General features: G+C 63.6%; 55 protein-coding genes (2 of these 55 only partly in view). 16 read left to right on the forward strand and 39 right to left on the reverse strand.

Going from position 1 to position 56,231, the window contains the following annotated elements; all coding sequences use genetic code 11:
- From M511_RS02050 to M511_RS02110, 13 genes are all read right to left on the reverse strand, one after another.
- On the reverse strand, positions 1-623 hold the 5' portion of the coding sequence (locus M511_RS02050) for an ABC transporter substrate-binding protein (protein WP_029371376.1). Its footprint begins 460 nt before the window's first position; the window shows 623 of its 1,083 coding nt (coding positions 1-623); its start codon is at positions 621-623; the stop codon falls past the left edge of the window.
- A 107-nt stretch (positions 624-730) separates the two neighbouring features.
- Positions 731-1,813, reverse strand: coding sequence for an ABC transporter substrate-binding protein (locus M511_RS02055; RefSeq protein ID WP_085501295.1), 1,083 nt, complete (start codon positions 1,811-1,813; stop codon positions 731-733).
- A gap of 32 nt (positions 1,814-1,845) precedes the next feature.
- Positions 1,846-2,952 (reverse strand): ABC transporter ATP-binding protein, encoded by a 1,107-nt coding sequence (locus tag M511_RS02060; RefSeq protein ID WP_040601657.1) that lies wholly within the window; start codon positions 2,950-2,952, stop codon positions 1,846-1,848.
- A 403-nt stretch (positions 2,953-3,355) separates the two neighbouring features.
- Complete coding sequence (locus tag M511_RS02065) at positions 3,356-4,081, reverse strand: SDR family oxidoreductase (RefSeq protein ID WP_085501235.1); 726 nt, start codon at positions 4,079-4,081, stop codon at positions 3,356-3,358.
- Between the two features lie 14 nt (positions 4,082-4,095).
- Positions 4,096-5,718 carry an FGGY-family carbohydrate kinase gene (locus tag M511_RS02070; RefSeq protein WP_085501236.1) on the reverse strand — a complete coding sequence of 541 codons (1,623 nt, stop codon included), beginning with the start codon at positions 5,716-5,718 and terminating at the stop codon, positions 4,096-4,098.
- 29 nt (positions 5,719-5,747) lie between these two features.
- A complete protein-coding gene (locus M511_RS02075; protein WP_085501237.1) occupies positions 5,748-6,479 on the reverse strand; it encodes an SDR family oxidoreductase in 732 nt (243 codons plus the stop codon).
- Positions 6,480-6,515: 36 nt separating this feature from the next.
- The gene (locus M511_RS02080) at positions 6,516-7,493 is read right to left on the reverse strand and encodes an ABC transporter permease (RefSeq protein WP_010392743.1); all 978 of its coding nucleotides are present in this window, start codon (positions 7,491-7,493) and stop codon (positions 6,516-6,518) included.
- Complete coding sequence (locus tag M511_RS02085; RefSeq protein ID WP_085501238.1) at positions 7,483-8,985, reverse strand: sugar ABC transporter ATP-binding protein; 1,503 nt, start codon at positions 8,983-8,985, stop codon at positions 7,483-7,485. Before M511_RS02085 ends, M511_RS02080 begins: the two co-directional genes overlap by 11 nt.
- 70 nt (positions 8,986-9,055) lie before the next feature.
- Positions 9,056-9,961 carry an ABC transporter substrate-binding protein gene (locus tag M511_RS02090; protein ID WP_010392747.1) on the reverse strand — a complete coding sequence of 302 codons (906 nt, stop codon included), beginning with the start codon at positions 9,959-9,961 and terminating at the stop codon, positions 9,056-9,058.
- A 99-nt stretch (positions 9,962-10,060) separates the two neighbouring features.
- Positions 10,061-10,945 (reverse strand): AraC family transcriptional regulator, encoded by an 885-nt coding sequence (locus tag M511_RS02095; protein WP_010392749.1) that lies wholly within the window; start codon positions 10,943-10,945, stop codon positions 10,061-10,063.
- Positions 10,946-11,196: 251 nt separating this feature from the next.
- Positions 11,197-12,654, reverse strand: coding sequence for a xylulokinase (xylB, locus tag M511_RS02100; RefSeq protein WP_085501239.1), 1,458 nt, complete (start codon positions 12,652-12,654; stop codon positions 11,197-11,199).
- 4 nt (positions 12,655-12,658) lie between these two features.
- Positions 12,659-13,696: an NAD(P)-dependent alcohol dehydrogenase gene (locus M511_RS02105; protein ID WP_085501240.1), complete on the reverse strand. Its 1,038-nt coding sequence runs from the start codon at positions 13,694-13,696 to the stop codon at positions 12,659-12,661.
- Positions 13,697-13,907: 211 nt separating this feature from the next.
- Entirely contained in the window at positions 13,908-14,372 is a 465-nt protein-coding gene (locus M511_RS02110) for a GatB/YqeY domain-containing protein (RefSeq protein ID WP_010392757.1), read from the reverse strand.
- A gap of 169 nt (positions 14,373-14,541) precedes the next feature.
- Here M511_RS02110 and carA point away from each other — a divergent pair, with 169 nt between their 5' ends.
- Entirely contained in the window at positions 14,542-15,690 is a 1,149-nt protein-coding gene (carA, locus tag M511_RS02115; RefSeq protein WP_085501241.1) for a glutamine-hydrolyzing carbamoyl-phosphate synthase small subunit, read from the forward strand.
- 97 nt (positions 15,691-15,787) lie between these two features.
- Complete coding sequence (locus M511_RS02120; RefSeq protein WP_085501242.1) at positions 15,788-17,854, forward strand: glycosyltransferase; 2,067 nt, start codon at positions 15,788-15,790, stop codon at positions 17,852-17,854.
- A 7-nt stretch (positions 17,855-17,861) separates the two neighbouring features.
- Here the strand turns inward: M511_RS02120 and M511_RS02125 are convergent, their stop codons facing one another.
- Positions 17,862-20,663 (reverse strand): [protein-PII] uridylyltransferase family protein, encoded by a 2,802-nt coding sequence (locus M511_RS02125; RefSeq protein WP_085501243.1) that lies wholly within the window; start codon positions 20,661-20,663, stop codon positions 17,862-17,864.
- Between the two features lie 228 nt (positions 20,664-20,891).
- On the opposite strand from M511_RS02125, the gene M511_RS02130 reads away from it, so the two are divergent.
- From M511_RS02130 to ilvN, 3 genes are all read left to right on the forward strand, one after another.
- Positions 20,892-21,737: an arginyltransferase gene (locus tag M511_RS02130; RefSeq protein ID WP_085501244.1), complete on the forward strand. Its 846-nt coding sequence runs from the start codon at positions 20,892-20,894 to the stop codon at positions 21,735-21,737.
- 164 nt (positions 21,738-21,901) lie between these two features.
- A complete protein-coding gene (locus M511_RS02135) occupies positions 21,902-23,656 on the forward strand; it encodes an acetolactate synthase 3 large subunit (RefSeq protein ID WP_010392765.1) in 1,755 nt (584 codons plus the stop codon).
- A 16-nt stretch (positions 23,657-23,672) separates the two neighbouring features.
- Positions 23,673-24,233, forward strand: a complete 561-nt coding sequence (ilvN, locus tag M511_RS02140; protein ID WP_010392768.1) for an acetolactate synthase small subunit — start codon at positions 23,673-23,675, stop codon at positions 24,231-24,233.
- 12 nt (positions 24,234-24,245) lie between these two features.
- Here ilvN and M511_RS02145 read toward each other — a convergent pair whose 3' ends face one another.
- On the reverse strand, positions 24,246-24,590 hold the full coding sequence (locus tag M511_RS02145) for a hypothetical protein (protein ID WP_010392771.1): 345 nt from the start codon (positions 24,588-24,590) through the stop codon (positions 24,246-24,248).
- A 248-nt stretch (positions 24,591-24,838) separates the two neighbouring features.
- Positions 24,839-25,591 (reverse strand): M48 family metalloprotease, encoded by a 753-nt coding sequence (locus tag M511_RS02150; RefSeq protein WP_010392773.1) that lies wholly within the window; start codon positions 25,589-25,591, stop codon positions 24,839-24,841.
- A gap of 131 nt (positions 25,592-25,722) precedes the next feature.
- On the opposite strand from M511_RS02150, the gene M511_RS02155 reads away from it, so the two are divergent.
- Complete coding sequence (locus M511_RS02155) at positions 25,723-25,974, forward strand: hypothetical protein (RefSeq protein WP_010392774.1); 252 nt, start codon at positions 25,723-25,725, stop codon at positions 25,972-25,974.
- On the opposite strand, the gene M511_RS02160 is transcribed toward M511_RS02155, so the two are convergent.
- Positions 25,971-26,219, reverse strand: coding sequence for a DUF167 domain-containing protein (locus tag M511_RS02160; RefSeq protein ID WP_085501296.1), 249 nt, complete (start codon positions 26,217-26,219; stop codon positions 25,971-25,973). The two genes, M511_RS02155 and M511_RS02160, sit on opposite strands and share 4 nt — an antisense overlap.
- A 105-nt stretch (positions 26,220-26,324) precedes the next feature.
- Here M511_RS02160 and M511_RS02165 point away from each other — a divergent pair, with 105 nt between their 5' ends.
- On the forward strand, positions 26,325-26,891 hold the full coding sequence (locus tag M511_RS02165) for a nitroreductase family protein (protein WP_010392777.1): 567 nt from the start codon (positions 26,325-26,327) through the stop codon (positions 26,889-26,891).
- Positions 26,891-27,592, forward strand: coding sequence for an EI24 domain-containing protein (locus M511_RS02170; protein ID WP_010392778.1), 702 nt, complete (start codon positions 26,891-26,893; stop codon positions 27,590-27,592). Before M511_RS02165 ends, M511_RS02170 begins: the two co-directional genes overlap by 1 nt.
- Here the strand turns inward: M511_RS02170 and M511_RS02175 are convergent.
- Together M511_RS02175 and mce are read right to left on the reverse strand one after the other, a co-directional pair.
- Entirely contained in the window at positions 27,558-27,818 is a 261-nt protein-coding gene (locus M511_RS02175; RefSeq protein WP_010392779.1) for a DUF1467 family protein, read from the reverse strand. The two genes, M511_RS02170 and M511_RS02175, sit on opposite strands and share 35 nt — an antisense overlap.
- A complete protein-coding gene (gene mce, locus M511_RS02180) occupies positions 27,818-28,222 on the reverse strand; it encodes a methylmalonyl-CoA epimerase (protein ID WP_010392780.1) in 405 nt (134 codons plus the stop codon). Before mce ends, M511_RS02175 begins: the two co-directional genes overlap by 1 nt.
- 135 nt (positions 28,223-28,357) lie before the next feature.
- On the opposite strand from mce, the gene M511_RS02185 reads away from it, so the two are divergent.
- Positions 28,358-29,089, forward strand: a complete 732-nt coding sequence (locus M511_RS02185; RefSeq protein ID WP_176224500.1) for a response regulator — start codon at positions 28,358-28,360, stop codon at positions 29,087-29,089.
- Positions 29,090-29,093: 4 nt separating this feature from the next.
- Here M511_RS02185 and M511_RS02190 read toward each other — a convergent pair whose 3' ends face one another.
- From M511_RS02190 to M511_RS02230, 9 genes are all read right to left on the reverse strand, one after another.
- Positions 29,094-29,906 carry a GNAT family N-acetyltransferase gene (locus M511_RS02190; protein ID WP_085501245.1) on the reverse strand — a complete coding sequence of 271 codons (813 nt, stop codon included), beginning with the start codon at positions 29,904-29,906 and terminating at the stop codon, positions 29,094-29,096.
- Positions 29,907-29,927: 21 nt separating this feature from the next.
- Positions 29,928-31,109: a DUF1501 domain-containing protein gene (locus M511_RS02195; RefSeq protein WP_085501246.1), complete on the reverse strand. Its 1,182-nt coding sequence runs from the start codon at positions 31,107-31,109 to the stop codon at positions 29,928-29,930.
- 10 nt (positions 31,110-31,119) lie between these two features.
- A complete protein-coding gene (locus M511_RS02200; protein WP_085501247.1) occupies positions 31,120-32,487 on the reverse strand; it encodes a DUF1800 domain-containing protein in 1,368 nt (455 codons plus the stop codon).
- A gap of 128 nt (positions 32,488-32,615) precedes the next feature.
- Complete coding sequence (gene aspS, locus M511_RS02205; RefSeq protein ID WP_085501248.1) at positions 32,616-34,391, reverse strand: aspartate--tRNA ligase; 1,776 nt, start codon at positions 34,389-34,391, stop codon at positions 32,616-32,618.
- 60 nt (positions 34,392-34,451) lie between these two features.
- Positions 34,452-35,108 (reverse strand): CPBP family glutamic-type intramembrane protease, encoded by a 657-nt coding sequence (locus M511_RS02210; RefSeq protein ID WP_010392789.1) that lies wholly within the window; start codon positions 35,106-35,108, stop codon positions 34,452-34,454.
- Positions 35,084-35,905 (reverse strand): glycoside hydrolase family 25 protein, encoded by an 822-nt coding sequence (locus M511_RS02215; protein ID WP_010392792.1) that lies wholly within the window; start codon positions 35,903-35,905, stop codon positions 35,084-35,086. Before M511_RS02215 ends, M511_RS02210 begins: the two co-directional genes overlap by 25 nt.
- A 137-nt stretch (positions 35,906-36,042) precedes the next feature.
- A complete protein-coding gene (locus M511_RS02220; RefSeq protein WP_085501249.1) occupies positions 36,043-36,495 on the reverse strand; it encodes a DUF2267 domain-containing protein in 453 nt (150 codons plus the stop codon).
- A 36-nt stretch (positions 36,496-36,531) separates the two neighbouring features.
- Positions 36,532-37,911 carry an FAD-binding oxidoreductase gene (locus M511_RS02225; protein WP_085501250.1) on the reverse strand — a complete coding sequence of 460 codons (1,380 nt, stop codon included), beginning with the start codon at positions 37,909-37,911 and terminating at the stop codon, positions 36,532-36,534.
- A 68-nt stretch (positions 37,912-37,979) separates the two neighbouring features.
- Complete coding sequence (locus M511_RS02230) at positions 37,980-38,942, reverse strand: DUF808 domain-containing protein (RefSeq protein WP_085501251.1); 963 nt, start codon at positions 38,940-38,942, stop codon at positions 37,980-37,982.
- A gap of 142 nt (positions 38,943-39,084) precedes the next feature.
- Between M511_RS02230 and cobS the strand changes: the two genes are divergently transcribed.
- From cobS to M511_RS02250, 4 genes are all read left to right on the forward strand, one after another.
- Positions 39,085-40,059, forward strand: coding sequence for a cobaltochelatase subunit CobS (gene cobS, locus M511_RS02235; protein ID WP_010392801.1), 975 nt, complete (start codon positions 39,085-39,087; stop codon positions 40,057-40,059).
- 277 nt (positions 40,060-40,336) lie between these two features.
- Positions 40,337-42,199, forward strand: a complete 1,863-nt coding sequence (cobT, locus tag M511_RS02240) for a cobaltochelatase subunit CobT (RefSeq protein ID WP_010392802.1) — start codon at positions 40,337-40,339, stop codon at positions 42,197-42,199.
- Positions 42,200-42,297: 98 nt separating this feature from the next.
- Entirely contained in the window at positions 42,298-43,551 is a 1,254-nt protein-coding gene (gene epsE, locus M511_RS02245) for an exopolysaccharide biosynthesis GT4 family glycosyltransferase EpsE (protein WP_085501252.1), read from the forward strand.
- Between the two features lie 31 nt (positions 43,552-43,582).
- A complete protein-coding gene (locus M511_RS02250; RefSeq protein WP_085501253.1) occupies positions 43,583-45,400 on the forward strand; it encodes an aminopeptidase P family protein in 1,818 nt (605 codons plus the stop codon).
- A 56-nt stretch (positions 45,401-45,456) separates the two neighbouring features.
- Here the strand turns inward: M511_RS02250 and M511_RS02255 are convergent, their stop codons facing one another.
- The 7 genes from M511_RS02255 to M511_RS02285 form a co-directional block, all read right to left on the reverse strand.
- Positions 45,457-46,503, reverse strand: coding sequence for a DUF475 domain-containing protein (locus tag M511_RS02255; protein WP_029371390.1), 1,047 nt, complete (start codon positions 46,501-46,503; stop codon positions 45,457-45,459).
- 91 nt (positions 46,504-46,594) lie between these two features.
- On the reverse strand, positions 46,595-47,554 hold the full coding sequence (locus tag M511_RS02260) for a magnesium transporter CorA family protein (RefSeq protein WP_010392814.1): 960 nt from the start codon (positions 47,552-47,554) through the stop codon (positions 46,595-46,597).
- A 52-nt stretch (positions 47,555-47,606) separates the two neighbouring features.
- Complete coding sequence (locus M511_RS02265; protein ID WP_085501254.1) at positions 47,607-48,842, reverse strand: glycerate kinase type-2 family protein; 1,236 nt, start codon at positions 48,840-48,842, stop codon at positions 47,607-47,609.
- On the reverse strand, positions 48,842-49,792 hold the full coding sequence (locus M511_RS02270) for a 2-hydroxyacid dehydrogenase (protein ID WP_085501255.1): 951 nt from the start codon (positions 49,790-49,792) through the stop codon (positions 48,842-48,844). The genes M511_RS02265 and M511_RS02270 overlap by 1 nt, the downstream gene beginning before the upstream one ends.
- Positions 49,792-50,139 (reverse strand): tRNA-binding protein, encoded by a 348-nt coding sequence (locus M511_RS02275; RefSeq protein ID WP_085501256.1) that lies wholly within the window; start codon positions 50,137-50,139, stop codon positions 49,792-49,794. Before M511_RS02275 ends, M511_RS02270 begins: the two co-directional genes overlap by 1 nt.
- Positions 50,136-50,942, reverse strand: a complete 807-nt coding sequence (gene proC / locus M511_RS02280) for a pyrroline-5-carboxylate reductase (RefSeq protein WP_010392821.1) — start codon at positions 50,940-50,942, stop codon at positions 50,136-50,138. The genes M511_RS02275 and proC overlap by 4 nt, the downstream gene beginning before the upstream one ends.
- Positions 50,943-51,124: 182 nt before the next feature.
- Positions 51,125-51,625, reverse strand: a complete 501-nt coding sequence (locus M511_RS02285; RefSeq protein WP_010392823.1) for a type III secretion system chaperone family protein — start codon at positions 51,623-51,625, stop codon at positions 51,125-51,127.
- Positions 51,626-51,852: 227 nt separating this feature from the next.
- Between M511_RS02285 and cobD the strand changes: the two genes are divergently transcribed.
- Positions 51,853-52,815 (forward strand): threonine-phosphate decarboxylase CobD, encoded by a 963-nt coding sequence (cobD, locus tag M511_RS02290; protein WP_085501257.1) that lies wholly within the window; start codon positions 51,853-51,855, stop codon positions 52,813-52,815.
- On the opposite strand, the gene M511_RS02295 is transcribed toward cobD, so the two are convergent.
- The 3 genes from M511_RS02295 to M511_RS02305 are packed head-to-tail and all read right to left on the reverse strand — an operon-like array spanning position 52,799 to position 54,603.
- Positions 52,799-53,842, reverse strand: coding sequence for a 5-(carboxyamino)imidazole ribonucleotide synthase (locus tag M511_RS02295; protein WP_010392827.1), 1,044 nt, complete (start codon positions 53,840-53,842; stop codon positions 52,799-52,801). The two genes, cobD and M511_RS02295, sit on opposite strands and share 17 nt — an antisense overlap.
- Entirely contained in the window at positions 53,835-54,332 is a 498-nt protein-coding gene (gene purE, locus M511_RS02300) for a 5-(carboxyamino)imidazole ribonucleotide mutase (RefSeq protein WP_010392829.1), read from the reverse strand. The genes M511_RS02295 and purE overlap by 8 nt, the downstream gene beginning before the upstream one ends.
- 52 nt (positions 54,333-54,384) lie before the next feature.
- A complete protein-coding gene (locus tag M511_RS02305) occupies positions 54,385-54,603 on the reverse strand; it encodes a YdcH family protein (RefSeq protein ID WP_010392831.1) in 219 nt (72 codons plus the stop codon).
- 187 nt (positions 54,604-54,790) lie between these two features.
- Here M511_RS02305 and M511_RS02310 point away from each other — a divergent pair, with 187 nt between their 5' ends.
- Positions 54,791-55,201: an Hsp20 family protein gene (locus M511_RS02310; RefSeq protein WP_010392833.1), complete on the forward strand. Its 411-nt coding sequence runs from the start codon at positions 54,791-54,793 to the stop codon at positions 55,199-55,201.
- Between the two features lie 13 nt (positions 55,202-55,214).
- The gene (locus M511_RS02315; protein WP_010392836.1) at positions 55,215-55,442 is read left to right on the forward strand and encodes a DUF1150 family protein; all 228 of its coding nucleotides are present in this window, start codon (positions 55,215-55,217) and stop codon (positions 55,440-55,442) included.
- Between the two features lie 122 nt (positions 55,443-55,564).
- Here the strand turns inward: M511_RS02315 and M511_RS02320 are convergent, their stop codons facing one another.
- On the reverse strand, positions 55,565-56,231 hold the 3' portion of the coding sequence (locus tag M511_RS02320) for a glycosyltransferase family 2 protein (protein WP_227493402.1). It continues 191 nt past the right edge of the window; the window shows 667 of its 858 coding nt (coding positions 192-858); its start codon lies off the right edge, out of view — the gene reads right to left on this strand; its stop codon occupies positions 55,565-55,567.

The following is a 56,231-nucleotide window of genomic DNA, read 5'->3' on the forward strand; positions in this document are numbered from 1 at the left end:
ATGGTGTCGAGCTTGGCAAAGGCACGATCCACGCCCTCGGGCGTGCCAAGCGCCTCATATATCTGGTCGGGGGCGACGCCGTCAGCGATCAGCGCCAGATAAAGCGTGCGCTTGGGGTTCTTGGGCAGGCCGCGTTTGCCGGGGAATTTCGCGGTGTCAAAGAAATCCGCTGCCGTCGAGGGCTTTTCACCGCTGAACTTGGTAGTGTCAAAGGCGATAGGCGTGCCCCAAAAGATGTTGGCCACCGCACATTCGCGCAACGCGCCGGGGATAAAGTCCTGTTCGGCCGGGGTGCCATCGGGCGCGGGCGGCAGCGTGGCGGGGTCAATCTCGACCAGCGCGCCTTCGTCGCACAGGCGGATCGCGTCCGAAACCTCGATGTCAAAGACGTCGCCGGTGACATTTCCGGCCTCGACCTGGGCCTTGAGCGGCGTCGCGGGGTTGTCGGCAGCCATCATGTTTACCTTGATGCCGGTCTTTTCGGCAAAGGGCATGTTATAGGCCTGGACCTGCGACTTTTCATAAGCTCCGCCCCAGGACACGACGTTGACTTCCTGGTTCTGAGCCTGAGCCGCAAGACCCAGGCCACAAAGGGCCGTGGTCAGGATCAATCTGGTTCTCATGTTCTACTCCCGTTGGTTTTGCGGCTCTTGTGGCCGTTCTTGCGCCCGTTTCGGGCTTTTGGATGACCACGGCGAGAAACCCGCCGCGGCCGGCGATCAAAGGGGCGTCAGTTCGCCGCAAGCCAGGCGTTGAAACGCTCTTGCAGTTCGGCGTCGTGATCGACCCAGAAATCAAGATTCGAGGCCAGCGCCTCGGTCATGTTGTCAGCAAAGGTCGGCAGGTTCGGCCCCATCGGAACGTCGGTGCCTTCGATATTGCCGACCAGCGCAGCGGCCGATTTGCGCGGCGGACCGTAGCTGATGAACTCGGCCGCACGGGCCTGCTGTTCAGGCGCGGTCGAGAAGGCGATGAATTCCTTGGCCGCCTCGATATTCGGGGCGCCTTTCGGCACGACCCAGCCCTCCATCTCATAGATCTGGCCGTTCCAGACGATCTTGAAGGGTTTGCCCTCTTTCTGTGCAGCGTCAAAGATCCGGCCGTTGAAAGCAAAGGCCATCGTCACCTCGCCATCCGCCAAAAGCTGCGGAGGCTGGGCGCCGGCTTCCCACCAGATCACGTCGTTCTTGATGGTTTCCAGCTTGGCAAAGGCACGGTCCACGCCTTCGGGGGTGCCAAGCACCTCATAGACCTGATCGGGGGCGACGCCATCGGCCATCAGCGCAAGCTCAAGGTTGAACTTGGCACCCTTGCGCATGGTGCGCTTGCCGGGGAACTTGGCCGTGTCAAAGAAATCGGCAGGGCCAGCCGGTTTCGCGTCCGAGAACTTGCTGTCGTCATAGGCCAGGATCATCGAATAGACGTCCGTGCCGACGAAACAGTCGGTGATCGCGCCTTCGATAAAGTCATCGGCAGCGGCAGTGCCATCGCCCGCCGCGGTCAGGATCGATGAATCGATCTCTTCCAGCAGGCCCTCGTCGCACAGGCGCACGGCATCGGCATATTCGACCGAGGCGACGTCGATGGTGACGTTACCAGCCTCGACCTGGCCCTTGATGGGCGTGGCAGGGTTGTCCGCGTCCGAAACCGCGACCTTGATGCCGGTCTTGGCCTCGAAGGGCTTCACGTAAGCCTGGACATGGCTGTTGCCATAAGCCCCACCCCAGGACAGCAGGTTCAGCTGCTTGTCCTGCGCCTGAGCAGAGGCAGCGAAGGCGATCAGCGCAGAAGTCAGTATCAACGTGCGTTTCATCATAACTCCGTGGTTCCTTGCTGGATGCACACTCAGACCGGATCGAGGGCGCGGGCGTCTTCGGGATGCCAGCCGATCCGGATCGTCTGGCCGGGTGTCAGCTTCACCTGGCCAAGGGTATTGCGGTATTTCATGACGAAATCGTCCTGCCCCGCCACCTTGAGGCGCGCGCGCAGGATGTCGCCCATATAGATCACGTCCACGACATGCGCCTCAAGCGTATGGGCACCGGCGGGCATCAGCTCAGGCTTGAATTCGACCCGTTCCGGGCGGATCGAAACGGTGGTCTCTTGCCCGGTCTCGCGGATGTTGACGGCGGTGGCGTCGATCAGGTCGCCATTGCCCAGCCGCACCAGCGCCTTATCGTCCTGAAGCTGCTCAATCTTGCCGCGCAGCGCATTGTTTTCGCCGATAAAACCGGCGACAAAGCTGTTTTCGGGCTGCTCATAAAGCACGGCGGGCGGGGCAAGCTGCTGGATACGGCCGTCGTTAAAGACCGCGATACGGTCCGACATGGTCAGCGCCTCGCCCTGATCATGGGTGACATAGACCACCGTAATGCCCAGACGGTCATGCAGTGCCTTGATCTCGAACTGCATATGCTCGCGCAGCTGCTTGTCGAGCGCACCGAGCGGTTCGTCCATAAGCACCAGCTTGGGGTCAAAGACCAGCGCCCGCGCCAGGGCGATACGCTGCTGCTGCCCGCCTGAAAGCTGGGCCGGGCGACGGTTCTTGAACTGGCCCATCTGAACCATGTCGAGGGCGCGGGCGATGCGCGATTCGCGCTCGCTCTTGGTCATGCCGCGCACTTCCAGCGGAAAGGACAGATTCTCTCCCACCGTCATGTGGGGGAAAAGCGCGTAGTTCTGAAACACCATGCCGATGCCACGCTTATGCGGGGGCACATCGTTGATATTTTTGCCATCAAGCCGGATTTCGCCATGCGTCGCCGTCTCAAAGCCAGCCAGCATCATCAGACAGGTGGTCTTGCCCGAACCCGAGGGGCCGAGCATCGTCAGGAACTCGCCCTTGCCGATGGTCAGGTTCAGATCCTTTACGACAAGTGTTTGACCATCATAGCTTTTTTGGACGTGGTCAAAAACGACGAATGCGTCGTTGCCGGGCTGCGCAGTCACCATGCGGGCTCCCTGTTCCCTTGCTTGTTCGTTCTGTTTCCTGACACTAATCGGCGGCCCTCGCAGAATGCAACCGACTTGTAGATAAGGGATGGGGGCGGCATACCCCGTCCGGGCCGCGCCCCGCGCCGCTGCCCGTTTGCCTGGCATGTGCCTCTTTTCAGCAAAACCGCAGCTTCGCTATGGCAACCGGTGAGGGCATATCTTGACTGTCCAAGCCGTTACGGGGCGAAGAAAATCCCCCGCCAGCAGCCATCGAAAACAAAAAAGGCGCATCCCCGTCATGCCCTGCCTGGCATGCGCTTGGGATGCGCCGACACTCGTTTATCACTCGGCAGCCACCCGCGGGAATCGGGAAAATGCTGATGGCGCAAGCCGGTACCAACCCGCCTTGCCGCGCGATTTTTCAGACCGCCAGAAAGCCGCCATCCACGGGCAGCACCGCGCCCGACACCATGCTGCTGTCCGAGGACAGCAGCAGCGCGATGGCCTGCGCGACCTCTTCGGCCTCGGCAAAGCGGTTCAGCGGGTGACGCACCATCATCGGCTGGCTTTTCGCCGGGTCCGACCAGGCCTCAGCCGCCAGTTCGGTCAGGGTGATGGTCGGCGCAACCGCATTCACGCGGATGCCATGCGGTCCCAGTTCCTTGGCCAGCACACGGGTCGCCCCCTCAAGCCCGGCCTTCGAGGCTGCATAACACAAGTGGTCCTGAAAACCGCGATGACCAGCGATCGAGGTGATATTGACGATTGCGCCACCGCCACCCGCAGCAACCCGGGCGCGGGCGAATTCCTGACAGCAGATCAGCGCCGCGCGCAGGTTGATGCCCAAAACCGCCTCATATCCGGCCTCGGTCATGTCGAGCACGCTTTCCAGCACGTTGATACCGGCGCTGTTGATCAGATAGTCGGCGGTCCCGGCCTCGGCCATCGCGGCACGTGCAGCGGCCGGATCGGCCAGATCGACGCGGATGCCATGCGCACCGAATTCATCGCGCAGGCTGTCGAGATCGGATTGGGTCCGGCTTAATGCCACGACCTTGGCCCCACGCTGGGCCATGAGCTGGGCGCAGGCGCGGCCGATGCCCTTGCCCGCACCGGTGATGATGACGGTCTTGCCCGAGAATTGCATGTTTCCTCACATATTCAGTTGGATGGCAGGGCCGCCATCGACGAGCGGATCTGCCGCGCCACGGATTGCAGCGCCAGAAAGGCGGCATAGCGCGCCTCTTGCCGCGCGCGGGTGGCCGGGTCAGGAACGCAGCGCGTGGCGACACGCGACATGGCAGGCATTGCGGTATGCAGATCGGGGTAGACACCCGCCGCCACCGCCCCAAGCATGGCCGAGCCAAGCAGCACCGGCTCGGCGCATTCGGTCACCTCGACCGGCAGCATGGTCGCATCAGCCAGAAGCTGCCGCGTCAATGGATGCGCACCCGCACCACCGCTGACGCTGATCGTTTCGACCGGCGCGCCATGGGCGGCCTGGGTCTCGATGATCTGGCGCAATCCGTAGCCAAGGCCGCAAATGCCGGCGACGTAAAGCGCGACCAGCGAATCCGGGCCGGTCTCCATCCCCTGCCCCATAATGACGGCGCGGGCATGGGGGTCAGCAAAGGGCGCACGGTTGCCCAGGAACTCGGGCACAACATGCAGCTCATCGGCAAGGCGCACCGCGTCGGCGGCCGAGCCCGCAAGTTCAAGCGCCCGGTCCGCCAGCCACTGCGGCAAGGACTTGCCCGCCGCCTCGGCCAGCGCAGACGCCTCACCCGTGGCCGGATGCAATTGCACCAGCTGGTCGATGGCGGCACCGGCGGCAGATTGCCCACCTTCGTTCAGCCACATGCCGGGCACCATGGCCGAGTAATAGGGCCCCCAGACCCCCGGCACAAAGGCCGGCTCTCGCGTCGTCGTCATGGTGCAGGATGAGGTACCAAAGACATAGCCAAGGCATGTCGTCGCATCCCCCCCGGCGGCAACCGTGCCGACCCCTCCGGCATGGGCGTCGATAAGCCCTGCCGCCACCGCGGTCCCCGGGCGCAGCCCCATGGCGCTTGCAGCGGCCTTGGTCAGACCGTGACCAAGCGGGGTGCCCGGGTCGACGACACGCGCCCCGATACGGGCAAATCCCTGTTCCGCCAGATCCTCAAGTCCGATCTGGCGGAAATAATCCGCGTCCCAGCGACCCTCGTGGGCAAGATAGGTCCATTTGCAGGTCACCGTGCAGGCCGAACGCTCAAGCGCGCCGGTCGCTTTCCAGGTCAGAAAATCGGTAAGATCAAAGAAATGCGCCGCAGCGGCATATACCTCGGGACGGTTCTCGCGCAGCCACAAAAGCTTGGGCGTCTCCATCTCGGGCGAGATGCGGGTGCCGACATATTTCAGCACCTCATGGCCCTGGGCGTTGATACGCTCGGCCTGTTCGACGGCGCGATGGTCCATCCAGACGATGATGTCACGCTCAGGGTGGGCGGGATCGCCGACGGGCAGCGTCGCCTCACCCTCGCCCCGCACGACCAGAGAGCAGGTGGCATCGAAACCGATGCCCGTGACCTGCGCCGGGTCGATCCCGGCACGGGTCACGCTTTCCCGGACAGAGTCGCAGACCGCCCGCCAGACCTGCTCGCTGGACTGTTCGGCGATGATACCGCGTTCGCGGTGCATCTCGATCTGGCGGCGGGCTGTGGCGATCAGATTGCCCTTGCGGTCAAACACACCAGCCCGCGCCGATCCTGTGCCGACGTCGATACCGATCAGATACTGGTCCATGATGCCTCCCCTGTTCCGGGTCCTGCGGGTCAGACGCGATCAAAGTTGGTGGGCAGCACCAGCATGTCGCGGATGGTCACGGTGCGTTTGCGGGTCAGCATGTATTCGACCGCATCGGCGACCTCTTCGGGGTCGATCAGGCTGCCCGTCTCTTTGGCCTTGCGCAGGTTTTCCTCGGGCCAGTCGGCAAGCAGCGCCGAAACCACCGGCCCGGGCGAGACCTGCATGACCCGCACACCATGCGGGATCATCTGGCGCCGCATGCCCTGCACAAAGCTGGTGATCGCCCATTTCGAGCCGGAATAGACCGGCTCCCACCAGGTCGGGAAATGGCCTGCGATCGAGCAGGTGACGACGATATCGCCGGTCTTGCGCTGGGTCATATGCGGCACCACGGCGTGGACGTTCTTCATCACCGCATTGACGTTGAGGTTCAGCATACGGTCGATCGCCTCGGGCGTCGTCTCGGTCAGATCGCCGCCGATATAGGTCCCGGCGTTGCAGTAAAGGATGTCGATGTGTCCGACCTTTGCCAGAATCTCGGGGATCATGGCATTGCAGCTTTTCTCATCAATCAGGTTCGTGACCTGAGTGATGACCCGGTCGCCCAGTTTGGAGGCGAGCTCGTTCAGCGCCGCCTCGTTCCAGTCCACCATGACCAGGGTGGCGCCCCGGTCCAGCAGGCGCTGAGTGGTGGCAAGGCCGATCCCAGAAGCCGCGCCAGTGATGACGGCAATTTTCCCGTCCAGAGATTCAGACATTCCGTTCTCCTGTCTTATCAATTCGTTGGGCGTGGCTCAGCGCCATTCGCGCCCGATATAGATGGCCAGCAGGATGATCGCGCCCTTGATGACATCCTGCAGATAGGGGTTGATGCCCATAAGGTTCAGACCGTTGTTCAGGATGCCAAGCAGCACCGCCCCGATCAGCGTGCCAAGGATCAGCCCGCGCCCGCCCGCAATCGCGGTGCCGCCCAGAACCACGGCAGCGATGGCGTCCAGTTCGAACCCCACGCCTGCGTTGGGCTGGCCGCTCATCAGACGGCCGGTCAGAATCACCGCGGCCAGCGCCGAAGTCAGGCCCGAGATGCCATAGACCGCCAGCTTGACGCGCTGGGTCTTGACGCCCGAAAGCCGCGCCGCGTTCTCGTTCCCGCCAAGGGCATAGACGTGGCGGCCAAAGGCGGTCCGCTGCAAAAGCACCCAAGCGACGGCATAAATCGCCACCATGATCACGACCGGCACCGGGATGATGCCGATGCGGCCAACGCCGAACCACGAAATCCAGCTGGGGATACCGCTGATCGGATAGCCGCCCGAGTAGATCAGGCCAAGGCCGCGCGCCATGCCCATGGTGGCAAGGGTCACGATGATCGCCGGCATCCGGCCCCATGCGACCAGCACCCCGTTGGCCAGCCCGATGCCAAGGCCGATCAGCAGCCCCAGCGCCAGCGCCGCAGCGGCGGGGACACCCATGTTCACCATCATCCCCGCGCTCAGCGTGCCGACCAGCGCCATGACCGCGCCGACCGACAGGTCGATCCCACCGGTCAGGATCACAAAGGTCATGCCGACGGCAAGGATGCCGACCACCGACACCTGCCGCAGCACGTTGAGGATGTTGTTGAGGGTAAAGAAGTTGTCGCTGGCCAGCCCCATCAGGATCGAGACGACGATCAGCCCGATCAGCGGCAGCGCCAGAGGCGATTGCAGCAGGCGGCCAAGCGTCAGGCCGCCGGTTTTGCCGGCCGCGCCGGTGCTTGCGTCATGCGACATGTTCAACTCTCCCGGTCGTAGCATGGGTCATGATGGTTTCGGATTCGATCTGGTCGCCCTCGACCGTGGCGACGAGCCCGCCCGAGCGGAACACGCAGACCCGGTCGGACATGCCGATCACTTCGGGCAGTTCGGATGAGATCATGATGATCGAGCCGCCCTTTTGGGTGAATTCGCGCATCAGGGCATAGATCTCGGCCTTGGCGCCGACGTCGATACCGCGCGTCGGCTCGTCAAAGATCAAAACCTGCATGTCGTGGTTCAGCCAGCGGGCAATGACGACCTTTTGCTGGTTCCCGCCCGACAGCGTGTCAACGCGGGCATGCGGACCCTGCGCCTTGACACGCACCTGCGCCATGGCGGTCCTGGTCGCAGCCAGCTCTTTCTTCAGGTCGATGAACCAGTGGTTCTTGCGATATTTGCCGTAATTGTTCAGCGAAACGTTTTGCAGGATGGAAAAGCTGGTGATCAGCCCCTGTTCTTTGCGGCTTTCGGGCAACAGGCCGATGCCAGCTGCCAGCGCCTCATCAGGGCCGCGAAAGCGTTTCTGCGTCCCGTTCAGGCGCAGCCGGCAACGCTGCACTGGCCCGGCGCCCAGCATGGCAAGCACGGTTTCCGTACGACCCGAACCGACCAGCCCGGCAAACCCCAGTATCTCGCCCTTGCGAAGCTGAAAGCGCGAGACGGGCCCGCCTTTTTTCAGTTGCAGCTCCTCAACGTCGATAACCACGGGGGCCGGGGACGGCACCGGCACCTTGGCCGGGAAATTATTCTCGATCCGGCGGCCGACCATCATTTCGACCAGCCGGTCGTTATCGACCCCGGACACCGCACATGAGCCGACGAATTCGCCGTCGCGCAAGACGGTGATACGGTCACAAATCTCGAAGATTTCTTCGAGGTGATGCGAGATAAAGATGATCGCCACGCCCTGTTTGCGCAGTTCGCGCATCACCTTGAAAAGGTGCTCGACCTCAGAGGGTGTCAGGGTCGCGGTCGGCTCGTCCAGCACCAGAATCCGGGCATTGAGCGACAGCGCCTTGGCGATTTCTACAAATTGCTGCTCGGCCACCGACAGGCGATGCACCGGCACATCCAGCGGCACATCAACCGCAAGCTGGCGCATGATCCCGGCCGCGCGCCTGTGCATGGCCTTGCGGTTCAACATGCCAAAGCGGTTGCGGATCTCGCGCGCCAGAAACATGTTTTCGACCGCGTCCAGCCACGGGATCAGACTGAATTCCTGAAACACGATACCGATCCCGGCAGCGATGGCCTGATCGTAATCGGCAAAATGGCGTTCAGCCCCGTTGATGAGAATCTTGCCCTCGCTGGGCTGGATGATGCCGCAAAGGATCTTCATCAGCGTGGACTTGCCCGCGCCGTTCTCGCCCAGAAGGGCATGAACTTCGCCCGCGCGGACATCCAGATCGACGCCGTGAAGGACCTCGATCTTGCCAAAGCTTTTGCGGATTCCCTTCAGTTCCAGCATGATGCCCTCCTGAATGGCTGGGAAAACTCCCGCCCCCGCATGATGCGAGGGCGGGCGCGGGGAGGAACCCTTACCAGCTGAAGTCAGCCGCGTTTTCCTTGTCCACGACCATAACATCAATCGGGACTTCTTTCGGCACGACACGAGCGCCCCATTTCTGGGCCAGTGCCAAGGCCAGGCCGACGCGCACCTGATCACGCGGGAACTGGGCAGTGGTTTCGATGAACGGGCCGCCTTCGGTGATTGCCTTGATCGCTTCGGGCGCGCCATCGACCGACACCAGCTTGATATCCTTGCCCGAACCCTGGATCGCAGCCAGAGCACCCATCGCGCCGCCGTCGTTCACCGAAAAGATACCGGCCAGGTTCGGATGCGACTGGATCATGTTCTCGACCACACCCAGTGCGACCGAGCGGTCCTGACGGCCGTTCTGCGTATCGACCAGCTTGATTTCCGGGAACTCTTCCAGCGCGGCCTTGCAGCCCTCGACGCGCTGCAGGATCGGCACGACCGGGATACCGTCAAGGATCGCGACCTCGCCTTTGCCTTCAAGGGTTTCGCCCAGGTATTTGCAGGACATGTAGCCCGCATCACGGTTTTTCGAGCCGACAAAGGTGTCGACCGGGCCGTTCGCATTCGCATCGACCGCAACGACGGTCACACCGGCAGCCTTGGCGGCATGCACCGCGGCCTCGATCCCGGCGCTGTCCGTGGGATTCAGCAGCAGGATGTCGATATTTTGCTGCAGCATGTCCTCGACATCCGAGATCTGCTTGGCGACGTCATGGCCCGCGTCGGTCACGACCACCTCGGCGCCCAGGCTGGCGGCCGCCTCTTTCAGCGCCTCTTGCATCGAGACGAAGTAGGGGTTGTTCAGCTCCTGGAAGGTCATGCCGATTTTCAGCTTGTCCTGAGCCAGCGCCGGGGCTGCCAGCAGCGCAAGCGCAGCCGAAGCGGTAAGAAGTTTGGATCTCATCAGGGTTCCCTCCCATCTGAATGAAAGCAGGCAAAGCCTGCGCGTCTCCGGACGGCGCCGCGCCGCCCGAATTGGTGAATTCCGCGATATCGGTTTGTGTCAGTCCGCCATGACCATTGCCTTCTGGGCCGCAAAAGTCGCGCGGAACTGCGAGGGCGACATTCCCTTCAGCTTAAGGAAATGCCGGTTAAAGTTCGACAGGTTCGAAAACCCGACCTCATAGCAAATCTCGGCCACCTTGATTTCGGGGACGGTCAGCAGCATCTGGCAAGCCAGATCGATACGCAGCTGATTGCGATAGCGCACCAGCGTCGTGCCGGTATGGCGCTTGAACGCACGGGAAAAGGCGCTCTGGCTTTGGCCGACCATCTCGGCCAGCCCGGCCTCTTCGATCTGCTCGGTCAGATGTTCGCGCAGATAGGACAGCGCCCGATTGATGCCGCCGTCACTGATGCGCGTCAGATCCAGCTCAAAGCTGAGGCTTGCCAGCACCTCATATTCCGGCGCGTTGGCAAGGTGATCAAGGATTTCCCAGAACAGCGCCAGACGGCGCAGCCCCTGCGCCTCGACCAGCCGTTCCATCAGCGGACGAACACGGGCGCTGGTCTCGTCATCAAACAGCAGGCCACGACGCGAGCGATCCAGCAGCGGACGCAGCGCCTCCATCTCGGCCATAGAGGCGCTTGCCCCCTCGATAAAAGCCTCGGGGAACTGGATGACCAGCGAGCGCAGCGGCACAGCCTCGCCCGGCGCGATGTCGCTGATCCAGTTCTGCGGCAGGTTCGGCCCCGTCATGATCAGCTGGCCGGGCTGAAAACTGCCCACATGGTCGCCGATATAAAACGTACCCGACGTGGCGACGACGAGGTGAATTTCATATTCGGGGTGGTAGTGCCAGCGCACCGTGCGGAACGGATAGCCATGCATCCACGCGGCGAAGGATTCGCCTTTGCGGATATGGACCAGTTCCAGATCGGGTTGCATTCACCTTCCCCCCTTGCGAGCTGCGATTCCCCTGACCGGCAGCCGCGAACGTTCAGCAAACATAGGCTTCACAACCCGCGCATCTCCACATCAGAGGCAAGAAAATACCGATACTTTTTTGCCAGTATCTGCGTAGAAATTGAATAATCCTTCAAGTTCCATCACGTCACGCTGCTCCCACGACGCAAAAGACCCATGCCGCAATGCAGCGACATGGGCCTGCTTTCCTGAAAGCTACCCCCGCCCGGCGGTCAGGAAGCGGGCGCGGTCAGATCCCGCAAACACGGCCAAGCAGTATGATACATCTCATACTTTTTCGCATAGGCCTGCGCCAATCCGGCATCGGGTCTGATTTCAGCACGCACAGCAGGTTTGGCAAAGATACGTTCGGAGGTGTCGCCAGTCGCGCATGACGCCGCCAGTTTTGCCGCACCAAAGGCAGCACCAAAATCGCCGTCCTCCGGCTCAAGCAGCGTCAGCCCGGTCGCCGAGGCCATGATCCTCAGCCAGGCCTGCGAACGCGCGCCGCCGCCAACCGCATAGGCCGCCTCGATCGAAGTGCCGGCCTTGCGCAAAGCATGGACGCAATCGGCAAAGGCCATGGCCACGCCCTCCATCGCCGCTTGCGCCAGATCGGCAAGGCCCGTAGCGCGGCGCAGACCAAGGAAGGCGCCGGTCGCGTCGGGATCGTTCAGGGGCGTACGCTCACCCGAAAGGTAAGGCAGGAACGTGACGGGCGACGGCTCTTTCACCTCGGTCACCAGCGCGGCAAGTCCGGGGACAGTCTTGCCCGTGATCTCGGACAGCCAGGTCATGCTGTCGGTCGCGGACAGGATCACCCCCATCTGATGCCAGGTCTGCGGCACGGCGTGACAGAAGGTATGCACGGCGTCGGCAGTGTTCGGCGCATAAGCCTCGGTCGCAGCGAAAAGCACACCCGAGGTTCCCAGCGACAGAAAGCCCGTACCCGGCGTCATCACCCCCATACCGCAGGCCGTGGCCGCGTTGTCGCCACCACCACCCGCCACAGGGACACGCGCGATGCCCCAGCGCTCGGCCAGGTCGGCGCGCAGGTGGCCCGAGACATCGCTGCCCTCGACAAGCGCAGGCATATGGGCACGCGTAAGCCCGGTGGCCGTCAGCAAAGCATCCGACCAGTCGCGCTTGCCGACATCCAGCCACAGCGTGCCTGCGGCATCCGACATTTCGGCCACATGTTCGCCCGTCAGCCACAGCCGCAGGTAATCCTTGGGCAGCAGAACCTTGGCCGTGCGCTCGAACACCTCGGGTTCATTTTGCGCGACCCACAGCAGTTTCGGCGCAGTAAAGCCCGCCATCACCAGATTGCCGGCGATGCCGTGGAAATCTGCGCGCCCGGTCAGTTCGGCGCATTGTCGGCCCGAGCGGCCATCGTTCCACAGGATACAGGGCCGCAGCACCTGATCCGCAGCATCAAGCAGCACAGCCCCATGCATATGGCCCGACAGGCCAATGGCCTGCAGCCGGGTCATTTCCTGCGGATGATCCCGCAACAGCGTGGCAATCGCCGCCTCTGCCCCGGCGATCCAGTCGGCTGGGGCCTGTTCGGACCAGCCCGCATGGGGACGGCTGACGGTCAGTGCGGCATGGGCGACACCCACAGGGGCAAAGGTCTCATCGACCAGCATCGCCTTGATGCCCGAAGTGCCGAGGTCCAGTCCAAGATACATGGCCTTACTCCGGCATCACGATCTGTAGCTTAACATCGGTCTCGCGCGCCTCGACCGCACGATCAAAGGCGGCAATGCTGTCTTCGAACGGCAGCGTGGCCGAGATCAGCGGCTTGAGATCCACCTTGCCCGAGGCGATCAGCGCAATCGCCCGGTCATAGACATTGGCATAGCGGAAAACGGTCTCGATCCGCAGCTCTTTCGCCTGCAGACCGACGATATCTACCGGGACCGGATCGACAGGCATGCCCACCAGCACGATCGCCCCACCCGGCCGCGCCAGCGCAGGCAGGCCAAGGATCGCCGGAGCCGCGCCCGAGCATTCAAAGACGATGTCAGCGCCCCAGCCGTCAGTCACCTCGGCCACCGCCTCGACCAGGGGACGATTGCGGATGTTGACGCATTCGATACCGTCATAGGCACCGATAATGTCCAGCTTGGGCTGCGCGAGATCGGCGACAACCACCCGTGCGCACCCCCCAGCCAGCGCCGCCAGCGCCACCATCATCCCGATGGGACCGGCGCCAGTGACCACCGCCACGTCGCCCGGCTGGATGCGCGCCCGCAGGGCCGCCTGCATGCCGATAGCAAAAGGTTCGACCATCGCACCCTCTGCAAAACTGACCGAGTCGGGCAGCTTGTAGGTAAAGGCAGCAGGATGGATCACCTCGGGCGTCAGGCAGCCATGGATCGGCGGCGTCGCCCAGAAGGTCACGGCCGGATCAACGTTATAGATCCCAAGCTTTGATGCCCGCGAGGTCGGATCGGGGATCCCCGGCTCCATGCAGACGCGGTCGCCGGGCTTAAGATGGGTGACCTCGGCCCCGACCCCAATCACCGTGCCCGAGGCTTCATGCCCCAGAACCATGGGCGCATTGACGACGAAATGGCCGATCTTGCCATGGGTATAGTAATGCACGTCCGAGCCGCAGATCCCGACCGTATGCGTCTTGATCCGCACATCCCTGGGCCCGAGCGTACCGGGGATGTCAAAATCCCGCAGCGACAGCTTGCCCTTTTCCTCTAGCACCAATGCTTTCATCGCCCGTCCTCCTGATGGCAGCGCCTCACCGGGCGCTTTCAACTCGCGTCTTTGGCGGCGAGTCGGGGCGCATGTAAACAGAAACCCGCATCCCACACGAGCTTTTGCCCGTTGCGGGAATAATTGTATCAGTTCCGAATCCGGAAAAGCATGTTTTCAGAATCGAAGCGGGCGCAACGCGGCCCCTGACCCGAGAATCAGGGGCGGGTTGTCACTTCATCAGCCGGTCTTTGATCATCGGGCCGACAGCGCCAAAATCCATCTGCCCGGCATAGCGGCTGCGCAGCTCAGCCATGACACGGCCCATGTCACGGATCGACTCGGCCCCCAAGTCGGCAATGGCTTTTTCGATGGCGGCGCGGGTCTCTTCCTCGTCAAGCTGGCGCGGCAGATAGGATTGGATCACGCGGATCTCTTCCAGTTCGCGCTCGGCCAGCTCCAGCCGGCCGCCCTCTTCATAGGCTTTGGCTGATTCCTGGCGCTGCTTGACCATCTTGGACAGGATGGCGGTCAGATCGGCCTCGCTCAGTCCCGCCTCGTCCCCGCCCCCGGTCCGGGCGGCAATCTCACGATCCTTGATCGCGGCCGAGATCAGCCGCAGCGTCGACAGCCGCGCCGAGTCCTTGGCCTTCATCGCTTCTTTGGTGTCAGCCAGAATACGCTCGCGCAATCCCATATGGTCCTCGCTGGATGAATTCCGCCGGGTGGTGCCCGGCTTCGTCCTTGCCGTCAAGCCATGCCTCAACCCCGACCACACGTCAAAGTTCCGTATCAAGGTGCCAGTCCTGCCTTGACGCCCGTCCGCCCTTTACCTAGGTTCCCGCCGATTTACCCGGAGATCGACGATGCCCCAGAAACCGACCGCATGTCTTGCGCTTGCCGACGGCACCGTGTTCCACGGCCAGGGCTTCGGCGCGGTCGGGGAGGTGGTGGCCGAACTGGTCTTCAACACCGCGATGACCGGCTATCAGGAGATCATGACTGATCCCTCTTATGCCAGCCAGATCGTGACCTTTACCTTCCCCCATATCGGCAACACCGGTGTGACCGGGCAAGATGATGAGGCGCCCGAGCCTGTCGCCTCGGGGATCGTGGTGAAATGGGACCCGACCGAACCGTCGAACTGGCGGGCTTCCTCGGATCTCGTCCAGTGGATGGAGCGGCGTGGCCGTATCGGGATCGGCGGCATCGACACCCGCCGCCTGACCCGCGCGATCCGCCAGCAGGGCTCGCCCCACGTGGTGCTGGCCCATGACCCGCAGGGTAACTTCGACATCGCCGCTATGGTCGCCAAGGCGCGCGAATGGAAAGGTCTCGTCGGGCTGGATCTCGCCAAAGAGGTCAGCTGCCGGCAAAGCTATCGCTGGGACGAAGGGCTGTGGTCCTGGCCCGACACCTTCGGCAAAACCAACGAGAGCAGACCCTTCCGCGTGGTTGCCGTCGATTATGGCGCGAAACGCAACATCCTGCGCTCGCTGGCACAAAGCGGGGCCGATGTGACGGTCCTGCCTGCCACCGCCACGGCCGAGGAAGTGCTGGCCCATGATCCCGAGGGCATTTTTCTGTCAAACGGCCCGGGTGACCCGGCAGCGACCGGCGAATATGCCGTGCCGATGATTCAGGAACTGTTGCGCAGGGATATGCCGATCTTTGGCATCTGCCTTGGCCATCAGATGCTGGCGCTGGCGCTTGGCGCCAGGACCATCAAGATGAACCACGGCCACCACGGTGCGAACCACCCCGTCAAGGATGTCGAGACCGGCAAGGTCGAAATCACCTCGATGAACCACGGTTTCGCCGTCGATGCCCAAACCCTGCCCAAAGGCGTGATCGAGACCCATGTCAGCCTGTTCGACGGGTCGAACTGCGGGCTGCGCGTGGCCGACAAGCCCGTGTTCTCGGTACAGTATCACCCCGAGGCCAGCCCCGGCCCGCAGGACAGTGCCTATCTGTTCGAGCGTTTTACCGAGGCGATGCGGGCCCGTCGCGCCTGATTTTCGGACCGGGCGGGGCTGACCCGGCCCGGTTAACCTCATCTTAACCTTCTCCGTGGCAGAGAGGGGCCATCGTGACCCAGCAAGGGAATACGCATTGGCCCGCATTGCTCCATTCAGGCCCGACCGGGACATTCTGCCTGCTGCTGTCCCAGCTCAGGGGGCGCTTGTTTCTGCCCGCGACCTGCGGCCACTGGGCCAGATCCTGATCGAGGATGGCGCAGTCGAGCCGGCAAATCTGCTCAAGGCGCTGATGATACGCCAGCGGCAGCAGGCGCGGCTGGGGGAAATTCTGCTTGCCCATGGCTGGGTCAAGGAAGAGGCGCTGATCCGCGCCCTCTCGCGGCAATGGCGCACGAATGTGCTGGATCTCAAGGCGCTGCCGCCCGATCCGAGGTTGATCGACACATTGGGCGCGCAGCTTTGCCTTACCGCAGGCGTGGTGCCATGGCGGCGGATCGGCGGTGTGACCTTCATCGCCACCGCCCGGCCCGAAGAGTTCGAGGCACTGCAAACCCGCCTGCCACCCGGTTTTGGCACCGTGCGCATGCTGCTGTGTTCGGAAAATGCGGCACGTGAGGCGATTCTGGCCCTGCGCCGCACATCGCTTGTGCGTAAGGCCGAAACCTGTGTGCCACCCCGGGAAAGCTGCCGCACCCGTAACGAAGGCCGAACCGCCTGGATCGCTGGCTTGCTGATTCTCGCCGCAGTTCTTGGCCTCACGCTGGCTCCGATCGGCTTCATTGCGGTGCTGACCGGTTGGGCGGTTCTGGCGCTGATCGCCTCGACTGCGCTGAAGATTTGCTCCTTTGCCGCGATTCTGCGCCAAACCCGCAAGATGCGGCGTGAGGCGCGCGCCATGGCCCAAGGCGCGACCAGCCCGCCCGAAATGAAAGCGCCTTTGCCAGTGATTTCGGTCATGGTGCCCCTGTTTGCCGAGGCCGATATCGCCGACAAGCTGATCGGGCGGCTGTCGAGGCTGAACTATCCGCGTGAGCTGATGGATATCCTGATCGTGGTCGAAGAAAGCGATCGCATCACATGCGAGGCGCTTGACGACAGCCGGCTGCCGCATTGGCTGCGCGTGGTGAAAGTGCCTGATGGTCCGGTCCGCACCAAACCACGGGCGCTGAATTATGCGCTGAACTTTTGCCGTGGCTCGATCATTGGCGTCTGGGATGCCGAGGACCGCCCCGAACCTGAACAGCTTCATAAGGTCGCGCGCGGTTTTCACTTTGCCCCGCCGGAGGTCGCCTGCCTGCAAGGCGTTCTCGACTATTACAACCCGCGCACCAACTGGCTCGCGCGCGCATTTACCATCGAATATGCCTCATGGTTTCGCGGCACGCTGGCCGGGGCGGCAGCACTTGACCTGGTGGTGCCGCTTGGCGGGACGACACTGTTTTTCCGCCGCGACGCACTTGAGGCGGTCGGCGCGTGGGACGCCTGGAACGTCACCGAGGACGCCGATCTGGGCGTGCGGCTGACCCGGCGCGGCTACCGCACCCAAATGCTCGACACCGTCACGCATGAAGAGGCGAACTGCCGCCTTATCCCCTGGGTCAAGCAGCGCTCGCGCTGGCTCAAGGGCTTTGCCATGACTTGGGGCGTGCATATGCGCGACCCGGTGGGTCTGTGGCGCGATCTTGGGTCACGGCGCTTTATCGGGTTGCAGGCACAGCTTTTCGCTGCAGTCTCTCAATATCTGTTCGCGCCAGTACTGTGGAGCTTTTGGCTGCTCAGCCTTGGCCTGCCCCATCCGATGCGCAATGTGCTGGCAGGGCTGTGGGGCGGCAATGCCATCCCTGTGCTTTTCAGCCTGTTCGTCGCATCCGAGCTTTTGAACGTCGCCATTGGCCTGTGGGCGGTCCGGGGACGTGAGCACCGCCACCTGACCCCTTGGGTACCGACGATGCACCTGTACTTTCCCCTTGGCTGTCTGGCAGCGTGGAAGGCGGTTTATGAACTGGTGGCCAAGCCCTTTTACTGGGACAAGACCCAGCACGGCATTTTTGATGCCAACCACGACGAAGCGGCTGAAACAGTAATCTCTCGCGAACCTATTCCCCTTAGCAGCTCTGCCAATGCGAATGGTCAGGTGGCGGCTGGGCAACAGACCACGGGCCGGGTGCGGGCACTGCACGCTATCAGCAGGGTCGGATAAGGTGCGGCTATTGCGTCTGAACCTTGGCCTCGGCCAGCACATCATCAATGATCGCGCCCGCCGTTTCGACCGTTTCAGCCAGCCGCGCGGCCAGATCCTCAAGCGAGGCGGTGCCGGTCTCGCGCAGCAGAAATGCCTGCCCGCCCTTGCCAAGATTATCCATGTCGATTGGCCGGTCAGTCAGCAACCGCCCCGAACATTGCAGCCCCCAAAGAAAACGCCGGGCCGAAGCCAGTTTTTCCGCCTGATCACGCCCGATCAGCCCGGTTCGCGGCCCGATACGCAACTGTCCCTGTGCCGCCCGTACCGGAGAGCCGGCCTGCAATGCAAAACATTGCGCAAGCAATTCAATGTCCTGCAATCGACCGCGACCAATCTTGGCCTCCCACGCGCCATCGGGGGCTTTGGCGGCAAAGATCCGGGCTCGCATCTCGGCCAGGTCGGGCATCACGCGGGGGTCGGTGCCGCGGCTGCGCAAAACCTCGACCCGCAATGCTTCGACCTCATCGGCCAGTTCGTCAGCCTCTGCCCCGCAGCCGCCGATCACCCGGGCGCGGGTCAGGGCCAGATGTTCCCATGTCCATGCCTCGGTCATCTGGTAGTCGCGGAAGCTCTGCACCGAGGTCGCAACCGGTCCCTGCCGTCCCGAGGGACGCAGGCGCATATCGACCTCGAACAGCCGCCCGGCAGAGGTTGGCGCAGAAAGCGCCGTGATGACCGCCTGTGTAAGCCGGGCGTAATAGGCGCGCGCTGCCAAAGGCTTCGACCCATCGGAGGCATCCTGCCCGGCGGCATCATAGATAACGATCAGGTCAAGGTCGGACGAGGCGTTAAGCTGCCGCGCCCCAAGCGAGCCCATGCCCAGAACCACCGCCCCCCGACCCGGAGGGGGACCATGGCGGCGCGCGAACTCGGCCGCGACCACCGGGAACAACGCCGCGACCGCAGCATCGGCGATATCTGCGTATTGCCCACCCGCCTCTTCGGCGCCGATCAGGCTGCGCAGATGGTGGACACCGATGCGGAACTGCCATTCATGCGCCCAGCGACGCGCTGCGTCGAGCGCCTGTTCATAGCCGCCACCCGGCGCGCCAAGCGCACTTGCCAGCATCTGCTCAAGCTGGCTGCGCAGCCCCACAACACCCGGCCATGCAACAAAAAAGCTGCCGCCAAGCACGGCATCCAGAACCTCGGGATGCTGGGCAAGGTAATGCGCAAGCCCGGGCGAGGTCGCGCAAATATCGACGATAAGGTCGATCAGCTGGGGATTGGCCTGAAACAACGAAAATATCTGCACGCCCGCCGGCAACCGCGCCAGAAAGGCATCAAACCGCGCCAGGGCCTCTTCGGCATGGGCAGCGGCGGTCAGCCGGGTCAGAAGCTCGGGTTCGATCCGGGCAAATATCTCGCGTCCCCGAACCGAGCGCAGGGCGGGATAGCTGCGCCAGCGGCCAACCATCGCCTCGGCCTCGGGCGAAAGCTCGGGTCGGGCTCGCTGTTCGCCGGGGGCAAAGAAATCACCGGTCAGCGCCTCGACCCGCGTCAGCCGGTCGGCGAGGCGGGTGCTCCAGGCCGAAGTGTCCCCGGCCCCCATCATCCGGGCGATGATGTCCAGCCCTTCGGCGGAATTCGGCAGTGAATGCGTCTGAGCGTCGTTCACCATCTGGATACGATGCTCGATCTCGCGGTGCTCGCGGTAATGGGCGGTCAGCTCTTTGGCCACTTCAGACGGGACCCAGCCTTTTTCGGCAAGCCGCGCCAGCCCCTCGACCGTGCCGCGCACCCGCAGGTCGGGATCGCGCCCACCGGCGATAAGCTGGCGGGTCTGGGTAAAGAATTCGATCTCGCGGATGCCGCCCTGCCCCAGCTTCATATTATGGCCGGGCACCTCGATGCGGCCATGCAGGCCCTTGTGATCGCGGATGCGCAGCCGCATGTCATGCGCGTCCTGAATGGTGGCAAAGTCGAGATGGCGCCGCCAGACAAAGGGACGCAGCTCACGCAGGAAACGTTCACCCGCGGCCAGATCCCCGGCGCAGGGCCGCGCCTTGATATAGGCGCTGCGTTCCCACGTCCGGCCCTCGGCCTCGTAATAGGCAAGCGCCGCCGAAACCGAGATGCAGACCGGGGTAACCGCCGCATCGGGCCGCAATCGCAGATCGGTGCGAAAGACATAACCCTGATCGGTGTTGTCCGAGATCGTCGCCCCGGCCTTGCGGGTCGCGCGGATCAGGCAGGCGCGCGCCTCGTGCTGATCATCGGGGGAATAGACACTGTCATCATAAAGAACGATCAGGTCGATATCCGAGGAGTAATTCAGCTCTCCCGCGCCCATTTTGCCCATGGCAAGTGCCACGATCCCGCCCGCATCGGCATCGGTCGGGGGCAGTTTGCCGCGTGCCTGTTCGGCTGCGACATGGGCGCGCAACGCCAGATCAACAGCGCGGTCGGCCAGATCGGTCAGCGCGCCCGTCACCTGCTCCAGCCGCCAGACGCCGCCCAGATCGGCCAGCGCAGTCCACAGCGCCACCCTGCGCTTGGCGCGGCGCAGCGCCGGGCCAAGGGCGTCGGCGGTCAGCTCTTCGAACCCCGCCGTTTCGCGGGCAACGACATCCTCATGCGAAAGCGCATCGGCGAGCCAGTCCGCCTCGCGTTCGATCAGCCCGGCCAGATAGGGGCTGCAACCGGCGGCACCCTGGATCAGGTCGCCAAGCTGGGGATCGGCGATCCCGGTCGCCCGCAATGCGGACTGACCGCGAGCAGGATCGGCGGGAATGGGCAGGCGGGTGATGCGGGCAGCGAAATCCATATTCCGAACCTATCCGCCGCCCGCGCCGCGTCAATGCCGCCGGGTCACACTGGCCTGTTCAGTTCTTGAAGTTTTCCCTGCTTGGCGTGCCCGGTAACTGTTGTTAGGCTCAGTCGAGGAGCAACCGACAGCAGAGTTCATGCCGCAGCCGATGCGCGCCGACCCGAAATTGACCCTTTCGCATGTGTCCGCAGGCGTGCCGTGCCCGGAGCGGCGGGGACGCGTCTGATGCGGCATAGTCTTCCACATGCGCCACAATTCTATGTGACGGCTCCGCAGCCCTGCCCCTATCTGCACGGCCGGGCCGAACGCAAGCTGTTCACGGCGCTGGCAGGCGATTCGGCCAATGAACTGAACAATGCCCTGTCGCGTCAGGGCTTTCGCCGTTCGCAGAACGTGCTGTACCGGCCCAGCTGCGAAAGCTGCGTAGCCTGCATGTCGGCCCGCATCCGGGTCGCGGATTTCGAACCTTCGCGCACCCAGCGTCGGGTGGCGCGCAAAAATGCCCATCTGCGCAGGCTGGCAACCAGTGCCTGGGCGACAGAGGAACAGTATGATCTGTTCCGCTCATATCTTGATGCGCGTCATGCCGATGGCGGCATGGCCGATATGGATATCTTTGAATTCGCTGCAATGATCGAGGAAACGCCGGTGCGCACCCGCGTCATCGAATATCGCGGCAATCAGGGCGACAAGGCCGGGGACGCTCCTTCGCTGGACACAGACCGGTTGGTAGCCGTCTGCCTGACCGACGTCTTGGATGACGGGCTGAGCCTCGTCTACAGCTTCTATGATCCGACGCTGGAAAACCTCAGCCTGGGCACGCATATCATCCTTGATCATATCGAACTGGCGCGCAGCTCGGGCCTGCCCTTTGTCTATCTGGGCTATTGGGTGCCGGGCAGCCGCAAGATGGATTACAAGGCCAAATTCGCGGCGCTTGAGATTTACAAGGGCGGCGTCTGGCAGCCCATCGGCGACCCGGCGCAGCACAGTTCGGACATTCACCCCCTGTCCATCGACCCGATAGTCGAACAGGTGGCCCGCATCAGCCTGCCCCCCAGCCGGCGGTGATTGCCGAAACTGCGGCTTATTCGCAAGAATATTTCAATATTCCGCATCCAAGGGTCATTTTCTTGGATAATCGCCATTGACCCTGTCGCGCTGCGCCCATAGTTTCCCGCGACGCGGCGGGGGAAAATCCCTGTCGTGCTGTAATTCAGAAATGGAGAATGGGCATGTCCCGACAGATGACGGGTGCGAGGATGGTTATCGAAGCTCTGCGCGATCAGGGCGTCGATACGGTATTCGGCTATCCGGGCGGGGCAGTACTACCCATTTATGACGAGCTTTTCCAACAGAACGACATCAAGCACATTCTGGTCCGCCACGAACAGGGCGCGGTTCATATGGCCGAAGGCTATGCCCGCTCGACCGGCAAGCCGGGGGTTGTTCTGGTCACCTCAGGTCCCGGGGCGACAAATGCTGTCACCGGCCTGACCGATGCGCTGATGGATTCGATCCCGATCGTCGTTCTGTCCGGGCAGGTTCCGACCTTTCTGATCGGCACCGACGGCTTTCAAGAGGCCGATACCATCGGCATCACCCGCCCCTGCACCAAGCATAACTGGCTGGTGAAAGAGACGGACGAGCTGTCGGCGACGATTCACAAGGCTTTCCATATCGCGACTTCGGGACGTCCGGGGCCGGTTCTGGTCGATATCCCCAAGGACGTGCAATTCGCCACCGGCGAATATGTCGGGCCAAAGCAGATCGAGACGCCCAGCTATCAGCCGGCGAAAAAAGGTGATCTCGCCACCATCACCCGGCTGGTTGAGCTGATGGAAACAGCCGAGCGCCCGATTTTTTACACTGGCGGCGGCGTCATCAACTCGGGCACCGGGGCCAGCCAACTGCTGCGCGAACTGGTGGATGCGACGGGCTTTCCGATTACGTCGACGCTGATGGGACTCGGCGCCTACCCGGCCTCGGGCAAGGGCTGGATCGGCATGTTGGGGATGCACGGTCTTTATGAGGCCAACATGGCCATGCATGACTGCGACCTGATGATCGCGGTGGGGGCGCGTTTCGACGACCGCATCACTGGTCGGGTCGCTGATTTCAGCCCCGGCTCGGTCAAGGCGCAGATAGATATCGACCCCAGTTCGATCAACAAGGTCATCCATGTCGACCTGCCCATCGTCGGCGATGTCGGCCATGTGCTCGAAGATCTGCTGAAGGTCTGGAAGGCACGCGGGCGCAAGTCGAACGCCCCGGGCCTGCAAGCCTGGTGGGCGCAGATCGAGCAGTGGAAGGCACGCGACTGCCTTGCCTATCGCAACTCGGACCAGGTCATCAAACCGCAATACGCGTTGCAAAGGCTGCAGGCGCTGACGGCGAGCCGCAACCCCTATATCACGACCGAGGTCGGCCAGCATCAGATGTGGGCCGCGCAGTTCCTGCATTTCGAAGATCCGAATCACTGGATGACCTCGGGCGGGCTGGGGACCATGGGCTATGGGTTGCCCGCCTCGATCGGGGTGCAGGTCGCCCATCCGGATGCGCTGGTGATCAACGTCGCCGGCGAGGCAAGCTGGCTGATGAACATGCAGGAAATGGCGACGGCAGTGCAGTTCCGCGCCCCGGTCAAGCAGTTCATCCTGAACAACGAACGTCTGGGCATGGTCCGCCAATGGCAGCAACTGCTGCATGGCGAGCGCTATAGCCAAAGCTGGTCGGAAAGCCTGCCCGATTTCGTCAAGCTGGCCGAGGCCTTTGGCTGTGCAGGCCGCACGGTTTCGGACCCGGCCGAGCTGGACGCAGCCATTCAGGAAATGCTCGATTACGATGGCCCCTTCATCCTGGATGTGCTGGTTGAAAAACACGAGAACTGCTTCCCGATGATCCCTTCGGGCAAGCCGCATAACGAAATGCTCTTGGGCGAAGCTTCAACCGAAGGCGCCATCACCGGCGCCGGCGCGGCGCTGGTCTGAGGTTTGGGAGAAGAAAATGGCGGCACTAAACATCCAGAAGGGCGCATCGAGCCATTCGGCCTATGACCTGCGCGACCCGAACACTCAGGTGATCGAAAGCCACACCCTTGCCGTGTTGGTCGAGAACGAACCGGGCGTCCTGGCACGTGTTATCGGCCTGTTCTCGGGCCGTGGCTACAACATCGACAGCCTGACCGTGGCCGAGGTTGATCACCTTGGCCACCGCTCGCGCATCACCATTGTAACGCGCGGCACCCCGGCAGTGATCGAACAGATCAAGGCGCAACTGGGCCGCATCGTCCCTGTCCACGAAGTCCACGACCTGACCGTCGAAGGCCCCAGCGTCGAACGTGAGCTGGGCCTTTTCAAGGTCACGAGCAAGGGCGACAAGCGCGTCGAGGCGCTGCGCATCGCCGAAATCTTTCGCGCCAGCGTCGTTGATTCGACGCTGGAGAGCTTTGTTTTCGAGATCACCGGCACGCCTGAAAAGCTGGATGCCTTTGCCGAGTTGATGCGCCCTCTGGGCCTGTCAGATCAGGCCCGCACCGGGGTGGCCGCGCTTGCGCGCGGCGCCTGATCCCCGATCCTGTCAGTGAGCGGCTGCAACCTTTAGCGGCCGCTCTTTCAGCCCTTCTCCATCTGTCCCGGCAATCACCCGCAGAACAGGACGGGCAGGAACCGTCTTTTCGCTCATCTCACGCAAAAGAGCAGGCAACTCGCAGCGGCGATTGCCAGCGACCAGGCTGACCGCACGGGCGTGGCGCAGGTCGGCCACCTCATCAACCTCAAGCTCGACCAGATCGCCTGCCTCGGGCCATTCGGCCGGAATGACCAGATTCTCTTTGCCCTGCAAATAGGCCAAGGCACCGTGGTCCTCGCACCAGATCACGGCCTTTTCTCTCGTCGGGCTGCTCCACAGAATAACACCAATCATGAAAACTCCTCAACGAACCCTGCCCGACAGAAAGGAGGGGACTCAACTGCGCAGGAGCCTATGGGCAATTTCTCGCTCACGAAAGCAAATTCTCGCAGAACCACCAGTTTAGGGGCTCTTTTGCCAAGGGCTTGTGTCTTTTTAGCAGATCACCTGCGCAATAATGACGACAGCCCTTCATATCTCTGAGCAAATCGTCGATTTTCCAGTACAAAATTACATGAGATCATAGTTGCGGCGCCGGCCGGTCAACGCACCCGGCCAGCGCGATGATCGGCCACGGCCCGGGCAACTTGCGACATTCGGGCCGCGCGCGACGGGTGGGTGCCTAAAATCTTATCCCCCGGATCGGGAATGCGGGCAAAGAACTGGGCACCATGTTCAGGGTCAAAGCCTGCATTCAGCGCGATGATCGCACCAAGGTAGTCAGCCTCTAATTCCCATTCCTTGGAATAGTAGCGGGCGCCGAATTGCGCGCCGAAATCCTGCGCCGTGCGGATAACGTTGTCATCGCCACCATAGGCGCTGGCAAGCCCACCAAGAATTACCGCCCCCACCGTCGCCGCACTGGTCTTGCGGTTGATATGACCAAGGATGTGGTGGCTGGCCTCATGTCCGATGACAAAGGCCAGTTCATCCGCGTTCCGCGCCTCACCGATCAGCGACAGGGTAAAGCCTATGATCGGCCGTCCGGTCGAATCGACGGTCTGGAAGGCGTTCGGCTCTAGCCCCGAACGGTCATCGACGACAAACTGGAAATCGCAGTTGATCGGCTGGGTGCGGCGCTGGACGCATTCACGTTCGACCGCAGGCTCCATACGGCTGATGACCGAAACAAAGGCGCGGGCCGAAGCCGAGGCATTGGGTGCCGTCGCTGGCGCGGGTGTGATCGCGGGCTGTGATCCCGAAGCGCCCGGCGCACCGGGCGGCACCACAGGTGCGGCGGCGCAACCAGCCAGCACCAGTACGATTGCCGCGACCCCCTGCCACGCCTTTATCATCCGTCTGCCCTGCCTCATAATCACATTTCGCACCACTCTAGCCGTGCCAATCGCCGGTAGCCAAGCCCCGGGGTTGCCTGGGCATAAATATCACGCGATTGTTGAGAAACGCTGAACGAGAAGGGTACCCTATGTTCACCATCGAACATGATTTCGACGCCACCGTCATCACCCTGATCGACGAGCTGCCAGAGGAAGAGGCAGGCTCTCGCCCCCTTAACGAAGATGTGGTCATCCAGAGTTTCGAAGACCGGGTGGTGATCGAGCAGTTCGACCCCGACACCGGAGAGCTTGCCCAGATCGTCATGACCATCGAGCAGCTTGAGGAATTGCGCGCCGCGCTGAACCTGCCCGAGGGGAATTACCGGCTGCAGCGCGGCTAATCGAGGCGAAATATCTTGTCGCGGCCGGTTGCCCCACGCACCAGCACCAGCCGCGATTTAGCCACGCCCAACGCCTTGGCCAGCAGCTTGACCACAGCGGCATTGGCCCTGCCGTCCTCGGGCACGGTGGTGACGGTGACGCGGATCGTCTCTCCGTCCAGGATCACCGCATTGCGCGAGGCACGCGGCGTGACGCGCACCGCGATTTGGGTCCCCGGTTGGGCAAGGTGGCTCAGATCGGTCATGGTCCCGTTGAACCCGCAGACGAGGAAAAAGGCAATGCCGTCTGGCATCGGCCTATCGCTGTGGCTATCTCAGGATCTGACCCGCGCGAAACAGACGAGAGCCCGATGCAATATTCTGACCCTGCCACCCTCGCCTTCCTGCGCAGCCGCCGCTCGCATCCGCCCAAGCTGCTGGCCGGCCCTGCGCCCGCGCGTGATGAGCTGTTGGCGCTGTTGGAGATCGCAGCACGCGTGCCCGACCATGGCAAGCTTGAGCCCTGGCGCTTTATCGTCCTTGGGCGCGAGACGCTGGATCGCCTGGCCCCTCTGGTGGCCGAGCATGTGCTGGCCAAAGGCGGCGATGAGGCTGCGGCGGAAAAGGCGCGCTCGGCCTTTGGCTCTCCGCTGATCGTGGCGGTGGTTTCGGCCCCGGTCGAAAGCCCAAAAATCCCGGAATGGGAGCAGTTTCTTTCAGCCGGGGCGGTCTGCCTGCAACTGCTGAACGCAAGCCTTGCAGCGGGCTATGGCGCTGCATGGTTGACCGGGCCGGCGACTGATCCCGACTTTGCCCGCGAGCATCTGGGCCTTGCCGAGAATGAGCGTGTGGCCGGCCTGATCCACATCGGCCGGCGCGGGTCCGCCCCGCCTGACCGCCCGCGCCCGGATGTGGCTGCCAGGACGAGCTTTCTTTGATGGTGCTGCGCGCACTTTTCCTCGCCTGGAGCGACCTGATGCGGCCGCGCATCTTTGGCGTTGTGCTGCTGGGGGTTGGATTGACGCTTGCGCTGTTTGTGGCGCTGCAGGCCGGAACCTTTTGGGCGATCCGCATCTTTGCGCCCGAACAGATCAGCCTGCCCTGGATCGGGGCGGTACCGCTGGCTCCTGCCCTGTCATGGAGCTCGCTGCTGCTTTTCCCGATCATGAGCATATTCCTGATGGCCCCGGTGGCAGCAGGCTTTTCGGGCCTTTTCGCTGAGCGGGTCTCAGAAGCGGTCGAGGAAACCCATTACCCTGCCGCCCGCGGTCTGCCGGTCGATTTCTGGGACGGGCTGTTGGAATCGCTTGCGGTTATGGGGGCGGTGATCCTCGTCACGCTTGTGACGCTGGTGCTCACGCCATTCCTCGGGCCACTGGCTTCGGTGCTGTATTATGGCGGCAACGGCTGGCTTCTGGGCCGTGAGTTCTTTCAGATGGCGGCGCGCCGTCATCTGCATGAGCCGCAGGCCACGGCACTGCGTCGCAGACTGACCCCGCAGGCAACGGCGCTGGGGGTACTGATTGCGGCGCTGTTAACCGTGCCACTGCTGAATATCGTTGTTCCAGTGCTGGCGGCAGCAGGTTTTACCCACCTCTATCATCTCAGCGCGTCCAGGCGTCCAGATCTGCGCGGGTGATCACCCCGGCGATGATGACATAAGCGATCGCAGCCCAGATCAGCGTCGCGATTATCGTCGCCCACAGCGCCTTTTTCTTCAGCTTGGGTTCATGGGGGGCGCCGGCGGGGGTGCCGGGCGTTACCTGCCCGACATCAGCCTGACTCTGCTGGCCAAAGGGCAAGAGCACGAACAGCACCAAAAACCACAATACGGCATAAAGAACGATGCCCCCGGTCAGACTCATCAGACTTGCTCCAGTTCGATCAGGCAGCCGTTGAAATCCTTGGGATGCAGGAACAGCACCGGCTTGCCATGGGCGCCGGTCTTGGGCTCTCCGTCACCCAGAACGCGCGCGCCTTCGGCCCTGAGCCGATCACGCGCGGCAAGGATATCCTCGACCTCAAAGCACATATGATGGATGCCGCCCGAAGGGTTCTTTTCCAAAAACCCCCTGATCGGACTGTTCCCGCCCAAAGGGTAAAGCAGCTCGATCTTGGTATTCGGCAATTCGATGAAAACGACGGTCACGCCATGATCCGGCTCGTCCTGCGGTGCGCCGACCTTGGCACCCAGAGTGTTGGCGTATTGCGCGGCTGCGGCCTGCAGGTCAGGCACGGCGATGGCGACATGGTTCAGGCGTCCGATCATCACTTCCTCCGTCATTTGCGCCCTTCTAGGCCCATGAGGCGGCGGGGGAAAGGAAAACAAGGCGTCGTTAACTGCATCTTAAGCGAATCGGCCCATCTTCGGACCAGAAGGAGCTTTCCAGTCAGGATTTTTGCGATGATCGAACAGGAACTGATTGGCGTGCACGAAATCTCTCCCTGGCGCGCCGCCACGCCCAACCGACCGTTGAACGGTCTCACCGTACTGGTGGTCGAGGATTCGCGTGTCGCCTGCGAAGCGATGCGCTTGCTCTGCCTGCGCTCCGGCGCTCGTATTCGTCGGGCCGACAGCATCCGTTCGGCCCTGCGACATCTGCAAACCTATCGCCCCGATGTAGTCATCATTGACATGGGTCTGCCCGATGGTGACGGCGCAGACATGATCGCCACCATCAGCCACAGCACACAAAAGGTACCAGTGGTCCTCGGCATTTCGGGCGACCCTCAGAACCGCGAAGCTGCGCTCCGCGCCGGTGCCGACGGCTTTCTGGCGAAGCCGATCGAGAATCTCGCGGTGTTCCAGCAGGCGATTCTTGCTGCCCTGCCGCCCGAGACACAGCCGCAGGGGCTGCGCTCACTCCCAAACGAAGTGATTGCAGCCGATGCACAGGCGCTGCGCGAGGATCTGACCCATGTCGCCGATGTGCTGGCCCGCGCCGGTGACACCTCCGCCATCGACTATATCGCACGGTTTCTGGCAGGGGTGGCGCGTTCCGCCCATGACCGGATGCTCGAGGATGCGGCGACCGCACTCGCGCGCGGCCACGCGCAGGGACAGGCACTCGCCACCGATCTGGCACGTATCAGCGGCCTTGTGCAGGACCGGCTGGCCGAGGCGCGGATATCCTGACCGTCTACGGCCCGGTCAGCACGGCAAGGCTTTGACGCTGCCTGCCTTGGGCGTCAAAATCCCCGGGGTGCAGCCATGCCTGATGCGCGCGGGCCAATCGTGGCCAGTCATGATTGATAATGGCGAACCAGGCGGTGTCACGATTGCGGCCTTTGGTAACCATATGCTGGCGAAAGACCCCTTCATAGGTAAAGCCATAGCGCAGAGCCGCGCGGCGGGAAGGAGCATTCAGCGCATCACATTTCCACTCAACCCGACGATAGCCGGCGTCGAAGGCCCATCCAATCATCAACGAGATCGCCTCGGTCACCGCGGGGGTGCGCTGCATCGCAGGAGAGATCTGGATATGGCCGATTTCGATCACGCCATTGGCCCTGTCGATACGCAGAAACGCGGCAAGGCCGCCAATACCGTTCCCCGACCGCTCACGCAGGGCATATAGGAACGGGTCCTGCCTGGCAGCCATTTCGGCCTGCCAGCCGCGATAGGCGTCAAGATCGGCAAACGGGCCATAGCCCATATAGTCCCATACCCAGTCATGCCCCTGGTTGGCAGCAAACAACCCGTCAGCGTGGCGGTCGGGATCAAGACGCTCAAGCTGGACATAGCGCCCCTCGATCATTGCGGGTCCGGGTGCAGGCGGCGGGGTAAAGTCGGGAACGGCTGGTCCGACCGGGCGCGGTGCCTGACGCTGGCCGGCTTTGGTGCCGGGATCAGCAACAACCGCCGCATGAGAGCCGGGCGGTGTCAAAGAGGCGGAAACGTCAGACCGTCCATCGACCGGCTGGCGCGGATGGCTCGGGGAATCATCAGGCATGGGCTAAGCTCCCTCACAGGCTCAGGCCAGCATCCCCGGATCGCTGCCCAGTTCAAGCCCGGGAAAGATGGTGCGTTCCAGCTTGTCACGCTCGATCCCGAAAAGCCCGTGCATTGCCCAAGCGGCATAGGCGCGAATGTCCCGGGTCGGCATGAGGTCACGCCCGGCGTAAAGCTGACCCTCGCCCAGCCCCGGCCAGTCGCCAAAGGCGTGACCGCCCCGGATGGCTCCACCGGCCATCAGCAGCGCACCGCCCGTGCCATGATCGGTGCCACCCGACCCGTTCTCGCGCGCGGTGCGGCCAAACTCGGTCATAGCCAGAACGGCGGTGCTCTGCCAGTTCGGCCCCAGCCCCTCGCGCAGTTTCAGGATCGCAGCCGCCAGCCGGTCAAGTGCCCGGCCCAGAACAGCGGACTGGCTGGCGTGACTGTCCCAGCCCGGGATCGAAAAAGCGGCGATCCGGCTTTCAGCGTTCAGCCGGCTGGCGGCAAAGGCGGCCAGCGCCTGAGCATCCGCCGTCGGGCCGCGCATCTTGCCGATATCCGAAACCTCGCCGCTGATCTGCATCGCCCCCTGGGCCGCATCCCGGAACAGCGGATCATCGTGATAGACATGCTCAAGCAGCATCTGCGCCTGCGGCGAAAGCGTCAGCGATGCTTGAGGTGCCCAGCTAAGATGTGCGGCCTTGCCGGTCAGGATCTTCATCTGCTCGACACCCACGGAATAGGCCGTCTCGGCACTGGTTCCGGGCATCACCTGCAGCATCCGGTTCAGCCATCCGCCCACCTGACGATCCACCGGCAGGTCATTGCCGGTCCCGGCCTCCAGCACGTCCTGACCGTCAAAATGGCTGCGTTTGTCGCGATAGGGGGTCGAAACCGCATGAGCAAAGGCAAGCTCCCCTTTTTGCCAAAGAGGCAGCAGCGGTTCTAGCCGCGGGTGCAGCGCATAGAACCCGTCCAGGTCCAGCGCGCCATTATCTGGGCCAACCGAAAGATTGCGGCGCAGCTTGCGCAGCATCGGATCACCATAAGGCTGGATCGCATCCAGCCCGTCCATGGCGCCGCGCAGGATAATAACCACCAGCCGGTTATCGCCGGGCAGCGCCGCGAAGGTGATCGAGTTCATCAGCGGATGCGCCGCAGCCGAGCAGCCAAGCAGCGTCGTTCCCTTCAGAAACAGGCGTCGATCCATTTTCAGCATCCGCCCCCTCCTATCGCCGGTTGAAATCGCCCGAGGCGAGGATCAGCGCCACACCCTCGGCTGCGGATTCGGCCTTGGGCACCGCCCAGGCAAGCTCTGCCGACTGGGTCCCGCCAAAGGCCGAAACCAGCATTTCGCGCGGATCCGGCAGCTCTTTCAGCAGCATGCGTGGAACCTGCAACGACCAGTTGATGCGGGCGGCCAGCGTCTGCGGCGCGATCCATGCCTCGACCTCTTCAGGCCAGCCGTCCGGCCCTTTGGCCTGCCACCATGGTTGCCCCATGGAACGGATCGGCTCCCAGACTGCGCGGTTGAAGACCTTTCGATCAAGGGCGGCCAGATCTTTGCCCCGCACCCCAAGCGCCCGCAGCCCTGCCACGCAATAGTCAAAAGGCTGACGCACCTTCTTGCGCAGATTCGAGGCCAGATCCGGGTGGGTGACGAGCACGCGATAGACCTGCGGCAGATCGCCCCCGGTCGCGCGCCAGGTTGCCGCCATCGCCTCGACCAGATCTTCGGAGGGGTCGTCCGAAACGAAATGCACCGCCAGCTTGCGCGACAGATATTGCGCGGTCTCAGGCCGGCGGGCGATATCGCGAAAGGCGGCGCGGATATCGTCCAGCCCGCCGCGCCGGCCGCCGCCATAGCTTTTGCCCAGCACCGTTTCGGCCCCAGGCTCGACCCAGGCCTGCTGAAAAGCAAAGCCGCCTTTGTGCGAAAAGCTAAGCCCGGTCAACAGCTCGGCCAGTTCACGCACGTCCTTTTGCTCATAGCCGGCGCTGACCCCCATCGAGTGCAGCTCAAGCGCCTCGCGTGCAAGGTTCTCGTTCAGGCCAAGGTGACGCTCGGGCCGGCGCTTGGCCAGAACCGAGTTCGGCCCCCGGCTGGAGATCTGATCCAGATAGACCAGCATCATCGGATGGGTGTCGGCGGCAAAGAACATGTCCTCGAACCGGCCGTTCACATAAGGACGGATCGCCTCGTCCTGAAAGGTCATGGAAAGACCGTAATGCACCCGATTGATGGCGCGTACAGTGAAATGGTCGCTCCAGAACTGTACCAGCCTTTCGCCAAAGCCGACCGGATCATCGACCGCGCGGACCACCCGCCGCCGCAAATCCTCGATCGGCATGGAGGCAAGTTGCTGTTCAGCTTCCTTAGAACCGGGCGGTTCAGGTTTGCCGCTGCGCCGGGCGACAACACCGGCGCGAAAGCTCAGCGCGATCTGGCTTGCTTCGGCAGTAGTCATCGCCGCGGGGTCGGGACCGGAGCGCGCAACGCTGGCCAGTACCGTCTCGGCGTCAGCGGGCGGCGAGGTCAGCGGCGACAGACCAAAGCCCAGACGGATCGCCGCCAGCTCGGGAAAACCAAAGCTCATGCACACATCCTTGCCGGGGAAACACCCCCTGCGCGGATGTATCGCATGATCGCGGGCTAAGGTCAGTTCACGCTTTCTTCAGCATGCGGCATCGCGGCAAAGGCCCGCCGATGCCGCATGGCAAGGGATCATTCGCGAGGCAGGACACGCAGGCGCAGTTCGCGCAATTGCTCGTTCGCAGGCTCGCTTGGTGCGCCCATCATCAGGTCTTCGGCCCGCTGGTTCATCGGGAACATGATGACCTCACGGATGTTCACCTCATCCGCCAGCAGCATCACGATCCGGTCGATGCCCGCCGCGCAGCCACCGTGCGGAGGAGCGCCATAACGGAACGCCTTGACCATGCCGCCAAAGCGCCGCTCGACCTCATCCCGGCCATAGCCGGCCAGCTCAAAGGCGCGGAACATGATTTCAGGACGATGGTTACGGATCGCGCCCGAGATCAGCTCATAGCCGTTGCAGGCAAGGTCATATTGATAACCCTTGACCTCCAGCGGATCGCCATCAAGCGCATCAAGCCCGCCCTGCGGCATCGAGAAGGGGTTGTGGCTGAAGTCGATCTTGCCGTCCTCGCCCTTCTCATACATCGGAAAGTCGACGATCCAGGCGAATTTGAACTGGTTCTCATCAATCAGGCCCAGTTCGCGGCCAATCTCGTTGCGGGCGCGGCCTGCGACAGCTTCAAAGGTCTCGGGTCGGCCGCCCAGGAAAAAGACGGCATCGCCTTCGCCCAGCCCCAGCTGCTCGCGGATCGCCTCGGTCCGCTCATGACCCAGCGCCTTGGCGATGGGGCCAGCCGCCTCGGTCGAGCCGTCATCGGCCTTGCGCCAGAAAATGTAACCCATGCCGGGCAGGCCCTGCTGCTGGGCATAGGCGTTCATGCGGTCGGCAAATTTACGCGACCCGCCGCCGGGTGCGGGAATGGCGCGGACCTCGGTGCCGTCCTGTTCAAGCAGTTTGGCAAAGATACCAAAGCCCGAGCCGCGGAAATGTTCGCTGACCACCTGCATCTCGATGGGGTTGCGCAGGTCAGGCTTGTCGGAGCCATATTTCAGCATCGCCTCGGCATAAGGAATGCGCGGCCAGTCAGAATCGACACGACGACCGCCGCCAAAGGTCTCGAACAGCCCCTGAATGACCGGCTGAACGGCGTTAAAGACGTCCTCCTGCTCGACAAAGGACATCTCGACGTCCAGCTGATAGAAATCGGTGGGCGAGCGGTCAGCACGCGGGTCTTCGTCGCGGAAGCAGGGCGCGATCTGGAAGTATCTGTCAAAGCCTGCGACCATAATCAGCTGTTTGAACTGCTGCGGGGCCTGCGGCAGGGCGTAGAACTTGCCCGGATGCAGACGCGAGGGCACGAGGAAGTCGCGCGCGCCCTCGGGCGACGATGCGGTGATGATCGGCGTCTGGAACTCGGTGAACCCTGCATCCCACATCGCATCGCGCAGCCATTTGATGACGCGCGAACGCAGCATGATGTTATTGTGCAGGCTGTCGCGGCGCAGGTCGAGAAAGCGATACGCCAGGCGCGTTTCCTCGGGGTATTCCTGATCGCCGAACACCGGCAGCGGCAGATCCTCGGCCGGGCCCAGAACCTCCATCGCGGTGGCATAGACCTCGACCTCGCCGGTGGGAAGCCTGGGGTTGACGAGCGAGGGATCGCGCAGCTTGACCTTGCCGTCGATGCGGATGACCGTCTCGGCCCGCAGCCGCTCAAGCGCCGCAAAAGCGGGCGAGTCGCTGTCGGCAATCACCTGGGTGATGCCGTAATGGTCGCGCAGGTCGATGAACAGGACGCCCCCGTGGTCGCGGACCCGGTGGACCCAACCGGACAAACGAACCTCGTTTCCGGCGGCAGCGGCGGTCAGCTCGCCGCAGGTATGGCTGCGATAGACGCTCATCATTCTTCCCCTTGCGTGTCGGCGATGCATCAACCGCGCCACGCGGGGGAAGTCAAGCAATCAGAATGGCCGCACCACGTTGCCAGAGTAGAAATATACCCCCATTCCGACCGCAAAGAGCACATTCCCGGCCACCGCATGCAGCACCCAGGCCGCCGGAAAGCCGCGTCGGACATAGGCATAGGCAAAGACCCAGCCCCCCAGAAAGGTCAGGATCGCCACCACCCACGACCAGTACATCAGATGGGCAAAGGAAAAGACCGCCGCGTTCAGAATGATCGCCGCCTGCCCCGACGGCAAAAGCGCGCCGTAGCGGTGAAAGAACAGCGGGCGAAAGATCAGCTCTTGCGGCAAAGCCGACACCAGCGGGTAAAGGCACCAGATCATCAGCAGAACATGGGGACGCAACCATATGAGGCGAAAGATCGACTCGGGGCTGGTCACCCACAATATCGCCACGCTGACGATCAGCGTGACCAGCGCAACAAGGCCGATCCCGCCCCATGGCAGGCTGCCCCATCCATGGACAAGGCCGCGCCAGTGAAAGCCGCCGGTCCGCCACAGCAGCAAAAGCCCCGCAATGCTGAACACCGCGAGCGCCTGAAACAGCAGGCGCCCGGGCATGAACAACGCGATAACCAGCGGCGCCCCGAAATAGAGCGCCAGAAACTCGGCCCAAAGCAGGCCTCGGTTTACTGCAGCCGCAGGTTCAGCCATTTCCGCCACTGCGCGGGCGAACCCGCAAAGACGTTCAGATCGACATTCCCGCGAATGCCCGGCACAACCCCGGTCCCGGTATATTGCCAGAAGGTGTAGCGCTGGCCGGGATAGACCAGACGCGGATGTCCCGCGACCGAGCGCAGCCAGAACTCTTCGGACCATGAGGCCAGGTTGTTGTCACGATAGAAATCGACCGTCGTGTAGATGATCGGCCGCTGGCCGTAATGGCGGTGCAGGATATCCTTGAAAATCCGGGCCTCGCGCAGAACCTCATCACTTGGCGGGCGGCGCGGGCAGGTTTTCGAGGGGGTCCACTCCAGATCCACCACCGGCGGCATGGCGCCACGCTCTCTCGGCACGTTGGCGATGAACCACGCCGCCTGTTCCGCACCCGAGCGGCAGAAGTAGAAGTAGTGGTAGGCGCCGCGCGGAATCCGGGCCTGCGCGGCCTCATACCAATAGCGGCGGAAGTTCGGGTCGGCATGGTCGCCACCTTCGGTCGCCTTGATAAAGGCAAAGCTGACGCCCGAGCCACGGACGCGGCCCCAGTCGATATCGCCCTGATAGCGGGAAATATCGATGCCATGCACCAGATGGTCATAGGGATGCCCACCCACCCAGGGATGCGGTGCGGTATCACCGAATTGCGGTCCGCGCCCCTGTCCTGCCATCACGGCCGGGCCGCTGGACGGACCACGTCCACAGGACGCCAGCGCCACCAGCATCAGAACCGTCAACAACTTGCTCAAAAGCTTCATTTCTGCCCTCGCGCCCCGCGCGCTGTCGCGCGCCATGTCTTTGCGCCTGTGACCGGCGCTTCCCTGCCCTTATCGCAAAGGCGCGAGGCTCTGTCACGATGGCGTGACGGTCACGAGTTTGTCAGGCACATTGTGGCCGATCTGCATCGCTGCACGCACACAAGCCCCGCGCATCAAAAGATCCTCGGCCGGGCCCCTTCGGGGTCATCAACATGCCAGAACCCTGCCGCACCCGGCGGCAACTGGTCCAGAGCCCGCTGAAAATCGGCCGCATTCACATAACGGCGCAGGGTCCATGCCACCGCCTCGATGGCGCTATCGGGCGTCAGGTTGTGATGCGGCCGGACCTGCTGCGCCTCGCGCGTCATCGTCGCACGGTCGGCAAAGGGGAGCGGTTCCGCCTCTGGCCGCCAGCCCGCGACAAAGATCGCGCGGGGAATCGCTGGCAGGACCGAGGCAAAATCCAGACCCTGCTGCGCAGTGAGTCGCCGACGAAAGACCTGCAGGACCCCATCCAGCGCCGTATAGGCGCTGTTATCCGAGACGAGGTCCATCCGATCCTTCAGATCGTCCAGAATCGCCCGCCACTCTTTCGAGGCATGGCGATAGGTCCATGGCATGGGCATCAGCGCCTCCCTTGCAGCTGGCTTGGGGCAGCGCCCTTAACCCATCTGCGGAACCAGCTTGCCGGGGTTCAGCACGCCCTCGGGGTCAAGCGCCTGCTTGATTGCCGCCATGACAGCGATGGCCGGGCCGTGCTGGGCGGGCATCAGGGGCTTTTTGCCGATACCGACACCATGCTCGCCGGTGATGGTCCCACCGACCCCGATCGCGCGCTCGGCCATGCGGGTAGCAACGCGTTTCGCGGCCGCCAGTTCGGCCTCATCACCCGGCATCACAAGGATCTGGGCGTGGAAATTGCCGTCGCCGACATGGCCGACGATGGGACCAAGCAGACCCTCGGCGCGGATATCCTCGGCCGCAGCAGCCACGGCAGCAGGCAGATGCGACATTGGCACGCAAACGTCGGTCACAACCGCAGTTGCCCCCGGACGCAAGGCAAGACAGGAACGATAGGTGTTATGCCGCATCTTCCACAGCGCGGCGCGTGCCTCGGGCGTGGTTGCCCAGTCAAAGCCGGTACCGCCGAATTCGGCCGCCAGCGCGCCAAAAGCCTCGGCATCGCCCTTGACCGAGGTCGGAGAGCCGTGAAACTCGACCATCAAATGCGGCCCTTCGTGCATCTGCGCGCCGGAAACATTGTTGAAGGCACGTACGACATCGGCATCAACGAACTCGATCCGCGCCATCGGGATGCCGGACTGGATCGTTGCAGTGACGCATTCCACCGCCTGTTCCAGCGTCGGGAAACCGCAGACCGCCGCGGCGACCTCTTCGGGCTGGCCATGCAGGCGCAGCGTCAGTTCAGTGATGATCCCCAACGTACCTTCCGAGCCGACAAACAGCGCCGTCAGATCATAACCCGCGCTGGATTTCGCCGCCCGGGTGCCGGTGCGGATCACCTGCCCGTCGGCCAGCACCACCTCAAGCCCCAGCACGTTGTCGCGCATGGTGCCATAGCGCACCGCCGTGGTGCCCGAGGCCCGCGTCGCGGCCATCCCGCCCAGCGAGGCATTGGCGCCGGGATCGACCGGAAAGAACAGCCCCGTCGCGCGCAGTTCGGTGTTCAGCGCCTCACGCGTGCAGCCGGGCTGAACCGAAACCTGCATGTCCTCGGCCCGGATTTCCAGCACCCGATCCATCTTGGACAGGTCGATCACCAGTCCCCCTTGCGGAGCCAGCGCCTGCCCCTCAAGCGAGGTTCCGGTGCCCCAGCCGATCATCGGCACGTGATGGGCACGGCAGATCGCAGCGATGCGCGAGACCTCGCCGGTCGACAGCGGCCATGCTACGGCATCAGGGGGCGGCGCGCGGTGAAAAGTCTCGGACTGGGCATGCAGATCGCGGTCGGCACCGCTGGTGGACAGACGCGCGCCCAAAAGCGCGGAAAGCGCCTCAAGCGCCGGGGCGGGAATCGGCATGGCAGTCCTCCTGAATTGGCATTGCACGGAAATAGACCCGTGACCCAGACAAGAGCAAGCCAGAGAGGTCAGGCCCCAAGCGCGCGCCTGACCGTCTCGATCACCGGGGTAACGAGGTAATGCGCGACGGGAATAAGGATCAGCCCCAGAATGACGCCGAAAACGCCATCGAAAAAGGCCGTGGTGACCCAGCCGACAAGGCCCGGCGCGGCTGGGGCGGCATGGGCAGCGGCCTCGGCCATGCGATGGATCCATTCATAGGGCTGGTGCTGGCCCAGCTCATGCAGCCCGTGAATGACGATCTGGCCGCCGACCCAGATCATCGCGGCAGTGCCGACGATGGTCAGAGCCTTCATGAAACCCGGCATGACATGGACGATGCCGCGCCCCAGCGCACCCAAGGCACCACCCCGCTCATTCAGGTGCAGGCCGAAATCATCCGCCTTAACGATCAGCGCGACGAAACCATAGACAGCCAGCGTGATGCCCACGGCAACCATGGCAAGAATCAGCGCCTTCATCCAGATCGGGTCTCCGTTCGGGATGGCGGCAAGGGCAATGGTCATGATCTCGGCCGACAGGATGAAATCCGTCTTGATCGCGCCGCGCACCCGCTCTTCTTCCAGACCGGCGCCGCCGCCCTCGGTGACGGCAAGATGCGCGTCCCCGGCCCCGTGACGGCCAAGGGCGTGAACGATCTTTTCAGCCCCCTCAAAGCACAGATACGCGCCGCCGATCATCAGCAGGGGCGAGATTGCCCATGGCGCAAAGGCCGACAACAACAGCGCAATCGGCAGCAGGATCACCAGCTTGTTGAACAGTGATCCGCGCGCAATCTTCATCACGATCGGCACTTCGCGCGCGGCGGAAAAGCCGTGCACGTATTTCGGTGTCACCGCCGCGTCGTCGATCACCGCTCCGGCGGCCTTGCTGCCCGCCTTGACCGCCTGACCGGCCACATCGTCGATCGAGGCAGCGGCGATCTTGGCGATCCCCGCGACGTCATCCAGCAGCGCCAGCAATCCGCTCATGCAACCCGTCCTGTTCCAGCTTTCCGGAGGGACAGCTTACGGGGCGCCGCACTTGTGCGCAATTCACCCTTAAGCCCTTGTCCGGCTTGCACCTGCGCGGGGAATCATTCATCAAGCACAGAAGAATCGAAAGGGCCGCCCAATGCTTGATCAGAACGCGAAACCGACCGAGGACATCGACCTGCGCGAGGTCTTCGGCCTAGACAGCGACATGAAGATCAAGGGCTTTGCCGAACGATCCGACCGCGTGCCCGATGTCGACCCGACCTACAAGTTCGACCCCGACACGACCCTGGCGATCCTGGCCGGCTTTGCCTACAACCGCCGGGTCATGATCCAGGGCTATCACGGCACCGGCAAATCGACCCATATCGAGCAGGTGGCGGCACGGCTGAACTGGCCTTGCGTGCGCGTGAACCTTGACAGCCACGTCAGCCGGATCGACCTGATCGGCAAGGACGCGATCAAGCTGGTCGATGGCAAGCAGGTCACCGTTTTTCACGAAGGCATTCTGCCCTGGGCGCTGCGCAACCCGACCGCCATCGTCTTTGACGAATACGACGCAGGCCGCGCCGATGTGATGTTCGTGATCCAGCGCGTGCTGGAGGCGGATGGCAAGCTGACGCTGCTTGACCAGAACGAGGTCATCACACCGAACCCCTATTTCCGCCTGTTTGCCACGGCAAACACGGTGGGTCTGGGCGACACGACCGGCCTTTATCACGGCACCCAGCAGATCAACCAGGGCCAGATGGACCGCTGGAACCTCGTGACGACGCTGAACTATCTCAGCCACGACGCCGAGGCCGCGATCGTTCTGGCCAAGAACCCGACATACAACACCGAAAAGGGCCGCAAGCAGATCAGCCAGATGGTCGCGCTGGCCGACCTGACGCGGACGGCCTTCATGCAGGGCGACCTGTCGACGGTGATGAGCCCGCGCACGGTGATTTCCTGGGCGCAGAACGCGCGCATCTTTGGCGACAATGTGGGCTATGCTTTCCGGCTGACCTTCCTCAACAAATGCGACGAACTCGAGCGCCAGACGGTGGCCGAGTTCTACCAGCGCCTGTTCGACGAGGAACTGCCGGAAAGCGCGGCAGTCAAGGCCGGGTGATGCGGCGGGCGGCAGGCTTTTCCGCCACGGCCCTGCTCCGGGAAACGCCGGGCAGGAACGTAGCGGGAATGTCCGGCCATCCTGCCCGAACCCAAACGGCCCCTTTGCAACCCCCCGCCCAAGGACCGCTTGCGGACCACAGGACCAGTGCCGCACGGGCCCCTGGGCCCTGCAGCCAAGGGCCTGCGTGAAATGAAAGCTGTCCCTTCCCGCCTTTCATTGCTGGCGGCAGGGGATATGCTGTGATGGCGGCCAAAGCAGGTTTCTGGAACATCCGATGAAAAAATCCGACAACCCCGCCGATCCGTTCAAGAAGGCCCTGACCGAGGCCACCCGCGCCCTTGCCGAAGAGCGCGAGCTGAACGTGACCTTCACCGCCGATCCTGCGGGGGTGGCGGGCGACACGATGCGCCTGCCTCAGGTCAGCCGCCGCATGACCCGGGACGAGGTATTGCTGGCGCGTGGTACCGCCGATGCACTGGCGATGAAACTGCGTCACCACGATCCCGCAACCCACGCGAAATACGCCCCCGCCGGACCGATGGCGCGCGACCTCTATGAGGCGATGGAAACGGTGCGCTGCGAGGCATTGGGCGCGCGCGACATGCCGGGCGCTCTGTCCAATATCGACGCCAAGCTGGGGCAAGAGGCCGAGCGCAAGGGCTATGGCCAGATCAAGGCCCCGGCCGATGCGCCTTTGGCCGTCGCGGCGGGCTATATCCTGCGCCAGATCGCAACCGGTCGCCCCCTGCCCCCGGCCGCGCAGCATGTCGCGGACCTGTGGCGCCCCTTTATCGAGGAACAGGCCGGCAGCGAATTGGGGCACGTCGGCGAGGTACTGCCCGATCAGGCCGCCTTTGCGCGTCTTTCCCGCAAGCTCATCGCCGACTTGGGCTATGGCGACCAGCTGGGTGAGGACCCTGACGAACCGGAAGAGGATGAGGCCGACGAGAACGCCGAACAGGACGAGGAAGCAGGCAACGACCAGTCCCGCGACCAGAACCAGGACGACGAGGCCGAAGCCAGCCCCGAGCGCACCCAGGACCAGACGCAGGATGAGCGTCAGGCTCAGGTCAGTATGGACGACCAGTCCGATGAAGAGCTGGTAGACGACGCCGAAATCTCGGAATCCGAAACCCCGCCCGACCTGCCGCCTCAGGTCAGCGAGGCCAGCCCGGATTACAAAGTCTATACTCAGGAATACGACGAAGAGATCCGCGCCGAGGATCTGGCCGACCCGGCCGAGCTTGAGCGGCTGCGCGCCTATCTCGACAAACAGCTTGAACCCTTGCGCGGCGCGGTCTCGCGGCTGGCCAACAAGTTGCAGCGCCGCCTGCAGGCACAGCAGAACCGCAGCTGGGAGTTTGATAAGGAAGAGGGCGTGCTTGACGCCGGACGCCTTGCCCGGGTGGTGGCGAACCCGACGACGCCCCTGTCCTTTAAGATCGAAAAGGACACCGAATTCCGCGACACCGTTGTGACGCTGCTTTTGGACAACTCGGGCTCGATGCGGGGCCGGCCGATCAGCATTGCCGCGATCTGCGCCGACGTCCTTGCCCGCACGCTTGAGCGCACTCAGGTCAAGGTCGAGATCCTTGGCTTTACCACCCGTGCATGGAAAGGTGGGCAAAGCCGTGAAAAATGGCTGGCAGCCGGTCGCCCCGCCCAACCCGGACGGCTGAACGACCTGCGCCACATCATCTACAAGGGCGCCGATGCGCCATGGCGGCGCGTGCGTCCGAACCTTGGTCTGATGATGAAAGAGGGACTGCTGAAGGAAAACATCGACGGCGAGGCGCTGGAGTGGGCGCATCGTCGCCTGTCCCGCCGGTCCGAGGCACGCAAGATCCTGATGGTGATTTCGGATGGTGCGCCGGTCGATGACTCGACCCTGTCGGTCAACCCGGCGAACTTTCTTGAAAAGCACCTGCGCGACGTGATCTCGATGATCGAACGCAAGAAGCTGGTTGAGCTTTTGGCCATCGGTATCGGCCACGACGTGACCCGTTATTACGAACGCGCGGTCACGATCACCGATGCCGAACAACTGGCCGGGGCAATGACCGAACAGCTTGCCGCCCTGTTCGAATCCGATCCCAGAAAGCGCGCGCGCGCGATGAACCTGCGCCGGGTGGGGTAATCCTGTCCTTTCCGGCTGCTTGATCTGCCCCGGTCTCCCATGCGACCAGTTCGGTCAGGCCGGGGCCGCTTTCGCCTCGCAGGCCAAGAGGCTTCGACGTGTTGAAGATCGGATTTTTCATACCCGAGTTCCCGGGCCAGACCCATATCTTTCTGTGGCGCGAACGGCAGGCGCTGGCAGAGCTGGGGGTCGAGGCCGACCTTGTCTCGACCCGACCGCCGCCGCGCGCCGTCGCCTCGCACAGCTGGGCGGCCGAAGCGCAGGCGCGTACCCGCTATCTGATGCCGCTTGGGGCCGAAGGTCTTGGCATGATCGCGGAATTCCTGCGCTCGGGCCCCTCGGGCTGGGCACGTGGCCTTGGCGCGGCCTTTACGGCCGAGGCGCACGGCCTGAAGGCGCGGCTGCGGATGCTCGCACTGCTTGGCATGGGGGCGCGGCTCAAGCGCATTGCCCGCGAACAGGGCTGGAGCCATATCCATGTCCATAGCTGCGCCGACAGCGCCAATATCGCCATGTTCGCCGAACGGCTGGGGGGGCCGGGTTACAGCCTGACCCTGCACGGCCCGACGCTAGAGGGCTACGGCCCGAACCAGCGCCAGAAATGGCGGCATGCACGGTTCGTCACCATCATTTCACAACTGCTCGCCCGCGTGGCCGAACACGATATCGGGGCGGACCGTCCCTCGACCATCCTGATTGCGCCGATGGGGGTCAATCTGGACCAGATCAAGCGCCGCAGACCATGGCAGCCCCCTGCTCCGGGTGGGCCAGTGCGCATCTTCAGCTGCGGACGACTTAACGCAATCAAGGGGCATGACCACCTGATCGAGACGGTCGCCCTGCTACGCGCCCGCGGTATCGACGCCCGGCTTGAAATCGCGGGCGAGGACGAACAGGGTGGTTCGGGCTATCACCGCCAGCTTGATGCGCTGATCGCCGCCAAGGGGTTGGGCGATGCAGTCACCCTGCTGGGCGCGGTCAGTGAGGATCGCGTGCGCGAAGGGCTTGAGAACGCCCATATCTTTGCGCTGGCCAGCCTGAACGAAGGGATTTCCGTAGCGATCATGGAGGCGATGGCAATGGAAATGCCGGTCGTCGTCACCGATGTCGGCGGCAATCATGAGCTGATCACATCGGGCCGCGACGCTATCCTTGTCCCACCCGAGCACCCCGAGGCCATGGCTGACGAGATCGCGCGGCTCTGCGCGGATCCTGCCAGGGCCTTGCGGTTGACACAGGCTTCGCGCGCGCGGGTCGCCACCGATTTTCACCATCGCCGCAGTGCCGAGGCGGTGGCCGACGGGTTGGCCCGCACCCTGCCCGGCGCGAAAGAGGCGCTGACCCGCGCCTGATATCCCAAGCACAAGAAAGCCAGAGGCGAGCATGTTCCAGACCTATGACAGCTATTCCAACCCCGCCGCGCATCCGCCCCGGCTGGCAGCCTTGCGCCGCGAACTTGCGGCGCGTGACCTCGACGGCTTTCTGGTGCCGCGTGCGGATGCGCATCAGGGGGAATATGTCGCAGCCCGCGATGCGCGGCTGGCCTGGCTGACCGGCTTTACCGGTAGTGCCGGCTTTTGCATCGTCACCCCCGACCGGGCGGGCGTGTTCATCGACGGCCGCTATCGGGTGCAGGTCAAGGCCGAGGTGGATCCTGCACATTTCACCCCGGTCCCCTGGCCGGAAACCCGCCCCTCGGATTGGCTGCATCAGGCCCTGCCCGAAGGCGGCCGCATCGGCTATGACCCCTGGCTGCACACCCGGCGCGAGATCCGCGAGATGGAAAAGGGTCTTGTCGGGACCGGCATTGCCCTGATCGCGCTGGAAACGAACCCGGTCGATGCGATCTGGACTGACCAGCCCGAACCTCCGGTCGGGGTGGTGCGCCTATGGCCCGACGCGGTCGCAGGCGAAACCGCGGCGGAAAAGCGCGCCCGCATCGCCGACGCCCTGCGCAAGGCCGGGCAGCAGGCGGCAGTGCTGACCCTGCCCGACTCGGTCTCGTGGTTGCTTAATATCCGCGGCGCGGACGTGCCCAAGAACCCGGTGGTACAGTGCTTTGCCATCATCGAGGAAAACGGCCATGTTGCCGTCTTTACCGACCCCGCCAAATTCGGCCCCGAGGTGCGGGCCGCCCTTGGCAATGAGGTCTCGGTCCTGCCTCTGGTCGCGCTGACGCCGGCGCTGACCAACCTTGCCGGGCCGGTGCGGGTCGATCCCGCCAGCGCGCCCGACCGGGTGTTTGCGCTGATCGAAAGCATGAAGACCCCGATCGTCGAGGCACCCGATCCGGTGATCCTGCCAAAGGCCTGCAAAAACCCGGCCGAAGTTGCCGGCATGCGCGCCGCCCATCTGCAGGACGGTGCAGCAATAACCGAACTGCTATGCTGGCTTGACAGCCGTGCTCCGCTGCTTGGGGCCGAGCCGCTGACCGAAATCGACGTCGCGCAAAAGCTTGAGGCACTGCGCACCGCGCGCGGCATCCTCGACATCAGCTTTGACACCATCTCGGCGACCGGCCCCCATGCTGCGATCCCGCACTACCACGTCAGTCAGGACAGCAACCTGCGGATCGAGCCTGGCCATGTACTGCTGGTCGATTCCGGCGGACAATATGAAAACGGCACCACCGACATCACCCGCACCCTGCCGATGGGCCCGGTCGATCCGGCAGTGCGGCGCCCCTATACACGGGTGCTGCAAGGCATGATCGCCGTTTCGCAAGTCCAGTTCCCGAAAGGCGTCGCCGGATGCCACATCGACGCGCTCGCCCGCGCGCCCCTATGGTCCGAGGGCATGGATTACGACCACGGAACCGGCCATGGCGTCGGCGCGGGCCTGTCGGTGCATGAGGGGCCGGTGCGGATCTCGCGCATCTCGGACATTCCGCTGCAACCCGGCATGATCCTGTCGAACGAGCCGGGCTATTACCGCGAAGGGGCCTTTGGCATCCGCATCGAAAACCTGATCGTGATCGAGAACCGCCAAAGCCCCGATGGGCGCGGAATGCTGGGGTTCGAAACGCTGACCTTTGCCCCGATCGACCGCCGCCTGATTGAACCGGGGCTGCTGTCACCTGCCGAGGTGGCCTGGCTTGACGCCTATCATGCCGAGGTCTGGGACAAGATCTCGCCCCTGGTCGAAGGCGGGGTCCGCGATTGGCTCTTTCTGGCGACCCGCCCCCTTGGGAGCAGCGTCTGAGTCATGCGCGAAAGGGGGCCGGGCCACAAAGGCCCACCCCATTTGCCGCCGCCCGGTCAGTCTTGCGGGTGACGGCGGCGCCAGGCAACCGAGCTTAGAAAAGCCATGCCGATGAAGCCTGCACCCAAAAGCCCGGTGACCACCTCGGGGATGGGGCGCAACGTCTGAACGAACATCAGCACCGACAGGACAAGGATCGACCAGAACGCCCCGTGTTCAAGGTAACGAAAGGCGGATAGCGTACCGCGCTCGACCATCATGACCGTCATGGCCCGGACGTAAAAGGCCCCGATGCCCAGTCCGATAGCGATAAGAAACAGGTTCTGGGTCAGCGCAAAGGCCCCGATCACACCGTCAAAGCTGAACGAGGCGTCCAGCACCTCAAGGTAAAGGAACGCGCCAAAGCCACCACGCGCCATATCGGCATGGCTGCGCGATGCCCCCCAACTGTCAAGCACATGGCCCAGCATATCGACCAGCAGATAGGTAATTATCCCCCAGATCGCGGCGATGATAAAGGTATGCTCACTTTCCGCCGGCATCTGGCTGACGATCACCAACATGCAGATCAGCACGAAACCGACCTCCATGCCGCGGATCTCGCCCAGTTTGCGCAAGGCGGCCTCGACCCCTTTGATCCAGTCCACATCCTTGGCCTGATCAAAGAAATAGTTCAGCGCCACCAACATCAGGAAAGCCCCGCCAAAGGCTGCGATGGGCAAATGCGCCTCATGGATGATGCGCGAATATTCCTGCGGCTGGGTGGCGGCAAGGCGCAGCGCCTCCCACGGGGCAAGGCGGGCGGCGATGACCACCACCAACAGCGGAAAGATCACCCGCATACCAAACACCGCGATGACAATGCCCCAGGTCAGAAACCGGTGCTGCCACTTCGGCGTCATCTCGCGCAGCTTGTTGGCGTTGACGATGGCATTGTCGAAAGACAGCGAGATTTCCAGCACCGCCAGGATCCCTGCGATCAGCAGAAAGGCCAGCGCGCCTGCGCCTGTGCCGTGATACTCCCATCCCAGAAATGCGGCGAGGGCTAGTCCGACCCCTGTCAGGATGAAGGGCCAGGTCATGTAGCTGAGCGTCGATCTCATCCGCGGTTCCCCTTCATTTGGCCTATGCCCCGGTCTTAGGCGCAGGTGCGAAGGCAGGCAAGGCAACCCTGCCGGGCATCGCCAATCTGCCTCAAAGCCAGTTGCGCCATTTCAGCACCAGAAAGGTAATGACAGCCGAGGCAACCATCATCCCCAGCGCCATCGGAAAGCCCCATTCCAGTTCAAGCTGTGACATATGGGTAAAGTTCATCCCATACACACTGGCGATCAGCGTCGGAGGCAGAAACAGCGCCGTCACCACCGACAGGATGCGTACCCGGTCGTTTTGCATCAGCCCGATCATGCCCATGGCCGCGTCCATCACCATGCCGATGCGCGAACCCAGGAAATCGGCATGAACCTCAAGCGCCTGAATGTCGCGCTGAATGGCACTATGCAGGGGGCGCATGCGGGTGCTGTCGGGCCGATGGGCGGTGTTGCTGGCGTGATAGACCAGAATGCGGTCCATCGACAAAAGACCCATGCGCACCCGGCTCATCAGTTCAGCCTGTTGGCCAAGCGTGACCAGCGCGGCCTGCAACCGCCCGGCCGCCTTGGCAGAGTTCATCGTCAGCACCTGCGATGTCGTTTTGTCGAGCACTTTCGTCACCCCTTCCGAGATATCGGCCAGCCTGCCGACGATCTCTTCTATCAGGCCCAACAGGACGCGCTCGGCGCTGGCACAGCCGCTGCTGGAACGCTCGGCCCGGGCCGGAAAGGTCTCAAAGGGGCGCGGCGCGTGGTGACGCACGGTGACAAGACGCTGATCGTCCACGATAAAGGTGACCGGCATCGCGACGGGGGTTGCATCAGGCAACTGCCCCGGCAGTACCCCGGTCATGTAAAGCCGCCCGCCCTCGATATACAGCCGGTTCGAGATCTCGATCTCTTCCATATCGGCAAGTGTCGGGATCTCGTACCCCAGGTCAGAAACCGCCCGGACCTGTGCATCCAGCGGGCGGTAAAGATCAATCCAGATCGCGTCCGCGAGCGGGCGCCCCTCGGGCAGCGGCAAAAGGCCGGTCCCGTGACTGATATAGCTGTAAAGCATGCGGTTCCGCCTTGGCCTGTGGCGTCAGCCTGAGCAGGGCCCGCGCGCCGGGTCAAGCCCCCGCTGCGCGCACCAGCACCGCCAGATCCGCGACATTGGTGCCCGTCGCGCCGGTTGTCACCAACGCATCGCCTGCCGCCAAGGCCGGGGTCGAATCGTTGCGCGCCAAGGCCGCAACCGGATCGATGCCGCCCGCCCGGATCGCCCGCGGCGTGCCGGGGACGACCAGACCTCCGGCCGCCTCGCCCGGGCCGTCGCGCCCGTCGCTGCCGACCGAGGCAAAGGCCCAGTCAAAAGGCACAGGCCGCGCCTCGGCCAGAAGAGCAAGGCGCAGGGCCAGTTCCTGATTGCGCCCGCCCATGCCGTCGCCGATCAGCCGCACCGTCGTCTCGCCGCCAAAGGCCAGCGCCTGACCGGGGCACAGATCCACCGCCAGCGCCCAGATCGCCTCGGCGCAGTCCTGCACATCGCCTTTCAGCGGGATGGGCGCGGGATCGGCCCCCGCCCCGACCATAGCCGCGACCGACAGCGCGTTTGAGCCGACAAGGATGTTACGCGCCTGCGGCAGGGCGCACCTGTCCTCGGGTCGCCGCAGCGCATCTTGCGCCGCTTTGGGCATCTGATCCCAAATGCCCAGGTCCTGCGCCAGCGTGACCGCCTGTCCACGGCTGCCGACCGGGGCGACCGTCGGCCCCGAGGCAATGACCCGCAGATCATCCCCCGGCACGTCCGAAAGGATCAGCGCAGTCACCGGCGCACGCGACAGCCGCAGCCAGCCACCGCCCTTAAGCCGCGAAAGCCCCTGCCGAATCAGGTTGACCTGTGAGATATCCGCGCCCGAGGCAAGCAGCAGCCGGTTCACCGCCTGTTTATCAGCAAGGCTCATCCCTTCGGCCGGCGCGGGCAACATCGCCGAGCCACCGCCCGAGATCAGCGCCAGCACCCGGTCCTGTGGCCCGGCATCAGACAGCCTGCGGATCACCTCATCCGCCGCGGCCGCCCCCCCGGCATCAGGCTGGGGGTGACCGGCCCGCAGCACCACCGCCCCGTCCAGCGGCGCGTCATTGCCTGCATTGGTCACGACCAGAGCCGTGGCATCCGGCAGCGCCTGCAAAGCGGCCGCTGCCATGGCACGGGCAGCCTTGCCAACCGCGATCACCTGCCAGCGCCCACCCTGCCCCGGCGGATCGGCCAGAACCTCGGCCATGGCGCGGGCCACAGCCGCACCCGGCTCTGCTGCGGCGATCCCCTCGCGGATCAGTGCCATGGCCCGGTCCGATGGCGTCATCAGTTCACCCGGTCGGGCAGCGCATTACCCTCATCAAAGGCGACAAGGTTGTTCATGGCGCGCATCGCCATTGCTGTGCGCACCTCTTCGGCAGCGGTGCCAAGATGGGGCAGCAATGTCACGTTCTCCATCCCGATCAGTTCGGGGGCGACCTTCGGCTCGAACTCATAGACGTCCAGCCCCGCACCGGCGATGCGGCCCCGGCTAAGCGCGTCGATAAGCGCCGCCTCTTCGACAACGTCACCACGGGCGATGTTGATCAGGAATGAACGCGGGCCAAGCCGCTCAAGCTCGGGCGTGGCGATCAGGTGGCGGGTCTCTGCCCCGCCGGGCACGGCAACGACGGCGAAATCTGCCTGAGTCAGCAATTCATCCAGAGAGTCGACCTGCCGGGCCGGAAAGTCCAGAGATGAGACCACCGAGCGGTTGTAGAACAGCACCTCCATGCCAAAACCGAAATGGCAGCGCCGGGCGATGGCCTTGCCGATACGGCCCATGCCGATGATGCCAACGGTACAGCCGGTGACATGACGGCCAAGCAGCTGTGTCGGTTCCCACCCGCCCCATTCACCACGGCGCAATAGCCGCTCACCTTCGCCCGCGCGGCGCGCAGTCATCAGGATCAGGGTCAGGGCGATATCTGCGGTCGCCTCGGTTACGGCATCGGGGGTGTTCGTGACCGCCACACCCGCGTCGGCCGCTGCCTTAACATCAATATGATTGTAGCCCGCGCCGAAATTCGCCAGCAGCCGACAGCGCGGCTGACCCTGAAAAGCCTCGGCCGTAAAGCGGTCGCCCAGCGTCGGCATGATCGCGTCATAATCGGCAAGGGCCTGCGCAGCCTCCTGAACGCTCAGCCCGTCCTTGCGGTCAAGGATCTTGGTCTCGAACCGGGCCGAAAGCGCGCGTTCCGCCGCCTGCGTCATGCGACGCGTCACCAGAAGCCTCATCAATACATCCTCCCCCCGACCGGCACTTCCTGATCCGGGCCGATCAGCACGACTTCGCCCGCATCATCGGGCAGCCCCAGAACCAGAACTTCGGACATAAAGGGGCCGATCTGGCGCGGCGGGAAGTTCACGACCGCCAGAACCTGCCGCCCGATCAGCGCCTCGGGCGTGTAATGCCGGGTAATCTGGGCCGAGCTTTTGCGGGTTCCGATCTCGGGGCCGAAATCGACCCATAGCTTGATCGCCGGACGCCGCGCCTCGGGGAACGGCTCGGCGCGGGTGATGCGACCGACGCGGATATCAACGGCAGCGAAATCATCCCAGCCGATCTGTGCGGTTCCGGTCATTTGCCCAGCTCCCGCCCGCGTTCGGCAGCCGCCGCGATGGTGCGGCGCATCAGGGGTGGCAGACCGGTTTCAGGGTCCATAAGCTCTTTCAGCCCCGCCGCCGTGGTCCCGCCGGGCGAGGTCACGGCCTCGCGCAGCCGCGCCGGGTCCTCGTCCTCATGAACGGCCAGTGCGCCTGCGCCGGCCACGGTTGCCCGCGCCAGCTCCAGCGCCAGCGCCGGGGGCAGCCCCTCTGCCTCGCCCGCCGCGGCCATCGCCTCGATCATATGAAAGACATAGGCAGGACCAGAACCCGACAGCGCAGTGACCGCATCCATCTGCCCCTCGGATTCCAGGCGCACGACGCGGCCAACGGCACTCATCAGTGCCTCTGCCAGCTCAAGCTCGGCCGCACCGGCCTTGGCATTGCCGATGATGGCGCTGACGCCCTGACCGATGGCGGCCGGAGTGTTCGGCATGGCGCGCACGATCGGCGCAGCAGGAAAGGCGCGCTCATAAGCCGCAAGTGTCACCCCCGCCGCGACCGAGACCACCAGCGTCGATTCCCCGACTGCCAGCCGGGGCAGGACGTCGGCCATCATCTGCGGCTTGACGGCGATCACCAGAACAGCAGGATCAGCCGGCAGCGCGCCGTTGACGGAAATGCCCAACGCCGACAGTTCGGGCCGGGGGTTGGGGTCAATCACATGCACCGCCGAGGCTGCAAGCCCCTGTTTCAGCCAGCCTTGCAGCAGCGCGCTGCCCATCCGGCCGCAGCCGACCAGCACCAGACCGCGCCCGTTCAACGCCGATAGTTCCGTCATTGCCTATGCCTGCCCTCTTACATGTCCTTGCATCAGCGCGCCGGGATCTCCGACGCCGATGCCCTCGCACCCTTGCACACAGATTTACCCACGGAAAGGCGGAAGCGAAAGGCCGCGATCTTTGCCGGGCAAGGAAGGTCGGGCCAGAGGCAGGCAGCCCGACCGATCAGATCCCATGGGGATCAGGCGTGGCCGTAAGCCTCGGAAATGGCGATGCCCATTGCAGCTTCGGGCGAGGCGTCGCCCCAGCAGGCAAGCTGGAAGCAGGGATAGAATCGCTCGCAGGCCAGAATGGCATTGCCGATCATCTGATCGATCTGCGAGGGGGCGGCAATCGCCTCTCCTGACAGGACCAGACCATAACGCCAGACCATCAGTTTTTGCTGCGCCCAAAAGGTAAAGCCGCCATCCCAGACCTGATCATTGGCGAGGTTCAGCACCTCGTAAAGGGCCGGCAGCTTGCCCGCCGGAGGGTCCATGTCAAAGGTGCAGATCAGCCGCAGCACCTCTTCGCGCGGCGACCATGCCAGTGTGATCGAGTAGGTACGCCATTGCCCCTCGACCGCCATGGCGATCTGATCCTCGGCCAGACGGTCAAAATCCCACTCATGATGCGCCGCAACGGTTTCCACGATGTCGATGGGATGGATGTCATCGCTATGGATGAAGTCCAGCTGTGCCATATCCTGTCCCCCTGCCTGTCTGAGATCGGGGCAAGGTCAAACCCCAACCCTTGGTGGCCCAGACTACACCCGGCATAATCGCCGCAGTGTGCCTACAACATATCGTGTGATGGTTCCATGAGGCTGTAAAGCGAAAATTCCGTTACTGGTTGACGACAGTTGCCCTGCCCGCGCTTGACCAGCCGCCTTTGCCCGGCTTCAAGGACGCTGACAGGAGGATTTGCCCAATGCGCGATCACGGCGGCGATATCGACAAGGCGGCATACCATTCCGGACGGGCGGATCTGATCGACCTGTCCACAGGAATCAACCGCCGCCCATGGCAGCCCGCGCCGCTGTCCCCGCATGCCCTGACAGCACTGCCGACACGCGCCGATAACGCCCGGCTGACCCGGGTCGCAGCGCAGCGATTCGGCTGCGACCCGGATCAGGTCCTGCCACTGGCCGGGGCCTCGGCCGCGATCCAGCTATTGCCGCATGTGCTGACTGGGCGGCGGGCCGCAGTGCTGTCCCCGACCTATAACGAACATGCCGCAAGCCTGCGCGCCGCAGGCTGGGAGGTCACCCAGCCCAATGACCCCGCCGCCCTGACCGGGGCCGATCTGGCGGTGATCGTGAACCCAAACAACCCCGATGGCCGCGAGTTCACCCCCGCCCGGATCGCCGACATCGCCGCAACGGTTGGTCATCTGGTCGTCGATGAAAGCTTTGCCGATCCGCGCCCTGATCTGTCGGTGGCGGGACAGCGGCCCGAAAACGTCACCGTGCTGCGCAGTTTTGGCAAGTTCTGGGGGCTGGCCGGTCTGCGCCTTGGCTTTGCGCTGGCCACGCCCGATCTGCTTGCCAGGCTGGCCGAGCGGGCCGGTCCATGGTCAGTCAGCGGTCCGGCGATCGAGATCGGCACCCAGGCACTCGCAGATGTGGCATGGGCCGATGATACGGTAGTCTGGCTGGCCGAGGCCGCGCTGTATCTTGACCGGATCGTCACGCCGCACTGGTCTCTGGCCGGCGGCACGCATCTTTTCCGGCTATATGAAACGCCCGATGCAGAAACGGCACGCGACCTTCTGGCCCGCGCCGGGATCTGGAGCCGCATCTTTCCCTGGCATCCGCACTGGCTGCGTTTGGGCGTACCCGGTAACCGGCAGGAATTCGACCGCCTGGCCGAAGCCCTTAAATCAGCCGGTTGACATGACCCATCTTGCGGCCGGGGCGAGCCTCGCCCTTGCCGTAAAGATGGACCTGCGTGCGCGGCTGTTTCAACAGTTCGGGGATACGCAGGACATCGTCGCCGATCAGGTTCTCCATCTCGACATCCGCATAACGCTGACCATCGCCCAAAGGCAGGCCAGCAACAGCGCGGATGTGCTGTTCGAACTGATCGACGGCGCAACCAGCCTGGGTCCAGTGGCCCGAGTTATGGACGCGCGGCGCAATCTCATTCACGATCAGTCCGGTCCTGGTGACGAACAGCTCGACCCCCATGACGCCGATATAGTCCAGCGCATTGACGATACGACCGGCGATCAGCACCGCGTCGGTCAAAAGACCGGCTGGTAAACCGCAAGGCACGGTGGTCGTGCGCAGGATGCCTTCACGATGCACGTTCAGCCCCGGATCATAGGCCGACACCTGGCCATCCGCGCCCCGCGCCACGATAACGCTGATCTCGGCCGAAAAATCGACAAAACCTTCAAGCACCGAGGGCGCGCCGGTCCAGTCCCGCTGTCCGGCATCCGAAAAGCGGATCTGCCCCTTGCCGTCATAACCCAGCCGCCGGGTCTTGAGGATCGAGGGCGCGCCAAGGGCGGCAAGCGCCTCGGGCAGATCGGCCTCGGTCTCGACATTGCGATAGGGCGCGGTGCGCAGGCCGATGCCGGTCAGAAAGTCTTTTTCGCCAAGCCGGTCCTGCGAGATGGCAAGCGCGCGGCGATTGGGCCGGATCGGGCGCAAGGCCTCAAGCAGATCCAGCGCCGCTGTCGGCACATTCTCAAACTCATAGGTGATCACGTCGACCGATTCGGCAAAGGCGCGCAGGGCCTCGTGATCCTCGTAAGGGGCGGTCGTCAGCTGATGGGCGACATCCCCGGCCGGAGCGGCGCCCGGCTCATAGACATGGCAGCGGTAACCAAGACGACTTGCCGCGACCGACAGCATGCGGCCCAACTGCCCGCCGCCAAGAATACCGATGGTGGCGCCGGGTTTCAGTTCACTCATCCTTGGGCTCCTCGGGGATGGAATCGGACAGGGCCTGCCGCCATGCGTCGAGCCGCGCCGCCAGATCGGGGTCAGAGATCGCCAGAATCCCCGCCGCCATCAGCCCGGCATTAGCTGCGCCCGCCGCGCCGATAGCCATAGTGGCGACCGGATAGCCCTTGGGCATCTGCAGGATCGAATAAAGCGAATCGACACCCGACAGCGCCCGGGTCTGGACCGGCACGCCGATCACCGGCACCCGCGTCTTGCTGGCCATCATGCCCGGCAAATGCGCAGCACCGCCCGCCCCGGCGATGATGACCTTAAGCCCGCGCGCAACGGCGGTCTTACCATAGTCCCACAGCCGGTCCGGCGTGCGATGGGCGCTGACGATGCGCGTCTCGTAACTGATGCCCAGTTCGTCCAGAATCGTGGCGGCCTCGCGCATGGTCGGCCAGTCGGACTGGCTGCCCATGATGATCCCGACCGGTTTTGCGGCGGCTTTATCCATGGCTCGATCCCCTTTTGCGCCCCGCCCTAACGCGACGGGCTGCATCATGCAATCAGGCGATAATGTCAGGGGTCAGTTCGTCCTCAAGCCGGGCAATGCGGTCCTTGAGCGCGAGCTTTTGCTTTTTCAGCCGCTGCAGGGTCAGCGAATGGGTCAGGCTCTGGCTGGCCAGCGCCGCGATCGCCTCGTCCAGATCCCGATGTTCGCGCCGCAGCACTTCCAGCCTGGCGCGGGTGATCTCTTCGGGGGACATCTCGTATTGGGCGTTCATGTCGTGCCTCGGGCTGGACTGATGCGGTTATAACCCAGTGCGAACGCAGTGTTAATGGGCCTTGCCGTTCCAGCGCCAACACGCCACCTGCATCTTGCGCAGCGTCGCGCGCGTTCACATATTGATCTTGTCGGATCGCCACTTCCGGGGTCCGGCCGACAGTCGCTTTGATGCAAAGGGCTTGGGGATGACCAAGATCAGTCTGGCCGCTCATCCGTTCCTGCTGGGGTTTGACCAGCTGGAGCGTCTGGCGGAAAGGGCAGCCAAGGGCGCCGAGGGCTATCCGCCCTACAATATTGAACATCAGGGGCCGAACGGCTTCCGTATCACGCTGGCCGTGGCGGGCTTTTCCGATGACGATCTGTCGATCACGCTGGAGGACCGCCAGCTGGTGATTCGCGGCCGTCAGGCAGAGACCGAAGAGGGCCGCGTGTTCCTGCACCGGGGCATTGCCGCCCGCGCCTTCCAGCGCAGCTTTGTGCTGGCCGATGGGGTCGAGGTGGTCTCGGCGGGGTTGGAAAACGGGCTTCTGAACATCGACCTGCGCCGCTCTGTCCCGGACAGCATCGTGCAGACGATACCGATCAGCCGCAAATGAAAGGGGATCGCAAATGAACGAGAAATTTGATTTCGGCTCAGAGAACGCGGGCAACATCGTCTATATCCGCCGTGTCGCCATGGACACGCTGCCGGATGAGGTTCGCCGTCAGGTGCCCGGCGCGGATGCGCTTTACGCCGTACATGGCGCGGACGGAGAACGGCTGGCACTGGTCAAGGATCGCAGCCTCGCCTTTCTTCTGGCCCGCCAGAATGAACTGACCCCGGTCAGCGTGCACTGACCCCGGGCCATCAGAACCGGCGCCGTCGCATTGCTTCGGGCGGCGGCGCCGGGCGAAAGCCAGCCCACAGCCAGCCAGACCCGCGCCATTCAAGCCGCATGGCCCGATCCGGGCAGGAACATTCAGCCAGGAAAGCCGTAATGCTCGACAAGGGCGCGGACGGCACGATCATTGCCGTCCCCCGTCAGATTGCCCTGCCGCAGGTTCTGCTGCTGCGTGCCGGGCCATTCCGTGATGCGAAAACGCCCGCCGATCTTTTCCGGTCTGCTGCCTGCCAGCCGATGCATCCAGTACAGCCAGACATCATCGGCCGAGGGGGCCAGTTCCTGAAACAACGCCGCGTCGGTGACATCCGGGTGAAACACGCCCGGCGCATAAAGGACGCCCCCCACCCCGGTCGGAAAGACAAGCGGCCCGGTCTCGGGCACCGAGATATTGCGTTGCCAGTCGCCGTAAGGCAGCGGATCGCCTGCGGCCAGCACAACCCGGTGGGCGCGGTGGCAAACCACGCGGCTTTCAGCACGGCGCACCAGCGCCTCAAGCCAGTCAGGACCGTAATACACATCGTCATCCGCCGTCACGACATAAGCGTCAGGCGTTTCCAGCAGCACCGGAACGATCTTTTTATAGCTGCGCCAGTTCGGGCAAATGCGTGTTTCGACACCCAGCGCGCGGACCTCAGCGGGCAGCCTGTCCTGATCCCCCTCATCCAGCCACAGGATCACCCGGTCAGCCCGCACCGTCTGCTGTAAAACTGAGCGCAGCACCAGATGCAGGCTGGCAAAGCGC

Source organism: Paracoccus sp. J56 (genome assembly GCF_019633685.1).
GTDB classification, from domain to species: Bacteria; Pseudomonadota; Alphaproteobacteria; order Rhodobacterales; family Rhodobacteraceae; genus Paracoccus; species Paracoccus kondratievae.

What these genes read in the sequence shown, in the direction of transcription:
- M511_RS02315 (WP_010392836.1), top strand. Translation starts at nt 55,215, where the DNA reads ATGAACGAGAAATTTGATTTCGGCTCAGAGAACGCGGGCAACATCGTC.
- M511_RS02065 (WP_085501235.1), bottom strand. Translation starts at nt 4,081, where the DNA reads ATGCAATTCTCGGGCAAGACCGTCATCATCACCGGTGCGGGCAAGGGC.
- cobT (WP_010392802.1), top strand. Translation starts at nt 40,337, where the DNA reads ATGAAAAAATCCGACAACCCCGCCGATCCGTTCAAGAAGGCCCTGACC.
- mce (WP_010392780.1), bottom strand. Translation starts at nt 28,222, where the DNA reads ATGATCGGACGCCTGAACCATGTCGCCATCGCCGTGCCTGACCTGCAG.
- M511_RS02275 (WP_085501256.1), bottom strand. Translation starts at nt 50,139, where the DNA reads ATGACCGGAACCGCACAGATCGGCTGGGATGATTTCGCTGCCGTTGAT.
- M511_RS02185 (WP_176224500.1), top strand. Translation starts at nt 28,358, where the DNA reads ATGATCGAACAGGAACTGATTGGCGTGCACGAAATCTCTCCCTGGCGC.
- M511_RS02080 (WP_010392743.1), bottom strand. Translation starts at nt 7,493, where the DNA reads ATGTCGCATGACGCAAGCACCGGCGCGGCCGGCAAAACCGGCGGCCTG.
- M511_RS02230 (WP_085501251.1), bottom strand. Translation starts at nt 38,942, where the DNA reads ATGAGCGGATTGCTGGCGCTGCTGGATGACGTCGCGGGGATCGCCAAG.
- M511_RS02225 (WP_085501250.1), bottom strand. Translation starts at nt 37,911, where the DNA reads ATGCCGATTCCCGCCCCGGCGCTTGAGGCGCTTTCCGCGCTTTTGGGC.
- M511_RS02200 (WP_085501247.1), bottom strand. Translation starts at nt 32,487, where the DNA reads ATGAGCTTTGGTTTTCCCGAGCTGGCGGCGATCCGTCTGGGCTTTGGT.
- M511_RS02090 (WP_010392747.1), bottom strand. Translation starts at nt 9,961, where the DNA reads ATGAGATCCAAACTTCTTACCGCTTCGGCTGCGCTTGCGCTGCTGGCA.
- xylB (WP_085501239.1), bottom strand. Translation starts at nt 12,654, where the DNA reads ATGTATCTTGGACTGGACCTCGGCACTTCGGGCATCAAGGCGATGCTG.
- M511_RS02085 (WP_085501238.1), bottom strand. Translation starts at nt 8,985, where the DNA reads ATGCTGGAACTGAAGGGAATCCGCAAAAGCTTTGGCAAGATCGAGGTC.
- M511_RS02255 (WP_029371390.1), bottom strand. Translation starts at nt 46,503, where the DNA reads ATGAGATCGACGCTCAGCTACATGACCTGGCCCTTCATCCTGACAGGG.
- proC (WP_010392821.1), bottom strand. Translation starts at nt 50,942, where the DNA reads ATGACGGAACTATCGGCGTTGAACGGGCGCGGTCTGGTGCTGGTCGGC.
- M511_RS02145 (WP_010392771.1), bottom strand. Translation starts at nt 24,590, where the DNA reads ATGATTGGTGTTATTCTGTGGAGCAGCCCGACGAGAGAAAAGGCCGTG.
- M511_RS02215 (WP_010392792.1), bottom strand. Translation starts at nt 35,905, where the DNA reads ATGGCGCGCGACAGCGCGCGGGGCGCGAGGGCAGAAATGAAGCTTTTG.
- M511_RS02160 (WP_085501296.1), bottom strand. Translation starts at nt 26,219, where the DNA reads ATGACCGATCTGAGCCACCTTGCCCAACCGGGGACCCAAATCGCGGTG.
- M511_RS02075 (WP_085501237.1), bottom strand. Translation starts at nt 6,479, where the DNA reads ATGTCTGAATCTCTGGACGGGAAAATTGCCGTCATCACTGGCGCGGCT.
- M511_RS02105 (WP_085501240.1), bottom strand. Translation starts at nt 13,696, where the DNA reads ATGAAAGCATTGGTGCTAGAGGAAAAGGGCAAGCTGTCGCTGCGGGAT.
- M511_RS02135 (WP_010392765.1), top strand. Translation starts at nt 21,902, where the DNA reads ATGTCCCGACAGATGACGGGTGCGAGGATGGTTATCGAAGCTCTGCGC.
- M511_RS02265 (WP_085501254.1), bottom strand. Translation starts at nt 48,842, where the DNA reads ATGACGCCATCGGACCGGGCCATGGCACTGATCCGCGAGGGGATCGCC.
- M511_RS02170 (WP_010392778.1), top strand. Translation starts at nt 26,891, where the DNA reads ATGGTGCTGCGCGCACTTTTCCTCGCCTGGAGCGACCTGATGCGGCCG.
- M511_RS02285 (WP_010392823.1), bottom strand. Translation starts at nt 51,625, where the DNA reads ATGGCACAGCTGGACTTCATCCATAGCGATGACATCCATCCCATCGAC.
- cobD (WP_085501257.1), top strand. Translation starts at nt 51,853, where the DNA reads ATGCGCGATCACGGCGGCGATATCGACAAGGCGGCATACCATTCCGGA.
- M511_RS02095 (WP_010392749.1), bottom strand. Translation starts at nt 10,945, where the DNA reads ATGCAACCCGATCTGGAACTGGTCCATATCCGCAAAGGCGAATCCTTC.
- M511_RS02195 (WP_085501246.1), bottom strand. Translation starts at nt 31,109, where the DNA reads ATGCTGAAAATGGATCGACGCCTGTTTCTGAAGGGAACGACGCTGCTT.
- M511_RS02310 (WP_010392833.1), top strand. Translation starts at nt 54,791, where the DNA reads ATGACCAAGATCAGTCTGGCCGCTCATCCGTTCCTGCTGGGGTTTGAC.
- cobS (WP_010392801.1), top strand. Translation starts at nt 39,085, where the DNA reads ATGCTTGATCAGAACGCGAAACCGACCGAGGACATCGACCTGCGCGAG.
- aspS (WP_085501248.1), bottom strand. Translation starts at nt 34,391, where the DNA reads ATGAGCGTCTATCGCAGCCATACCTGCGGCGAGCTGACCGCCGCTGCC.
- M511_RS02305 (WP_010392831.1), bottom strand. Translation starts at nt 54,603, where the DNA reads ATGAACGCCCAATACGAGATGTCCCCCGAAGAGATCACCCGCGCCAGG.
- M511_RS02125 (WP_085501243.1), bottom strand. Translation starts at nt 20,663, where the DNA reads ATGGATTTCGCTGCCCGCATCACCCGCCTGCCCATTCCCGCCGATCCT.
- M511_RS02155 (WP_010392774.1), top strand. Translation starts at nt 25,723, where the DNA reads ATGTTCACCATCGAACATGATTTCGACGCCACCGTCATCACCCTGATC.
- M511_RS02055 (WP_085501295.1), bottom strand. Translation starts at nt 1,813, where the DNA reads ATGAAACGCACGTTGATACTGACTTCTGCGCTGATCGCCTTCGCTGCC.
- M511_RS02110 (WP_010392757.1), bottom strand. Translation starts at nt 14,372, where the DNA reads ATGGGATTGCGCGAGCGTATTCTGGCTGACACCAAAGAAGCGATGAAG.
- M511_RS02260 (WP_010392814.1), bottom strand. Translation starts at nt 47,554, where the DNA reads ATGCTTTACAGCTATATCAGTCACGGGACCGGCCTTTTGCCGCTGCCC.
- M511_RS02150 (WP_010392773.1), bottom strand. Translation starts at nt 25,591, where the DNA reads ATGATAAAGGCGTGGCAGGGGGTCGCGGCAATCGTACTGGTGCTGGCT.
- M511_RS02190 (WP_085501245.1), bottom strand. Translation starts at nt 29,906, where the DNA reads ATGCCTGATGATTCCCCGAGCCATCCGCGCCAGCCGGTCGATGGACGG.
- M511_RS02175 (WP_010392779.1), bottom strand. Translation starts at nt 27,818, where the DNA reads ATGAGTCTGACCGGGGGCATCGTTCTTTATGCCGTATTGTGGTTTTTG.
- M511_RS02270 (WP_085501255.1), bottom strand. Translation starts at nt 49,792, where the DNA reads ATGAGGCTTCTGGTGACGCGTCGCATGACGCAGGCGGCGGAACGCGCG.
- M511_RS02060 (WP_040601657.1), bottom strand. Translation starts at nt 2,952, where the DNA reads ATGGTGACTGCGCAGCCCGGCAACGACGCATTCGTCGTTTTTGACCAC.
- M511_RS02130 (WP_085501244.1), top strand. Translation starts at nt 20,892, where the DNA reads ATGCGGCATAGTCTTCCACATGCGCCACAATTCTATGTGACGGCTCCG.
- ilvN (WP_010392768.1), top strand. Translation starts at nt 23,673, where the DNA reads ATGGCGGCACTAAACATCCAGAAGGGCGCATCGAGCCATTCGGCCTAT.
- M511_RS02210 (WP_010392789.1), bottom strand. Translation starts at nt 35,108, where the DNA reads ATGGCTGAACCTGCGGCTGCAGTAAACCGAGGCCTGCTTTGGGCCGAG.
- M511_RS02220 (WP_085501249.1), bottom strand. Translation starts at nt 36,495, where the DNA reads ATGCCCATGCCATGGACCTATCGCCATGCCTCGAAAGAGTGGCGGGCG.
- M511_RS02295 (WP_010392827.1), bottom strand. Translation starts at nt 53,842, where the DNA reads ATGAGTGAACTGAAACCCGGCGCCACCATCGGTATTCTTGGCGGCGGG.
- M511_RS02250 (WP_085501253.1), top strand. Translation starts at nt 43,583, where the DNA reads ATGTTCCAGACCTATGACAGCTATTCCAACCCCGCCGCGCATCCGCCC.
- M511_RS02165 (WP_010392777.1), top strand. Translation starts at nt 26,325, where the DNA reads ATGCAATATTCTGACCCTGCCACCCTCGCCTTCCTGCGCAGCCGCCGC.
- carA (WP_085501241.1), top strand. Translation starts at nt 14,542, where the DNA reads ATGCCCCAGAAACCGACCGCATGTCTTGCGCTTGCCGACGGCACCGTG.
- M511_RS02070 (WP_085501236.1), bottom strand. Translation starts at nt 5,718, where the DNA reads ATGGACCAGTATCTGATCGGTATCGACGTCGGCACAGGATCGGCGCGG.
- purE (WP_010392829.1), bottom strand. Translation starts at nt 54,332, where the DNA reads ATGGATAAAGCCGCCGCAAAACCGGTCGGGATCATCATGGGCAGCCAG.